This is a genomic window from Kitasatospora sp. NPDC004272, assembly GCF_053603035.1.
In genome coordinates this window covers 1-57671 of the sequence record NZ_JBSGET010000029.1, presented here as the reverse complement: position 1 = coordinate 57671, position 57671 = coordinate 1, and the positions used below count along the sequence as shown (strand labels likewise).

General features: G+C 74.7%; 42 protein-coding genes (1 of these 42 running past the window's edge). 12 read left to right on the top strand and 30 right to left on the bottom strand.

What is annotated here, in order from left to right; translation table 11 throughout:
• Positions 1-1365, bottom strand: partial view of an oxidoreductase gene (locus ACWEO5_RS12205; protein ID WP_452162323.1) — the 5' portion only. 642 nt of this gene lie to the left of the window's left edge; the window shows 1365 of its 2007 coding nt (coding positions 1-1365); the start codon lies at positions 1363-1365; its stop codon lies beyond the left edge, outside the window.
• 96 nt (positions 1366-1461) lie between these two features.
• On the opposite strand from ACWEO5_RS12205, the gene ACWEO5_RS12200 reads away from it, so the two are divergent.
• Positions 1462-1854: an RNA-binding S4 domain-containing protein gene (locus ACWEO5_RS12200; RefSeq protein WP_452162322.1), complete on the top strand. Its 393-nt coding sequence runs from the start codon at positions 1462-1464 to the stop codon at positions 1852-1854.
• A gap of 16 nt (positions 1855-1870) precedes the next feature.
• Here ACWEO5_RS12200 and ACWEO5_RS12195 read toward each other — a convergent pair whose 3' ends face one another.
• Positions 1871-2419 carry a hypothetical protein gene (locus tag ACWEO5_RS12195; RefSeq protein WP_452162321.1) on the bottom strand — a complete coding sequence of 183 codons (549 nt, stop codon included), beginning with the start codon at positions 2417-2419 and terminating at the stop codon, positions 1871-1873.
• Positions 2420-2534: 115 nt separating this feature from the next.
• Between ACWEO5_RS12195 and ACWEO5_RS12190 the strand changes: the two genes are divergently transcribed.
• Positions 2535-2954 (top strand): YchJ family protein, encoded by a 420-nt coding sequence (locus ACWEO5_RS12190; RefSeq protein ID WP_452162320.1) that lies wholly within the window; start codon positions 2535-2537, stop codon positions 2952-2954.
• A gap of 26 nt (positions 2955-2980) precedes the next feature.
• Here the strand turns inward: ACWEO5_RS12190 and ACWEO5_RS12185 are convergent, their stop codons facing one another.
• Both ACWEO5_RS12185 and ACWEO5_RS12180 read right to left on the bottom strand, forming a co-directional pair.
• Entirely contained in the window at positions 2981-4012 is a 1032-nt protein-coding gene (locus tag ACWEO5_RS12185; protein ID WP_452162319.1) for a GNAT family N-acetyltransferase, read from the bottom strand.
• Positions 4013-4033: 21 nt separating this feature from the next.
• Positions 4034-4969 carry a polysaccharide deacetylase family protein gene (locus tag ACWEO5_RS12180; protein WP_452162318.1) on the bottom strand — a complete coding sequence of 312 codons (936 nt, stop codon included), beginning with the start codon at positions 4967-4969 and terminating at the stop codon, positions 4034-4036.
• Positions 4970-5213: 244 nt separating this feature from the next.
• Here ACWEO5_RS12180 and ACWEO5_RS12175 point away from each other — a divergent pair, with 244 nt between their 5' ends.
• Together ACWEO5_RS12175 and ACWEO5_RS12170 are read left to right on the top strand one after the other, a co-directional pair.
• Entirely contained in the window at positions 5214-7703 is a 2490-nt protein-coding gene (locus ACWEO5_RS12175) for an ATP-dependent Clp protease ATP-binding subunit (RefSeq protein ID WP_452162317.1), read from the top strand.
• A gap of 82 nt (positions 7704-7785) precedes the next feature.
• Positions 7786-8430, top strand: coding sequence for a hypothetical protein (locus ACWEO5_RS12170; protein ID WP_452162316.1), 645 nt, complete (start codon positions 7786-7788; stop codon positions 8428-8430).
• 20 nt (positions 8431-8450) lie between these two features.
• Here ACWEO5_RS12170 and ACWEO5_RS12165 read toward each other — a convergent pair whose 3' ends face one another.
• The 8 genes from ACWEO5_RS12165 to ACWEO5_RS12130 form a co-directional block, all read right to left on the bottom strand.
• Positions 8451-8618: a hypothetical protein gene (locus tag ACWEO5_RS12165; protein WP_344557472.1), complete on the bottom strand. Its 168-nt coding sequence runs from the start codon at positions 8616-8618 to the stop codon at positions 8451-8453.
• Positions 8619-8684: 66 nt separating this feature from the next.
• Positions 8685-9845: a PRC and DUF2382 domain-containing protein gene (locus tag ACWEO5_RS12160; protein WP_452162315.1), complete on the bottom strand. Its 1161-nt coding sequence runs from the start codon at positions 9843-9845 to the stop codon at positions 8685-8687.
• A gap of 134 nt (positions 9846-9979) precedes the next feature.
• Positions 9980-11332, bottom strand: a complete 1353-nt coding sequence (locus ACWEO5_RS12155; RefSeq protein ID WP_452162314.1) for a DUF2252 domain-containing protein — start codon at positions 11330-11332, stop codon at positions 9980-9982.
• 104 nt (positions 11333-11436) lie between these two features.
• Positions 11437-12843, bottom strand: coding sequence for a dihydrolipoyl dehydrogenase (gene lpdA, locus ACWEO5_RS12150; RefSeq protein ID WP_344557465.1), 1407 nt, complete (start codon positions 12841-12843; stop codon positions 11437-11439).
• Entirely contained in the window at positions 12840-14270 is a 1431-nt protein-coding gene (locus ACWEO5_RS12145) for a M1 family metallopeptidase (RefSeq protein ID WP_452162313.1), read from the bottom strand. Before ACWEO5_RS12145 ends, lpdA begins: the two co-directional genes overlap by 4 nt.
• 29 nt (positions 14271-14299) lie before the next feature.
• The gene (locus ACWEO5_RS12140) at positions 14300-18124 is read right to left on the bottom strand and encodes a Pls/PosA family non-ribosomal peptide synthetase (protein WP_452162312.1); all 3825 of its coding nucleotides are present in this window, start codon (positions 18122-18124) and stop codon (positions 14300-14302) included.
• Positions 18125-18486: 362 nt separating this feature from the next.
• A complete protein-coding gene (locus ACWEO5_RS12135) occupies positions 18487-19047 on the bottom strand; it encodes a DUF421 domain-containing protein (protein WP_344557459.1) in 561 nt (186 codons plus the stop codon).
• 98 nt (positions 19048-19145) lie between these two features.
• Positions 19146-19724 (bottom strand): O-methyltransferase, encoded by a 579-nt coding sequence (locus ACWEO5_RS12130; RefSeq protein WP_452162311.1) that lies wholly within the window; start codon positions 19722-19724, stop codon positions 19146-19148.
• Between the two features lie 568 nt (positions 19725-20292).
• Here ACWEO5_RS12130 and ACWEO5_RS12125 point away from each other — a divergent pair.
• Both ACWEO5_RS12125 and ACWEO5_RS12120 read left to right on the top strand, forming a co-directional pair.
• Positions 20293-22530 carry an MFS transporter gene (locus ACWEO5_RS12125; RefSeq protein WP_452162310.1) on the top strand — a complete coding sequence of 746 codons (2238 nt, stop codon included), beginning with the start codon at positions 20293-20295 and terminating at the stop codon, positions 22528-22530.
• Positions 22531-22662: 132 nt separating this feature from the next.
• On the top strand, positions 22663-23445 hold the full coding sequence (locus ACWEO5_RS12120) for a VOC family protein (protein ID WP_452162309.1): 783 nt from the start codon (positions 22663-22665) through the stop codon (positions 23443-23445).
• 85 nt (positions 23446-23530) lie between these two features.
• Here ACWEO5_RS12120 and ACWEO5_RS12115 read toward each other — a convergent pair whose 3' ends face one another.
• The gene (locus ACWEO5_RS12115) at positions 23531-24349 is read right to left on the bottom strand and encodes an MBL fold metallo-hydrolase (protein WP_452162308.1); all 819 of its coding nucleotides are present in this window, start codon (positions 24347-24349) and stop codon (positions 23531-23533) included.
• Between the two features lie 119 nt (positions 24350-24468).
• Here ACWEO5_RS12115 and ACWEO5_RS12110 point away from each other — a divergent pair, with 119 nt between their 5' ends.
• From ACWEO5_RS12110 to ACWEO5_RS12100, 3 genes are all read left to right on the top strand, one after another.
• Positions 24469-25077: a helix-turn-helix domain-containing protein gene (locus tag ACWEO5_RS12110; protein WP_452162307.1), complete on the top strand. Its 609-nt coding sequence runs from the start codon at positions 24469-24471 to the stop codon at positions 25075-25077.
• 88 nt (positions 25078-25165) lie between these two features.
• Positions 25166-25534, top strand: a complete 369-nt coding sequence (locus tag ACWEO5_RS12105) for an Imm32 family immunity protein (RefSeq protein ID WP_452162306.1) — start codon at positions 25166-25168, stop codon at positions 25532-25534.
• Positions 25535-25645: 111 nt separating this feature from the next.
• The gene (locus tag ACWEO5_RS12100; RefSeq protein ID WP_452162305.1) at positions 25646-26857 is read left to right on the top strand and encodes an aminotransferase class V-fold PLP-dependent enzyme; all 1212 of its coding nucleotides are present in this window, start codon (positions 25646-25648) and stop codon (positions 26855-26857) included.
• Positions 26858-26898: 41 nt separating this feature from the next.
• Here the strand turns inward: ACWEO5_RS12100 and ACWEO5_RS12095 are convergent, their stop codons facing one another.
• The 9 genes from ACWEO5_RS12095 to ACWEO5_RS12055 all read right to left on the bottom strand — a co-directional run bounded on the left by ACWEO5_RS12095 (position 26899) and on the right by ACWEO5_RS12055 (position 41255).
• The gene (locus tag ACWEO5_RS12095; RefSeq protein ID WP_452162304.1) at positions 26899-27309 is read right to left on the bottom strand and encodes a DUF3224 domain-containing protein; all 411 of its coding nucleotides are present in this window, start codon (positions 27307-27309) and stop codon (positions 26899-26901) included.
• 54 nt (positions 27310-27363) lie between these two features.
• Positions 27364-28131 carry a signal peptidase I gene (gene lepB / locus ACWEO5_RS12090; RefSeq protein WP_452162303.1) on the bottom strand — a complete coding sequence of 256 codons (768 nt, stop codon included), beginning with the start codon at positions 28129-28131 and terminating at the stop codon, positions 27364-27366.
• Positions 28132-28242: 111 nt separating this feature from the next.
• Positions 28243-29472, bottom strand: coding sequence for a serpin family protein (locus ACWEO5_RS12085; RefSeq protein WP_452162333.1), 1230 nt, complete (start codon positions 29470-29472; stop codon positions 28243-28245).
• Between the two features lie 470 nt (positions 29473-29942).
• Positions 29943-30821: a dioxygenase family protein gene (locus ACWEO5_RS12080; protein WP_344557441.1), complete on the bottom strand. Its 879-nt coding sequence runs from the start codon at positions 30819-30821 to the stop codon at positions 29943-29945.
• Positions 30822-31268: 447 nt separating this feature from the next.
• Positions 31269-32129 (bottom strand): helix-turn-helix domain-containing protein, encoded by an 861-nt coding sequence (locus ACWEO5_RS12075; RefSeq protein WP_452162302.1) that lies wholly within the window; start codon positions 32127-32129, stop codon positions 31269-31271.
• A gap of 152 nt (positions 32130-32281) precedes the next feature.
• On the bottom strand, positions 32282-32689 hold the full coding sequence (locus ACWEO5_RS12070) for a hypothetical protein (RefSeq protein WP_452162301.1): 408 nt from the start codon (positions 32687-32689) through the stop codon (positions 32282-32284).
• A 348-nt stretch (positions 32690-33037) separates the two neighbouring features.
• On the bottom strand, positions 33038-33304 hold the full coding sequence (locus tag ACWEO5_RS12065) for a hypothetical protein (RefSeq protein ID WP_452162300.1): 267 nt from the start codon (positions 33302-33304) through the stop codon (positions 33038-33040).
• Complete coding sequence (locus tag ACWEO5_RS12060; protein WP_452162299.1) at positions 33301-40002, bottom strand: RHS repeat-associated core domain-containing protein; 6702 nt, start codon at positions 40000-40002, stop codon at positions 33301-33303. The genes ACWEO5_RS12065 and ACWEO5_RS12060 overlap by 4 nt, the downstream gene beginning before the upstream one ends.
• Before the next feature lie 470 nt (positions 40003-40472).
• The gene (locus ACWEO5_RS12055; protein WP_452162298.1) at positions 40473-41255 is read right to left on the bottom strand and encodes a DeoR/GlpR family DNA-binding transcription regulator; all 783 of its coding nucleotides are present in this window, start codon (positions 41253-41255) and stop codon (positions 40473-40475) included.
• Positions 41256-41399: 144 nt separating this feature from the next.
• On the opposite strand from ACWEO5_RS12055, the gene galK reads away from it, so the two are divergent.
• Positions 41400-42557: a galactokinase gene (gene galK, locus ACWEO5_RS12050; RefSeq protein WP_452162297.1), complete on the top strand. Its 1158-nt coding sequence runs from the start codon at positions 41400-41402 to the stop codon at positions 42555-42557.
• A 283-nt stretch (positions 42558-42840) separates the two neighbouring features.
• On the opposite strand, the gene galT is transcribed toward galK, so the two are convergent.
• The 4 genes from galT to ACWEO5_RS12030 form a co-directional block, all read right to left on the bottom strand.
• A complete protein-coding gene (gene galT, locus ACWEO5_RS12045; protein WP_452162296.1) occupies positions 42841-43923 on the bottom strand; it encodes a galactose-1-phosphate uridylyltransferase in 1083 nt (360 codons plus the stop codon).
• A 138-nt stretch (positions 43924-44061) separates the two neighbouring features.
• Complete coding sequence (gene pgm, locus ACWEO5_RS12040; RefSeq protein WP_452162295.1) at positions 44062-45705, bottom strand: phosphoglucomutase (alpha-D-glucose-1,6-bisphosphate-dependent); 1644 nt, start codon at positions 45703-45705, stop codon at positions 44062-44064.
• A gap of 184 nt (positions 45706-45889) precedes the next feature.
• On the bottom strand, positions 45890-46099 hold the full coding sequence (locus ACWEO5_RS12035; protein WP_452162294.1) for a DUF397 domain-containing protein: 210 nt from the start codon (positions 46097-46099) through the stop codon (positions 45890-45892).
• Positions 46100-46540: 441 nt separating this feature from the next.
• On the bottom strand, positions 46541-47335 hold the full coding sequence (locus ACWEO5_RS12030; RefSeq protein ID WP_452162293.1) for a LysR family substrate-binding domain-containing protein: 795 nt from the start codon (positions 47333-47335) through the stop codon (positions 46541-46543).
• Positions 47336-47411: 76 nt separating this feature from the next.
• On the opposite strand from ACWEO5_RS12030, the gene ACWEO5_RS12025 reads away from it, so the two are divergent.
• Together ACWEO5_RS12025 and ACWEO5_RS12020 are read left to right on the top strand one after the other, a co-directional pair.
• Complete coding sequence (locus tag ACWEO5_RS12025; protein ID WP_344553248.1) at positions 47412-47840, top strand: DUF5997 family protein; 429 nt, start codon at positions 47412-47414, stop codon at positions 47838-47840.
• A 125-nt stretch (positions 47841-47965) separates the two neighbouring features.
• Positions 47966-49531, top strand: a complete 1566-nt coding sequence (locus ACWEO5_RS12020) for an adenosine deaminase family protein (RefSeq protein ID WP_452162292.1) — start codon at positions 47966-47968, stop codon at positions 49529-49531.
• A 76-nt stretch (positions 49532-49607) separates the two neighbouring features.
• Here ACWEO5_RS12020 and ACWEO5_RS12015 read toward each other — a convergent pair whose 3' ends face one another.
• From ACWEO5_RS12015 to ACWEO5_RS12000, 4 genes are all read right to left on the bottom strand, one after another.
• Positions 49608-52550, bottom strand: coding sequence for a hypothetical protein (locus ACWEO5_RS12015; protein ID WP_452162291.1), 2943 nt, complete (start codon positions 52548-52550; stop codon positions 49608-49610).
• Positions 52550-54475, bottom strand: coding sequence for an HSP90 family protein (locus ACWEO5_RS12010; protein ID WP_452162290.1), 1926 nt, complete (start codon positions 54473-54475; stop codon positions 52550-52552). The genes ACWEO5_RS12015 and ACWEO5_RS12010 overlap by 1 nt, the downstream gene beginning before the upstream one ends.
• Before the next feature lie 127 nt (positions 54476-54602).
• Positions 54603-55622: a hypothetical protein gene (locus tag ACWEO5_RS12005; protein ID WP_452162289.1), complete on the bottom strand. Its 1020-nt coding sequence runs from the start codon at positions 55620-55622 to the stop codon at positions 54603-54605.
• A gap of 288 nt (positions 55623-55910) precedes the next feature.
• Positions 55911-57551 (bottom strand): amidohydrolase, encoded by a 1641-nt coding sequence (locus ACWEO5_RS12000; protein ID WP_452162288.1) that lies wholly within the window; start codon positions 57549-57551, stop codon positions 55911-55913.
• Between the last annotated feature and the right edge of the window lie 120 nt (positions 57552-57671).

Genomic DNA, 57671 nt, shown 5'->3' with positions numbered 1-57671 from the left:
CTGCTCCGGGCCGACGACCGCGCCGAGGCGCAACTCGACGCCGGTGCGGGCGAGTTCGTGCCGGTAGTAGCGCAGCGTTTCGTCGAACTCCTGCTTGCCGGGCACCCGCCGGGCGACGTTCAGCTGGCCGCCGACCTCCTCCGCGGCGTCGAACAGGGTGACCCGGTGGCCGCGGTCGGCGGCGGCGGTGGCGAAGGCGAGTCCGGCCGGTCCGGCGCCGACCACGGCGATCCGCTTGGCGCGGCGGGTGGGGGCGAGGACGAGTTCGGTCTCGTGGCAGGCGCGCGGGTTGACCAGGCAGGAGGTGATCTTCGCGCTGAAGGTGTGGTCCAGGCAGGCCTGGTTGCAGCCGATGCAGGTGTTGATGGCCTCGGGGGTGCCCGCGGCGGCCTTGTTCACGAAGGCGGGGTCGGCGAGCATCGGCCGGGCCAGCGAGACCAGGTCGGCGTGCCCGGTGGCGAGCAGTTCCTCGGCCAGCTCGGGGGTGTTGATCCGGTTGGTGGTGATCAGCGGGACGCCGACCCGCCCCATCAGCTTCCTGGTGACCCAGGCGTAGGCGCCGCGCGGCACCGAGGTGGCGATGGTGGGGATCCGGGCCTCGTGCCAGCCGATGCCGGTGTTGATGACGGTGGCCCCGGCGGCCTCGACCTCGCGGGCGAGCCGGACCACCTCCTCGAAGGTGGACCCGCCGGGGACGAGGTCGAGCATGGAGAGCCGGTAGACCAGGATGAAGTCCGGTCCGACCCGCTCGCGCACCCGCCGGACGATCTCGACCGGGAAGCGCATCCGGTTCTCGTAGCCGCCGCCCCACTCGTCGGTGCGGTGGTTGGTCCGCGCGGCGGTGAACTCGTTGATCAGGTAGCCCTCGGAGCCCATCACCTCGACGCCGTCGTACCCGGCGGAGCGGGCGAGTGCGGCGCAGCGGGCGAAGTCCTCGATCGTCTGCTCGACCTGCTCGGCGGTCAGCTCGTGCGGGACGTACGGGCTGATCGGAGCCTGCAGCGCGGACGGGGCGACCAGGTCCTCGTGGTACGCGTACCGGCCGAAGTGCAGGATCTGCAGGGCGATCTTCCCGCCCGCGGCGTGCACGGCGTCGGTGATCGCGCGGTGCTCGGCGGCCTCCTGCTCGGTGGTGAGCTTGGCGCCGCCCGCCCAGGGCCGCCCGGCCTCGTTGGGGGCGATGCCGCCGGTGACGATCAGGCCGACGCCGCCGCGGGCGCGCTCCGCGTAGAAGGCGGCCATCCGCTCGAAGCCGTGCTCGGCCTCCTCCAGCCCGACGTGCATGGAGCCCATCACCACCCGGTTCGGCAGGGTGGTGAACCCCAGGTCCAGCGGGGCCAGCAGGTGGGGGTACGCAGCGGTCATCGACGCCTCCGGTCGGGATTTGTTACCCAACGGTAGGACGCGGCGGACCGACCGTGCAACTAGTTGCACAAAGAGCGGCCCGACTAGAGTCGTGCCATGAGTGCGGACGAGGCGAGCGCGAGGATCGACAGCTGGATCTGGGCGGTCCGGCTGATCAAGACCCGCTCGGCGGCGGGCGCGGCCTGCCGGGCCGGGCACGTGAAGGTGAACGGGGCCACCGCGAAGCCCGCGCAGCACGTCAAGCCGGGTGACGACGTGCGGGTGCGGATCGAGGGCCGGGAGCGGGTCGTCCAGGTGGTGCGGCCGATCGCCAAGCGGGTCGGCGCCCCGGTCGCCGAGACCTGCTACGTCGACCACAGCCCCCCGCCGCCGCCGCGCGAGGAGCGCCCGGCGGCGGTCGCCCAGCGCGACCGCGGCGCCGGGCGGCCCACCAAGCGCGAGCGGCGCGACCTCGACCGGCTCAAGGACGGCTACCGCCCGTACTTCTGAGCCGCCCGGCCGGTGCTCAGCCCTGCTCGGCCTGCTCCTTGGCGGCCTGCACCTGCTCGGCGAACCGCTCGGCGGAGATCCGCTCCACCGGGGCGCCGTACTTCGCGGCCAGCTCGTCGGCGGGTGCGTTCTCCTCCTCGACCAGGTCGACCACCAGCAGTGCCTTGCCGCTGTCCACCCGCGAGGAGAGCACGATCAGGCCCGCTCCGCCGTCGGTGATCTCGGCCTGCTCCGCGGCGTTGCCGATCGCCGCGCCCGCGGCGAACCCCAGCAGCACGCCGATCGGGCCGCCGAGCAGCCCGACCAGGCCGCCGACCAGGCCGGAGCCGACGGTGGGGACGCCCGCGCCGCGGATGTGGCTCTCCGGGACGTCGACGATGCCCTCGGCGTCGCGCTCCAGCACCGCGACCTGCCGGGCGCCGGGCAGGTGCATCGCCTCCTCGTACGCCTGGCGGCAGCGCGCCTGGTCATCGAAGCCGAGCAGCAGCACGTTGTGGTGGTGGTCGCTCATCGCGGTTCCCTTCGCCTCGCCGACGTCGTCCTCCCGGGTGCCGTACCGGGGCACGACACCCGCCATCCTGCCCGGGACGCCACGGGGCATGCCCGCGCCGCGCCGGGGCGGTCCGGAGTCGGCCGCCGCGCCTCGGAACCGGGTCGCGGGCCGCGCGATAATGGACCACATGGCCCGCCGACGCACCCCCGCCCCCGCCCCCGCCGCGCCCACCGATTGCCCCTGCGGCCGGCCCGCCCGGTACGCCGAGTGCTGCGGCCGCCTGCACCGCGGCGAGGCCGCGGCGAGCAGCGCCGAGCAGTTGATGCGCTCCCGGTTCAGCGCCTTCGCGGTCCGCGACGAGCCGTACCTGCTGCGCTCCTGGCACCCGGACACCCGGCCCGCCTCGGTCGACTTCGACCCCTCGCTGCGCTGGGAGCGCCTGGAGATCCTGGGCGCCACCGAGGGCGGCCCGTTCCACACCGAGGGCAGCGTCGAGTTCCGCGCCCACTACCTGGAGGGCGGCCGGGCCGACGCGCTGCACGAGCACAGCCGCTTCGTCCGGCACCGGGGCGAGTGGGTCTACCTGGACGGCGACGTCCGGGCCTGAGGCCGCCCGACGCCACCCGATCCCCGTCAGCCCGCCTTCCGCAGGTGGTGCTTGAGCGCGAGCAGCGCCCCGCCGGGGCCGTGCGGCAGCAGCCAGCCGGTGTCGGTCCGGTCGACCGCGCCGAACCGGTACTTGTACGGTTCCCGGCCGCGCAGGAAGTCGAAGGTCCGCACGCCCTCGGCGGCGCAGTTGCGGATCGCCGCGTCGACCAGCGCGGTGCCCAGCGACTCGGCGGCCCAGCGCGGGTCCCAGCCGGTCTGGTAGTAGGCGAACCGGTCGGCCCAGCGGAAGCCGTAGAGCACGCCGACGAGTTCGTCGCGGTGCCGGGCGATCTGGAAGGCCGGGCCGCGGCCGGGCGCGGCGCCCCGGAGCAGCTGCCGGTGCAGCGGCAGCCGGTCGGCGGCGAAGCTGCTGGCCCCGCCCGCGACGGCCTGCCGGCGCAGCCGGTGCAGGCGCAGCAGGTCGTCCAGCAGCCCGGGCTCGGCGGTGCCGGGCGGCAGCCAGTGGAAGCTGACCCCGGCGGCGGCGAGACGGCGGTGGGCGCGCCGGTTGGCGGCCCGGAAGTCCCGGGAGCCGAGCCGGTCGGGGCCGTCGGCGAGGTCGGCGCGCGGGCAGGCCGAGCGGTCGACCGGCCGGGCGCCGGGCGGCAGCAGGTCGTCGTGCGCGGCGTCCAGTCCGGGCAGCCACAGGGTGGTGCGGCGGGAGCGTTCGGCCAGCCACGCGGCGACCTCGGCGCGCCGGTGCGGGCGGACGGCGGGGCCGCAGTGGTCGGCGGCGCCCGGCCCGGTGCCGAGCAGGGTGAGCGCGGGCACCTCGACGGGCAGCCTGCGGTGCGCCCGCAGCCGGACGGCGGCGAGCGGCAGCACCGCCTCGGCCCGGCCGTCCGCTCCGCGCCACACCGCGACCTCGCCCGGTTGTCCGGCGCCCAGGGTGCGCCACCAGGCGAGCACCCAGTCCGGCCCGGCGAACCAGGATCCGTCCGGGTCCTGGTCGACCAACTCGCGCCAGTCGTGCACGAGTTCGCCGTCCAGTTCGGGCGTGCGGTGGATCTCCGGCACTGCTCCCCCTCCTCGGTGTGCTCAGCGGCCGCCGCGCAGCCGGTGCACGGCCGGGTGCAGTCCGGACAGGATGGTGTCGAAGCGGTCCCGTCCGGTGTGCGAGTTGACCCGCAGCCGGCTGATCCGCAGCCGGTGCGCCGGGGCCAGTTCGGCGTGCCGGTGGTCGAACAGGAACCCCGTACGGTATCCGAGGGTGCGCAGCACCCGGTCGGCGCGCGGGTCGTAGTTGCCGTTGGGGTAGGCGAAGCTGGTCGGCGGGCGGCCCATCCAGTGCGTCAACCGGTCGTGCGCGCCGACGAGTTGGGCGTCGATTTCGGCGTCGTCGCAGCGGTCGAGGCAGGGGTGGGAGGCGGTGTGGTTGCCGATCGCCACTCCGGCGTCGGCCAGGGTGTGCAGTTCCGCCCGGCTCAACTGGCGCCGCCTGGGGGCCTGGTGTTTCGCGGTGGCGCGCAACTCGGCGATGACCGCTTGCCGTTGGGCGTCGGGGAGGGTCTTGAGCCGGCGGACGGCGGCGGCCGGGTCGAGGCCGTGCAGGGCCGCGGCGCGGCCGCCGCCGCGGGCGAGCAGATGGGCGGCCTCGCTCCACCAGTACGGCTGGTCGCCGTCGATCAGGTCGGTGATCACGTAGGCGGCGGCGGGGATGCCGAGCCGGACGAGGACGGGCAGCGCCTCGGTGAGCACGCTGCGGTCGCCGTCGTCGAAGGTGACCAGGACGCTGCGGGCGGGCAGCGGGCGGCGGTGCTCGGCGGCCCGGGCGACCTCCTCCGGGCCGACCGGGCGGGCGGTGCGGGCCAGGCGTTCCATCTGGGCGCGGAAGGCCGCCGGGTCGTCGATGCCGTGGTAGGCGAGCACGGCGAGCCGGCGGGCGGCGCGGGCCCGGAAGACGGGCTGCAGCGGGGAGCGGCGCAGCAGCGCGTCGATGCCCCGGCGTCCGGCGGCGCGGTCCGCGATCGGCATGGCCCGTCCCCCTCGGGTGGTGCGCGCGGGCGCCCCGGGCGGTCGGCCCGGGGTGTCCGCTGGAGTCAAGGTCATCAGAGTCCCATGAACTGGTAATGCCTGTCCCAAGTTCCTGGAAGCCGGCTGGGAACCGGCCGGGTGCGCGCCCCGCCACCTGTCCGGATCATCCGCTTAGCGACCGGTATCACCCGTTGGCATAGTTCGGGGGGACCGCTGCCCGCCCGCCCATGGGAGTGCCTCCGCGATGACCGTGCCCGGCTTCGGCTCTTTCGGCTCCGACGACGCCTTCTCGGACCTGCTCAACCGCTTCTTCGGCCTCAACCCGGCCGCCTCCCCGCCCGCCGTCCAGCGGGTCCCGATCGGGCGGCTGCTGACCGAGTCCGCCCGCGACCTGATCGCCCGCGCCGAACTGCGCGCCCAGGAGGACGGCAGCGCCGACCTGGACACCCCGCACCTGCTGTGGGCCGCCACCCGGGTCGAGCCGTCGCGCGGCCTGCTCGCCCGGGCCGGTGCCGATCCGGACGAGCTGGCCGCCGCCCTGGAGCGCAGCCTGCCGGCCGGCTCCGCCGACCCCTCGGTGGACCCGGGCCTGACCCCCGCCGCCAAGCGGGTGCTGATCGGCGCGCACGCCCGCTCGCAGGCCGCCGGGGTCTCCTACATCGGACCCGAGCACATCCTGGCCGCGCTGCTGGACGACCGGGACTCGGCGGTCGGCAAGCTGCTGGACGCCCGGGGCGCCGACGCCTCCCGGCTGCGCGGCGGCGCCGAGGCCGCAGCCCGCGGCGAGCGCCCGCCGGCCGGGGCGGAGAGCACGACGCCGACCCTGGACGAGTACGGCCGCGACCTCACCGAGGAGGCCAAGCTCGGCCGGCTGGACCCGGTGGTCGGCCGGGCCGAGGAGATCGAGCAGACCGTCGAGATCCTCTCCCGCCGTGCCAAGAACAACCCGGTGCTGATCGGCGAGCCCGGCGTCGGCAAGACCGCCATCGTCGAGGGCCTGGCCCAGCGGATCGTCTCCGGCGACGTGCCGTCCACCCTGAAGGACCGCCGGGTGGTCTCGCTGGACCTGTCCGGGCTGGTCGCGGGCTCCAAGTACCGCGGCGAGTTCGAGGAGCGGCTGAAGAACGTCATCGACGAGGTCCGCGGGGCCGCCGACTCCACCGTGCTGTTCATCGACGAACTGCACACCGTGGTCGGCGCGGGCGCCGGCGGCGAGGGCGCGATGGACGCGGGCAACATGCTCAAGCCCGCGCTGGCCCGCGGCGAACTGCACGTCATCGGCGCCACCACCATCGACGAGTACCGCAAGCACATCGAGAAGGACCCGGCGCTGGAGCGCCGCTTCCAGCCGGTGCTGGTCCCGGAGCCCTCGGTCGAGGAGACCGTGCAGATCCTGGAGGGCCTGCGCGACTCCTACGAGGCCCACCACCAGGTCCGCTTCACCGACGAGGCGCTGCGCGCCGCCGCCGACCTCTCCGACCGGTACGTCTCCGACCGCTTCCTGCCCGACAAGGCGATCGACCTGATCGACCAGGCCGGCGCGCGGGTCCGGCTGCGCGGCCTGGGCCGCTCCACCGAGGTGATCGACCGCGAGGACGAGCTGGCCAAGCTGCGCCGCGAGAAGGACGAGGCGGTGGCCGCCGAGGACTTCTCCCGCGCCTCCGAACTGAAGGCCCGGATCGCCGACCTCCAGGCGCGGACCGCCGAGGTCGAGGAGCGCCGCGAGGGCGTGGTCTCGGTGACCGTCGACGACATCGCCGACGTGCTCTCCCGGCAGACCGGCATCCCGGTCTCCCAGCTCACCGAGGACGAGAAGGCCCGGCTGCTCAAGCTGGAGGACGAGCTGCACGCCCGGGTGATCGGCCAGGACCGGGCGGTGGTCGCGGTCTCCGAGGCGGTGCGCCGCAGCCGGGCCGGGATGGCCGACCCGAACCGGCCGGTCGGCTCGTTCCTGTTCCTCGGCCCGACCGGCGTCGGCAAGACCGAACTCGCCAAGGCCCTGGCCGAGTTGATCTTCGGGGACGAGGACCGGCTGGTCCGCTTCGACATGAGCGAGTTCCAGGAGAAGCACACCGTCTCCCGCCTGGTCGGCGCCCCGCCCGGGTACGTCGGCTACGACGAGGCCGGGCAGCTCACCGAGGCGGTCCGCCGCCGCCCGTACAGCGTGCTGCTGTTCGACGAGGTCGAGAAGGCCCACCCGGACGTCTTCAACGCCCTGCTTCAGGTCCTCGACGACGGGCGGCTGACCGACGCGCAGGGCCGCACCGTCGACTTCCGCAACACCGTGGTGATCATGACCTCCAACATCGGCTCGCAGCTGATCCTGGCCCACAAGGGCGAGACCGACGAGATCCGCGACCGGCTGATGGAGGAGCTGCGCGGGCGCTTCCTGCCCGAGTTCCTCAACCGGATCGACGACATCATCGTCTTCGACGCGCTGGACGCCGACGACCTGCTGCGGATCGTCGACCTGATGCTGGCCGGCTCCGAACGCCGGGTGAAGGCCCAGGGGATGGAGCTGGAGGTCACCGCCGCCGCCAAGGACTGGCTGGTCGACAAGGGCCACCAGCCCGAGTTCGGCGCCCGCCCGCTGCGCCGCACCATCCAGACCCAGCTCGACAACCGCCTCGCCACCATGCTGCTCGGCGGCGACCTGCGCCCCGGCGACACCATCGTCGCGGACGCGCGGGACGGCGAGCTGATCTGCTCGATCGGCCGCCCCCAGCCGTCCTGACCGCCCCGCCCCGGAGCCCCGGCGCACCCCCGCCGGGGCTCCGACGCATCCGCCGACAGTGCCGCATGGCACCCTACGGGTCATGAACATCACTGCCGCGCCCACGAGTTGGGACGCATGCGTCGCACTCTTCGACTCCCGCGCCCTGCCCGTCTCCAGCTACGAGAACCTCTACGACGAGAGCTACGACGTGCACACCGGCGCGCTGACCGTCCCCGGCCCGCTCGACCTGGACGCGCTGGACCTGCACGGCACCGGGCTGGTCGTCGACGGCGACCTGACGGTCGAGGGCGCGGTGCTCAACGCGGACGACGGCTGCCCGGCCCTGGTCGTGCTCGGCGACCTGACCGCGTCCGCCGTCCACCTGGAGGGCGACGCCAAGCTGCTGGTGCGCGGGAGCGTCCGGGTCGGCGCGTTCGTCGGCCACCTGACCGACAAGCTGGTGATGATCGGCGGCGACCTGGCCGCCGGAGTGACCGTGCTCTCCGCCGGCTTCTTCCCCGACCTGGTCGGCGGCACCCTGACCGGCCCCGTCCTGGCCCCGCCGTACGCACTGGCCGAACTCGGCCACGAGGTGGCCGCCCCGCCCGCCGCCGAGGTCCTCGTCCCCGGGGTCCTGCTCGCCGACGGGGAGCAGGAGCCGGACAGCTGCTTCGACGCCCCGGGCGTCCACGGCGACCGGCTGTACGACCACCTCGCGGCGGGGCGCTCCGTGCTGCGGAGCTGATCCGGGCGCTCAGGGCCCGGTCAGCGGGGCGCGGAGTGCCTGCTGCGGCCCATGCGCATGCCGGCCACCAGCAGGGCGCCGACGAACAGCACCGCGCCGATGACCAGCAGCCACAGCAGGCCCTTCGCCAGCACCCCGACGAAGCCGCACACCACGGCGATCAGGACGACGAGCAGCAGCCACGCCATGTCGGCCTCCCTCGGTCCGTTCCGCCCGCGGGGCCCGGCCCGGGAGCCGGGCCCCGCGGGAGCGGGTCAGCGGTGACGCCCCTGGCCGGGGGTGTCCTTGCCGGTGGTCGGCGGCAGCTTGTGCTCGCCGTCGGGCAGTTCGGCCTCGATGCGCTCCTTGCGCACCTCGCCGGTGACGGTCCGCTGCTCGACGTGCTCCTCGGTCACCAGCCGCACCCGCTCCACCGGGACGGCCTCGGTGCGCACCACCGGGCGCTCGCCGTGCAGGGTGACGTCGTACTCGGCCTCCGAGATGGGGTCGCCGGACAGCGCCTCGCCCCGGTTGGCCTCGGTGATCGGCTCGCGCTCGATCCGGACCTCCTCGTGCCGCACCGGCACGGTCTGCTGCTCCTCCTCGGTGACGACGTACTTGCGCAGCCGGGCGTGCCCGGTCTCGTACCGTTCGATGCCGACGTGCATCCGCTCCTCCGAGCGGGTCATCGCGTCGTCGCCCCGCTCCGGCCGACCGGTGTCCCCGGCGGCGTGGCGCGGGGTCCCGGGCCGGGTGGACGCCGCCGTGACGCCGGCCGCGGTGGGGGCCCCGGACAGGCCGGCGGTTCCGGCGGCCGCGGTGCCGCCGGCAGCGGAACCGGCAGCGCCGGGGGTGGCCGGGGTGCCGGTCAGCCGGGTGTCGGCGGGTCCGGTGCCGGCCGCGGTGGGACGGGCCGTCGTGGGCTTGGCCGCCGTGGGCTTGGCCGTCGTGGGCTTGGCCGTCGTGGGCTTGGCCGCCGCCGCGCCGGCCGCCCCGGCCGCGCCCGCGGCTCCGGCGGTCCCCGCCGCACCGGCGGTCCCGGTCCCGCCGTCGCCCTTGCCGCCCGCGTGGGCCCAGCCGCCCTCGCCCGGTTCGTTGGCCGCCTTCCAGGCGTCGTCCCAGGCGATGCCGTAGTGGCGGTACAGCCGGCGCTCCTCCTGCTCGGAGAGGTGGCCGCCGTTGTCCACGTCCACGTTCGGCGCGTCCTTGACCTTCTCCTTCTCGTAGGGGACCTGGAGGTGGCCGTCGACCACGTGCGCGTCCCGGATCGGGACGAAGGACTCGCTGGAGCCGAACCAGCCGGTCTTGACGCTGACCCACTCGGGCTTGCCGGTGGAGTCGTCGAGGTAGAGGTGATCGGCCTTGCCGATCTTGTTGCCCTGGGCGTCGTGGACGGGCTGGTGCAGCATGGAACGCATCTGTTGCTCGGTGATCATTTGCACACGCCTCCTTCACATTCCAGCACTGGCACGCGTGGCCCGCTGCGGCGAAACGAAACACCGCCGCGCGCCGCGCCCCCGGATCGGCATATGCCAAACCGGGGGCGCGACCGGCGTGCGCAGAAGAACCCTCAGGCGTTCTCGGCCTCCACCTCGCCGGAGGCGACGGCCTCGGCGAGCCGGGCGTGGTCGGCGGTGTTGAGTTTGGCGTAGTGGTGGGCGAAGGTGGCGACGGCGCGGTCGAAGGTGTCGCTGCGGCCCAGGTAGGCGGCGATCGCGATCCGGTCGCCGGAGCGGGCGTGCGCCCGGGCCAGCGCGGTGCCGCACAGGGCGGCGTAGGCGCGCAGGCCGCGGGTGGTCATCTGGCCGACCTCGGCGGAGCCCTTCATGTCGCGCAGCTGGCGCCAGTAGAAGTGGCGCCCGGCGGGGCCGGTCATCCAGCCGAGGAAGATGTCGCTCGCGGCCTGGGTGAGCCGCTGCCCGGCGACCACCCGCTGCCCGTGGTGGGCGTACCGGCTGGGCCCGGCGTAGGGCTCCAGGACGGACGCCTCGGCCTCCTTGACCTGGAGGACCAGCGGGTCGTCGGCGTCCCGGCCCTGGAGCAGGACGACGAAGCAGCGGGTGCCGACACTGCCGACCCCGACCACCTTGCGGGCGGTGTCGACGTACCGGTAGCGGTCGAGCAGCCGGCCGCGCTCCTCGGAGAGGGTGGCCCGGTAGTCGGCGAGCAGCGAGCGCACCTCGTCGGCGTCGAAGCCGACGTGCTCGATCAGCGGGGGCTGGTCCTTGAAGCGGCGGCGGCCGCTCGCGGTGGTCTCGGTGAGCTTGCCGGCGGCCTGCAGGCTGTCGCGGCGGCGGGCGGCGGCGAGGCCGGCCTCGGTCTGCCGCCGGGGCCTGCCCTTGAGGCTGGTGAGCAGGTCGTCGGCGTCGATCCGCCGGTACCAGACCGGGAGTTCGCCGAGCGCGGCGAGCTCCCGGATGTGCTCGCGGTAGGCGCGGACGGCCCCCAGCACCACCCGGTGGACCTCCTCGGGGCCCTCGCCGTTCTCCCGGGCCGCGACGACGAGACTGGCGGCGAGGCGCTGGACGTCCCACTCGAACGGGCCGGGCAGGGTCTCGTCGAAGTCGTTGAGGTCGAACAGCAGGGCGCGTTCGGGCGAGGCGAACAGCCCGAAGTTGACCAGGTGGGCGTCGCCGCAGAGCTGGACGGTCAGGCCGCTGTCGGGGGCGGTGGCCAGGTCCGCGGCCATCACGGCGGCGGCACCGCGCAGGAAGGCGAACGGGGAGGCGGCCATCCGGCCGTTGCGGATCGGCACCAGGTCCGGGAGGCGGCTCTCCGCCTGGGCGCGCAGCACCGCGAGCGGGTCGGCGCGGTCGACGGCGGGCTGCCAGCGCCCGGTGGTGGAGCGGGGGGCGCGTTTGCGGGCGGCTCGGCCGGCCTCGGCGCGCTCGTCGACCGTCAGGTAGGGGGCGGTGGCGTCCATCGGAGGGCTCCTCACGGCGTCGGGGCCCCAAGACGTACCGCCCCGGCGCGCTCCCGTACCGGCGGGAGGCGGCGGGGCGGCGCGCGCTCACCCGAACGGCGGCGCTACATGTTGATCATGTGACCGGCGAGGCCGTGGACGGCCTCCTTGACGGCCTCGCCCAGCGTCGGGTGGGCGTGCACGTTGCGGCCGACCTCGTGCACCGTCAGGTCCCACTGCTGGGCCAGCGTCAGTTCCGGCAGCAGCTCGGTGACCTCGGGGCCGATCAGGTGGGCGCCGAGCAGTTCGCCGTGGGTCTCGTCGCTGATCACCTTGACGAAGCCGACCGGGTGCCCGAGGCCGTGCGCCTTGCCGTTCGCGGTGAACGGGAACTTGGCGACCTTGACCGCGTACCCCTGCTCCCGGGCCTGCGCCTCGGTGTAGCCGAAGCTGGCGACCTGCGGCTGGCAGTAGGTGGCGCGCGGGACCATCACGAAGTCGATCTCCATGGTCTCGGCCCCGGCGATGGTCTCGGCGGCGATCACGGCCATCGCCTCGGCGGCGTGCGCGAGCATCAGCTTCGCGGTGACGTCGCCGATCGCGAAGATGTGCTCGACGCTGGTGCGGCCGCGCCCGTCCACCGCGATCGCGCCGCGCTCGGTGAGCTGCACGCCGGTGACCTCCAGGCCGTAGCCCTGGACCCGCGGCGCGAAGCCGATCGCCTGCAGGACCTTGTCGGCCTCCAGCACCTCCTGCTTGCCGTCCCGGGTGACGGTGACCTTCACCGGCCCCGCCGGGTCGGAGTCGTCGATCGCGTCGACCCGGGTGGAGGTGAGCACCTGGATGCCCAACTTGCGGTACTGCTTGGCGAGTTCGGCGGAGACGTCGGCGTCCTCCAGCGGCACCATCCGGTCCAGGAACTCGACGATGGTGACCTTGACGCCGTAGTTGTGCAGCACGTACGCGAACTCGACGCCGATCGCGCCGGCGCCCGCGATGACGATCGACTCCGGCAGCCGCTCGGTGAGGATCTGCTCCTCGTAGGTGACGACCCGTTCGCTGAGCGAGGTGCCGGGCAGCAGCCGGGTGGTGGCGCCGGCCGCGACGATGCAGTGGTCGAAGGTGACCACCTCGAAGCCGCCGCCGTTCAGCGCGACCTGCAGGGTGTGGTCGTCGACGAAGGTGCCCCGGCCGTCGTACTCGGTGATGCCGTTCTTCTTCATCAGGTAGTGGACGCCCTTGACCCGGCCGTCGGCGACCTGCCGGGAGCGGCTGAACGCCTTGCCGTAGTCGAAGGACACCTTGCCGTCGACCTCGATGCCGTACAGCTCGGCCTCGTTCAGGACGGTGTGCGCGAGCTCGGCGTTGCGCAGCAGGGCCTTCGAGGGGATGCAGCCGACGTTGAGGCAGACGCCGCCCCAGTACTTGGCCTCGATCACGGCGGTGCGCAGGCCGAGCTGGGCCGAGCGGACGGCGGCGGTGTAGCCGCCGGGGCCGGCGCCCAGGACGACCACGTCGTAGTGCGTGCTCATGTTCCTCGATCCTTCAGGAAGCGACGGACGGCCTCGCGGCCCATGCCTCCCAGTACACCAGGCCGGGGCTCCGCGGCCGCTCCCGAGAGCTCGGGCGGGGCGGTGGGCGTCGGCAGCGCGGGCAGCGCGCCCCGGTGCAGCCAGGCGTCGAACAGCGGGCCGAGCGGGCGGTCGGTGTAGCGGGCGGCGTGCGCGGCGAAGTCGGCGGTAGTGACCACGGCGTGCCGGTAGGCGGTGGCCCAGTCGCGCAGCAGCCGGAAGAACTCGGCGTCGCCGAGGGCGCAGCGCAGCGCGTGCACGGTCAGGCCGCCGCGCTCGTAGACCCGGTCGTCGAACATGTGCCGCTTGCCGGGGTCGCCGATCGCCAGGTCCTGCGGCAGCGCGCGCAGCTGCTGGTGGGCGTCGGCGGCCCTGCGCTGGGCGGTGGGGCCGCCGGTGCGCTCGGACCAGAGCCATTCGGCGTACTTGGCCAGGCCCTCGTTGAGCCAGATGTGCCGCCAGTCGGCGACGGTGACGCTGTTGCCGAACCACTGGTGGGCCAGCTCGTGGGCGACCAGGCGCTCCCAGCCACGCCGCCCGTCGACGTGGTTGCGGCCGAAGGTGGCCATGCCCTGCGCCTCGACCGGCACGTCGAGGTCCTCGTCGACCACGGCGACGGTGTACCCGTCGAACGGGTACGGGCCGAACAGCTCCTCGAACAGCCGCATCATCTGCGGCTGCCGGGCGAAGTCGTGCTCGAACCGGGCCACCAGCGACTGCGGCACCCAGCCGCTCTGCGGCACCGTCCCGGGGGCCCGCTCGGTCAGCGGCACCTGGCGCAGCGGGGCGATCGCCAGCCCGACCAGGTAGCTGGCGGTGGGCGCGGGCTGCTCGTACACCCAGGTGGTGGCGGAGGAGCGGGTGGTGCGGCTGAGCAGCCGGCCGCCGGTGACCACGGCGTACGGGGACGCGGTGGTGACGGTCAGCTGGTAGGCGGCCTTGTCGGCGGGGCGGTCGTTGCAGGGGAACCAGGACGGGGCGCCGGTGGGCTGGGAGGCGACCAGCGCGCCGTCGCTGATCTCCTCGAAGCCGAGGCCGCCCCAGGGGCTGCGCACCGGGCGCGGGTTGCCGGACCAGTGCACCTCGCAGGTGAACACCGCCCCGGCGGCGGGGGCCTTGGCGGGCTTGACGCGCAGCTTGCCGTCCCGGTGGGCGTACTGCGCGGGCTTGCCGTCGACCAGCACCTTGCCGATCCGGAAGCCGGCCAGGTCGAGGGTGAACTCGCGCAGCGGCTCGGGCCCGGCGATGGCGGCGATCCGGGCGGAGGCGGCCAGCCGGTTGGGGCCGGGCCGGTAGTCGAGCGCGAGCTCGTACCGGTGGGTGCGGTAGCGCGGGTCCCCGTGCCGGGGGAAGTACGGGTCGGCGGCGGGGGCCTGCTCGGTGCTCAACGCGGGGGTTCCTCCTGGCGCGGGGGCGGTCACTGCGGTGCTTGCCAGGCTTCGATCGGGTTGCCGAGCCAGCGGGTGTCGGCGGGCACCGTCTCGGCGCGCATCACCAGGGAGGCCGGGCCGAGGGTGGAGCGCTCGCCGACGGTGCTGCCGGGCAGCACGATCCCGCCCGGGCCCAGGGTGGCGCCCTCGCGGAGCTCCACAGTATCCAGTCGCATGATCCGGTCGTGGAAGAGGTGGGTCTGCAGCACGCAGCCGCGGTTGACGCTGACGCCGTCGCCGAGGGTGACCAGGTCGGCCTCGGGCAGCCAGTAGCTCTCGCACCACACGCCGCGGCCGATCCGCGCGCCGAGCGCGCGCAGCCACAGGTTCATCAGCGGGGTGCCGGCGGTGCGGCCGACCAGCCAGGGCACGGCGAGCACCTCGGTGAAGGTGTCGGCGAGCTCGTTGCGCCACACGAAGCCGGACCACAGCGGGTGCTCGACCGCCCGGAACCGGCCGACCAGCAGCCACTTGGCGGCGACCGAGACCAGGCAGGCGGCCAGGCCCGCGGCCAGCAGCACGAGACCCGACAGCAGCGGCTGCCCGAGCGCGCACAGCGCGGCGGCGGTGAGCACGGCCAGCGCGGCGGAGGCCAGCACCGGCACGATCCGGGCCAGTTCGGTCAGGCCGCGGGCCCAGCGCAGCCGGGCGGGCGGCTCGTAGGTGAGGGCGAGGTCGGCGGTGTCGGCGGCCCGGGGCAGCTTGACCGGCGGCATGCCCAGGTAGGAGCTGCCGCGCTTGGCCTTCTTCGGCGTCGCGGACAGCACCCCGACCAGGCCCCGGTCGGGCACGGCCCGGCCGGGCGCGGTCATCCCGGAGTTGCCCAGGAAGGCCCGCTCGCCGATCTCGGCCCGCCCGATCCGCACCCAGCCGCCGCCGAGCTCGTACGGGGCGATCAGGGTGTCGTCGGCGAGGAACGCGCCGTCGCCGACCTTGGTCAGGCTGGGCAGCGCCAGCACGGTGGACACCTCGGCGCCCTTGCCGACCCGCATGCCCAGCAGCCGCAGCCACACCGGGGTGATCAGCCCGGCGTACAGCGGGAACAGCGTCTCGCGGGCCAGGTCCATCAGCTGGCTGACCGTCCACGCCTGCCAGCCGACCCGGCCGTGCAGCGGGTGGTAGCCGGTGCGCAGGCCGAGCGAGAGCAGCCGGACGCCGGCCAGCACCAGCGCGGCGTAGGCCAGCCCGTAGGCGAGGGTGGCGGGGACGAGCGCGATCAGGGCGCCGCGCAGGGCCTGGGCGAGGCCGTCGCCGGGGTGGACGAACCGCCCGGCGATCAGCAGGGCGGGCAGCGCGGCGAGCAGCGGCAGCAGGGTGAGGGCGAAGCCGGTGGCGCCGTAGGCGGCGGCCCAGCCGGGGGTGCGCGGCGGGCGCTGCTCGGGCCAGCCGTGTTCGGCCTTGCCGGTCTTGGCGGCGGGCGCGCCAGCCCAGCGCTGGCCGGTGGGGACGGCGCCGGCGACGCCGGAGCCGGGGGCGACCTCGGCGCGCTTGCCGACCTTGGCGCCGGGCAGCAGCGTCGAGCGGGTGCCGACCACGGCGCCGGCGCCGATCCGCAGCGCGCCGATCTCCAGCCGGTCGCCGTCCAGCCAGTAGCCGGACAGGTCGACCTCGTTCTCGACGGCGCAGCCCTTGCCGAGGCGCAGCAGGCCGGTGACCGGGGGCAGCGCGTGCAGGTCGACGTCGGGGGCGACCCGGCAGCCGAGCGCCCGGGCGTAGCGGATCAGCCAGGAGCCGGAGAGCTCGACCGCGCCGGTGGCCTCGGCGAGCCGTTCGGCGGTCCACAGCCGCAGGTGGACGCCGCCGCCGCGCGGGTACGTGCCGGGGCCGACGCCGCGCAGCAGCAGCCGGGCGCCGCCGGCGGCGAGCGCCAGGCGGCCGGGCGCGGAGTACAGCAGGACGGCGCCGGCGGCCAGCAGCCACCAGGGCGCGACGGGGGCCCACGGGTAGTCGCCGAGCAGGTTCAGCACGGTGCCGAGCACGCCGAGGGCGAGGCTCCAGCGCAGGCCGGTGAGGGTGGCCAGCGGCAGCGTCAGCAGCAGTTGCAGCGCCTGGGCGCGGCGCGGCGTCGGGGTGACGCTGCGGGCCGGGCCACCGGCCTGAGCGGAGTTCTCCAGCAGCCGGGCGAGCTTGCGCAGGGTGGGCTGCTGGTAGACGTCGAGCACCGAGACGGCCGGGTAGCGGCCGCGCAGCAGGGTGGTGAGCTGGGCGGCGGCCAGCGAGCCGCCGCCGATCGCGAAGAAGTCGTCGCCGGCGCCGCGCACCCGGGTGCCGAGGATCCGCTCCCACTGCTCGGCGAGCCACGCCTCGGTGCCGTACAGCTGCTCGGCGGGGCCGGAGGTCTCCAGGTCGGGCAGCGGCCAGGGCAGCGCGTCCCGGTCGACCTTGCCGGAGGTGCGGGTGGGCAGGTGCTCGACGGTGGCGAGCAGCGGGACGAGGGCGGCGGGCAGCTCGGCGCGCAGCCGGGCCACGGCGGCGTCCCGGTCGAAGCCGTCCTGGGCGACCAGGTAGCCGACCAGCAGCTGGTTGCCGCTGCGGGCGGTGCGCACGGCGGCGGCGGCGCCGGAGACGGCGGGCAGCGCCTGCAGGGCGGCGTCCACCTCGCCCAGTTCGATCCGCCGTCCGCCGAGCTTGATCTGCTCGTCGGCGCGGCCGAGGAAGACCAGGCCCTCGGGTTCGGCGCGCACCAGGTCGCCGGAGCGGTAGGCGCGCTCCCAGCCGAGGGAGGTCAGCGGGGCGTACTTCTCGGCGTCCTTGGCCGGGTCGAGGTAGCGGGCCAGGCCGACGCCGCCGATCACCAGCTGGCCGCTGCCGCCCATCGGGACGGGCTCGCCGGCCTCGTCGACGACGGCGAGCTCCCAGCCGTCCAGCGGCAGGCCGATCCGGATCGGGGCCCGGCCGCTCATGAGGGCGCCGCAGGCGACCACGGTGGCCTCGGTGGGGCCGTAGGTGTTCCACACCTCGCGGCCCTCGGTGACCAGGCGTTCGGCGAGTTCGGGCGGGCACGCCTCGCCGCCGAAGATCAGCAGCCGGACCTCGTTCAGCGCCTCGGCGGGCCAGAGCGCGGCCAGCGTCGGGACGGTGGAGATGACGGTGATCTCCTGCTCGGCCAGCCACGGGCCGAGGTCGGCGCCGGAGCGGACCTGGGCGCGCGGGACGGGCACCAGGCAGGCGCCGTGCCGCCAGGCCAGCCACATCTCCTCGCAGGAGGCGTCGAAGGCCACCGACAGCCCGGCCATCACCCGGTCGCCGGGACCGATCGGCTCGTCCCGGAGGAACATCGCGGCCTCGGCGTCGACGAACGCGGCGGCGCTGCGGTGGCTGACGGCGACGCCCTTGGGCTTGCCGGTGGAGCCGGAGGTGAAGATGATCCAGGCGTCCTGCCCGGGGCCGGGCGCGTGCGCGTCGTGGCCGGACGGCTTGACCCGGTCCAGGGCGTAGTCGGCGCCGATCACCGCGTTGACGTCGGCCTCGCCGAAGACCAGCTCGGCCCGCTCGTCCGGGTCCTCGAAGTCGACCGGCACGTAGGCGGCGCCCGCGGCGAGCACCGCCAGGATCGCCACGTACAGCTGGTTGCCGCCGGAGGGGACCCGGACGCCGACCCGGTCGCCGAGGCCGACACCCGCCTTGGCCAGGTGCCGCCGCACCCGCTCGACCTCGGTGAGCAGCTCCGCGTAGCGGAGCGTCTCGCGCCCGTCGTCCAGCGCGGGCTCCTGCGGGTGCGCGGCGGCGGTGGCCGCCAGCACGTCGACCAGGGTGCGCGGTGCGGGCGCGGCCTGGGCGCGGAACAGCGCGGCGTCGGGGGCGGTGATCATGGCTGCACGGTCCTCGTCCTGGGGTCCCCGGCGGCCGGTCGAAGGTGGTCAGCCGAAGGCGTCGAAAGCGCGACAACCTGGGCAAGTTTACCGGTCAGGACGGGTGGACGGCCGGAAGCGCGGGCGCCCGGGGCCGTCGGTCCGGACCCCCGCGCGGGGCGGCGCGAGCCGACGGGCCGTCAGCCCGCGCCACGGAACGGCAGGTTGCGGGGGTCGGACGGCAGTTCGACCTGACGGATGATCAGGTTCCCGACACGCCGTCGTACTCCGGGAGTTCACCCACTGTTCACGCTCCTGCCTTCTCCGCGTGGCCGACCGGACGGGTGGCTGATGGCTGGTGACTGGTGGCTGGTGGCGGGCGGTCAGTCGGCGGCGGGCAGCCGGGCCTCGATCGCGGCCAGCGCCGCCCGGATCGCCGCCACGTCGTCCTTGTCCGCGACCTGGTCGCCCTCCTTGAGCTCGACCAGCAGCGTCCCGCCCGGCTCCAGCACGATCAGCGCGGTCTCCTCGATCGCGTCACCGCCCTGGTGCCGGACGGCCACGTCCAGGTCCGCCGCCCGGATCCCCTGCCGGGCGATCGTCCGCCGGTCGTACGCCCCGTCCCGGGCCAGCACCGTCGGCGTCCCGTCGAGCAGCCGGTTGAACCAGTCCCAGCGGGCCGCCTGCCGCACCAGCACCCAGTCGGTGAGCAGCAGCACCACCGCCCCGAACAGGCCGCCGGTCACCGAGTTGTCGTCCCCGATCACCGCGTTCTGCACCACGTTCGACAGCAGCAGCATGACCACCAGGTCGAAGGTGTTCAGCTGGGCCAGCCCGCGCTTGCCGATCAGCCGCAGCAGCACCAGCAGCGCCAGGTAGACCAGCACCGTGCGGAGGGTCTTCTCGGCGTACGGGATCCCCGCGACGAACATGGCCTGCCACATGCCGGCCACCGTAGGCGCCGGTGCGACCGCCGCACCGGCCCCCACGCCCGCCGTCCCCCCGACGGCCTACGGGGGCGACGGCCCACAAGGGCGACGGCCTACGGGAGGCGGGTGGCCAGCAGCAGGCCGGTGGAGCAGTCCAGGTAGGTGGCGTGCAGGAGGGGGTCTGTGGTCAGCCGCTCGACCAGGGCCGTGACCGACGAGGCGTGCTCCTCCGGCCAGGTCGGCTGCGGCAGCAGGTCGTCGACCAGGTAGAGGCCGCCCGGGGCGAGCAGCGCCAGCGCCTGGTCGAGGTGGTGGAACTTGCCCGGCCAGGTGTCCGCGAAGACCAGGTCGAAGCTGCCGGGCGCCAGCGAGTCGATCAGCGCCGCGCCGTCCCCCGTCACCAGCTCCAGCCGCGGATCCGCCCCCAGGTGCTCGGCGGCCACCGCCGCCACCGCCTCGTCCAGCTCCACGCTGACCAGGGTGGCCCCCGCGTCCATCCCGCTCAGCAGCCAGCTCGTTCCCATCCCGGCGCCCGTCCCCAGCTCCAGGATCCGCCCCCCGGGCCGGGCCGCCGCGAGCGTCCGCAGCAGCTGCCCGGTGGTCAGGTCGCACGACATGGCGAACCCGAGCGCCGCACAGCCCTCGGTGATCGCCGCCAGCACGGCGGGGTGGGATTCGGTCGTGAGCGTCATGGCGCGGCCCTCCGAAGGTGACAGTCCGTCAGTGATCTCGACACGCTAGCGACGCCACCGGGACCTGCCCACCGAGTTTCGCCCTGCGGACAGCCCCCGGGGGCCGTGGCTGCCGCCGCCGGGGCTCGGCAGCTGCCACGCACCCGCGAGGCCGCCGCAGGCACTGCCGCTGCCGGGTGCCACGAGCCTGCGAGCCCGCCGCACGCGCCGCCGCCGCCGAAGCGCTCGGCAGACCGCGCGGGCTCTCCACCTCCCCGCGGAGCCCGCCGCGGTCGCTGCCGCCGCCGGGACGGACCCGCGAGCCCGCCGCAGGCACTGCCGCTGCCGGGTGCCTGGCGGGTGCCACGCCTCCGGGGGCCCGCCGCAGGCGCTCTCGGCGGCGGAAAGTGCTCGGCAGATCGCCCAAGCTCTCCGCTTGCTCCCGCGAGCCCGCCGCAGGCGTCTCCGGGGCAGGTGCTTGGCAGATGCCCGGTAAGCGATAAATATGACTTATGTGACCTTTTTCCCTTCTGGTCGCTCCGGGGCTCTGAAAGCCTTGCACCCACCGGACCTGCCGAAGGAGACCCCCGTGACCGGCACCCCCCGGCGCGCCGTTCGCCTGCTGCTGGTGGCCGCCGCCTCGCTGTGCGTGCTGCTGCCGCTGCTGCGCGGCGCCACCGCCGCGGGGGCGGTCGTCGAGTTCGGGTTGGGGCGTGCCGAGGGCGTGGCCGCGGAGCTGGGGTCGGCGTTGGCGATGCTGACGGCGTTCCTGGTGGCGGGGCGGGCGGTGGACGCCTGGGGGTGGCCTCGGGTGCTGCGCTGGACGCTGGGGACGATGGTGGTCGGCGGCACCGTCGCGGTGACCGCCGACCGCCCCTGGACGTACCTGCTCGGGCGGTCCGTGGAGGACGCCGGCGCGGCCGGGGTGCTGATCGCCGCGCTGGCCTCCGTCCCGGTGCTGAACCTGCCCGGGCGGATCACCCGGGTGGTGGGCGGGGCCATCGCGGGTGTCGCCGTCGCCTTCGTGCTGGGGGCGAACCTCGCGGTGCGGATCGACTCGCTGGCCGGCTGGCGGCTCGGTGAGGCGGTGCTGCCGGTGGCCGCCGCGCTGCTGCTGCTCGCCTCGCTGCGCCTGCTGCCGCGCGACCGGCTGCCGAGATCCACCGCCCGCTCGGGGCCGGTGTGCGGGCCGGGCGTCGCGGTGGCGGCGCTGCTGGCGGTGGCCGGCCTGGAGCTGGGCCCGTTGCGCGACTGGTCGGACCCGCTGGTGGGGGTGCTGCTGTGCACGGCCGTGGCGCTGTTCGCGGCCTGCCGGGCCCGGAGCGTGCTGCTGGCCCGGCGGCGTCCGGAACCGCCGGTGCCGGGGGTGCCGGTCCGGGCGGCGGGCGGGGCGATGGCGGCGGGCGCGACCCTGGGCTTCACCCAGCTCGCGCTGAGCGCGGCCGTGCCGGTGGTGCTGCTGCAGCGCGGGGTGACGCTGACGCACGTGACGCTGGCGATGTCGGGGTACGGGCTGGGCATGCTGGCGGCCGGGCTGGTGGCCCGGCACTGGCGGCTGACCCCGCTGACCGGCTCCTCGCTGGGCCTGCCGCTGACCGCGGTCGGCCTGGCCTCGCTGCACTTCCTGCCCGCCGACGCCGGGCAGGCCGCGCTGCTGGCGGGGGCCGTCGCGGTGCTGGTCGGGTTCGGCCTGGTGGTCGCGCAGATCCCCTACCTGGCCGGTTTCCTGGCGGCGCTGCCCCGGCAGCGCCGGGCGGCGGCCTCGGCGCTCTACCCGGTGGCGATCCTGTTCGGCGGGGTGCTGGGGCAGACCGTGCCGGGCAGCACCGCGCTGGTCACCGGCGAGGGCGGCCCCCGGGAGCTGGGCGCCGTGCTGTGGGTGGCCTGCGGGGTGGTCGCGCTGGTGGCGGTGCTGCTGGGCCGCCCGGTGGTGTCGCTGACGGTCGCGGCGGCGGCCGGTACGCAGCACCTGCTGCTGGTCGCGCTGGCCGGGGAGCGGGTCGCGGACCGTCCGGGGGCGGCGGTGGCGGCGCTGGCGGTGGGCGCGGCGATGGGGCTGGTGGCCTGGAGCCGGCGCCAGCAGTCGGAGCGGCTGGCGCGGGTGCGGGCCAGCGAGATCGCCCTGCAGCAGGCCGTGCTGCACCCGATCCCGGCGCACCTGGGCGAGCTGCGGCTGACCGGCCACTACCAGCCGGCGACGGCGGGCACCGGGGTGGGCGGCGACTTCTTCGAGGCGGTGCGCACCCCGCACGGCACCCGGCTGCTGATCGGGGACGTCCGCGGCAAGGGCCTGCAGGCCGTGCGGACCGTCACCGAGCTGCTGGGGTGCTTCCGCTCGCAGGCCCACGAGACCGCCGACCTGGGCGAGCTGGCCGCCCGGCTGGACCGGCAGCTGTCCCGGCTGGCGGCGGCCCGCGGCGACGAGGAGCTGTTCGCGACCGCCCTGCTGCTCCAGCACCGGGACGGCGTCGACCAGGTCGAGGTGGTCAACTGCGGGCACCTCGCCCCGCTGCGGGTCGGCCCGGACGAGGTGCTCACCACCCCCGTCCCGGCCCTGCTCCCGCTCGGCCTCGGCGCGCTCGGCCTCGGCCCGGCGCCCGTCCCGACCCCGCTGGCCCTGCCGGACGGTTCGGCGCTGCTGCTGCACACGGACGGGCTGAGCGAGGCCCGCAACTCCTCCGGCGAGTTCTACCCGCTGGACGAGCGGCTCTCCGTGCTGCGGGCCGCCGACCCGGGCCGGCTGGTGCGCGGCCTCGCCGAGGACGTCCGCGACTGGACCCACCAGCTCTCCGACGACATCGCCCTGATCGCCCTGACCCGGGCGTAGCCGCCCGGCCCGGGCGCGGACTCCCCGGGCGGGTCGGCGGTGCGGCGTGTCCCGGTGGCGGATCCGGGGCCGCGCCGGGAGGGTGGCTGGCGGGGGGGCGCAGCGGATTTCCCGAACCGGAAAGAGCGAGAGATGCCCGAAGTCACCACCCCGTACGCGACCGGCACCCCGTGCTGGGTCGATCTGATGGCGAAGGACCAGCAGGCGGCGCTGGACTTCTACCGCGACCTGCTCGGCTGGCAGGGCGCGCCCGGCCCGGCCGAGTTCGGCGGGTACGCGGTCTGCGAGCTGGACGGCCGGGCCGTCGCCGGCATCGGCCCGACGATGGCGCCCGAGGGGATGCCGGAGCCGCCGACCGTGTGGACCAGCTACCTGGCGAGCACCGACGCGCAGGCCACCCAGGACGCGATCGTCGCGGCGGGCGGCACGCTGCTCGTCCCGGCGATGGACGTCGGCGACCTGGGCCGGATGCTGGTCGCCGCGGACCCGCAGGGCGCGGTGTTCGGCGTCTGGCAGCCGGGCGAGTTCTTCGGCGCGCGGGTGGTCAACGAGGCCGGCGCGCTGACCTGGAACGAGCTGCACACCAGCGACGTGCCGGCCGCGACCGCGTTCTACGGCGAGGCGTTCGGCATCGAGATCGAGCCGCTGGACGGCGCGGACTCGTACTGGGAGCTGCGGGTGGGCGGCCGTGCGGTCGGCGGGGTCACCCTGCTGGCCAACGACCCGCCCGGCACCCCGGCGCACTGGCTGACCTACTTCGCGGTGGACGACGTGGACTCCACCGTGGACGCGCTGGTCAAGCGGGGCGGGACGGTGCTCGCGCCGCCGTTCGACATGATGGCGGGCCGGATGACGGTGGTCGCCGACCCGCAGGGCGCCCCGTTCGCGATGATCAGGCCGCAGCCGCTGGCCTGAGTCTGCCCCTCCGTACCGCCCGCCCGCCCGTCCCGGTTGCCGTCCGGGGCGGGCGGGCGTGCGCGGTCGGCCCGGGCGGGCGGCCTCAGCCGAGCGGCGGGGCGAGGTACTCCAGGGCGTAGCCGTCGGCGTCGGGGGTGACCCGGGCGATGCCTGGGGAGTCGAGGTGGGCGCCGGCGACGTAGTGGTCGGGGGTGGCGAGGCGTTCGAGCAGGGCCAGCCGGGCGGTGCGGGCCCGGGGCTGGTCGGCGTCGTACTCCCAGGTGACCCTCGGGCGGCCGAACTGGAGGGTGGGGACGTGGACGGTGTCGCCCCAGACCAGGAGGTGGCCGGCGGTGCTGGTGATCTCGTAGACGGTGTGGCCCGGGGTGTGGCCGGGGGCGGGGAGCGCGGTGGCCCAGTCGTTGACGGCGACCTGCTCGGTGACGGGGACGACCCGGTCGCGGACCGGGGCGAGCCGTCCGGTGAAGACCCCGGTGTCGCCCGCGCCGATCCACACCCGTTCGAGCGCGGGGAACGCCTCCGTACCGTCGGGGGCGATCAGGCCGCTGACGTGGTCCTCGTGGTGGTGGGTGACGGCCACGTCGGTGATGCCGGCCCGGTCGATGCCCGCCTCGGCGAGCGCCTCGGGCAGCAGGCCCATGGTCGGGTCGTGCCAGACGTTCGAGGCGCCGGTGTCGACCAGCAGCGAGCGGGTGCCGTCGGTGACGTGGAAGGCGTTGACCGACAGCCGCAGGTTGCCGTCGGCCAGCGGGACGCCGTCGGGCACGGTGTCGAACGCGCACCCGTCCTCGCGGCGGAGCCGGGTCGGCGGCATGTCGATGTGGCCGTCCCGCAGCGCGACCACCCGCAGGTCGCCGAACTCGAACGCGGCGTGCAGCCGGCCGGTGGAGATCAGGCGCATGGAACCCCCCTCGTGACGGGACGCGCGTCGCGCGTCTCCGATGGAAGAACGAATCTTCGATAGAAGAAACACTACACTGTGGGCCGTACGGGCAGGCAGCACATCGATCGAGGAGCACGGTGGCCGAACAGGATGGGACCGCGGCCGGACCACCGCACGACGACGAGCTCGCCGGGGCGTTCGGCGGCCGGGTGCGGCGGCGGCGCGAGGAGGCGGGCCTGACCCTGGAGCAGTTGTCCGTGCGGTCGGCGGTCAGCCGGGCGATGCTCTCCAAGGTCGAGCGCGGCGAGAAGAGCCCGACGATCGGCGTCGCCTCCCGGATCGCCCACGCGCTCGGCGCCACCCTCTCCGAGCTGACCGGCGCCCCGGGCGCAGCCTCGCCCGGCGTGGCCGTGGTGCTGCGCGCCGAGCACCGGCCGGTCTTCCGCGACCCGGAGACCGGCTTCGAGCGGCACGTGGTGTCGGCGGCCCCGGGCGCGGGCGGGGCCGAGATGGTCCTGCACCGCCTCCCCGCGCGGGTCTCCACCGGGCTGCTGCCCGCCTACCCGGCGGGCGCCGAGAAACAGCTCCTGGTGCTCGCGGGCACCCTGACCGTCGAACTCGGCGGCGCCGTCGAGACCCTGCGGGCCGGTGACTCGCTGTTCCTCCAGGCCGACGCCGACCACGGCTTCGCCAACCGGACGGACGACCCCTGCGAGTACGTCATGTTCATCTCCCGCCGGGCCTGAGCACCCGTTCCGCCGCGCCGCCGCCCCTGGGAGACTTGCCGCCCGGGGCCGGCCGACGACCGGCCGGCGGCGGAGGGGCGGGGAACGGGTGGAGATCGACGGCGGCACCGGGGACGGCGAGGTGGTGCTCGCCGGGTCGGCGGAGGAACTGCGGCGGCTGGCCGAACTGGCGGCGGCCGGGGCGGGGCTGCTGCCCGCGCACGGCTCCCTGCGCGGGATCGAGGTGCGGGCCTCGGCGGGCGGCGTGCTGGCGGCGGTGGACGAGGAGCGCTCGCTGCTGGTGATCGGCGGCGGGGAGGCCGCGCGGACGATGTTCGCGGCGGACCTGCGGGAGATCGCCGGGATGGACGACGGCGGCCACTTCCACATCGAACACGTCGTGGAACCCTCCTACCCGGCCGAGGGCTCGCTGCCGCTGGTCGTGTACAGCCCGCACGGCGGCATGCCGCGCCGCTGAGCCCGCCGGGGCGGGACGGTCGGGGCCGCCGGTCGGGGCGGGGGGCGGTTGTGTCAGGATCCTCGCAGGTCAACGGGGCAGTGTCGCTCCGGGCCGGATCGGAGAGAAGTCGTGGGCACCCTCGTCGCGCCTGAGCCCCTGCTGCTGCGGGACGGGCGTCCCGCCGCCGCCGGGTGGTCGCTGGACCCGGGGATGCGGCACCTGAACCACGGGTCGTTCGGGGCGGTGCCGCTGGTGGCGCAGCGGGAGCAGCAGCGGCTGCGCGAGGAGATGGACGCCTCGCCGGTGGTGTGGTTCCCCGGGCTGCCGCGGCGGGTGGCGGCGGCGCGGGCGGCGATCGCCGACTTCCTGCGGGTGCCGGCCGCCCTCACCGCGCTGGTGCCGAACGCGAGCGCCGGGGCGAGCGCCGTGTACGGGAGCCTGCCGCACCGGGACGGCGGGGAGGTGCTGGTCACCGACCACGGGTACGGGGCGGTGACCATGGGGGCGGCCCGGCTGGCCCGGCGCTGGGGCGGGGCGGTGCGCACGGTGCACGTCCCGCTGGGGGCCGGGCCCGAGGAGGCCGCGGCGGCGGTGACCGGGGCGGTGACCGGGCGGACGGCGCTGATCGTGCTGGACCGGATCACCTCGGCGACCGCCCGCTACCTGCCGGTCGACCTGGTCGGCGCGTTCGCCCGGGAGCGGGGCGTGCCGCTGCTGGTGGACGCCGCGCACGTGCCGGGGCTGGACGAGGACCCGCTGGCGGGGGCGGACTGCGACGCCTGGGTCGGCAACCTGCACAAGTTCGGCTGCGCGCCGCGCGGCACCGCCGCGCTGGTCGCCCGGGGCGAACTCCGGCACTCGCTCTACCCGTTGATCGACTCCTGGGGCGCGGAGGAGCCGTTCCCGGAGCGCTTCGACACCCAGGGCACCCTGGACGTCACCGGCTACCTGGCGGCGCCCACCGCGCTGGACTTCGTCGCCGAGCAGTGGAGTTGGGCCGGGGCCCGCCGCTACATGGGCGAACTCGCGGACTACGCCGAGCAGTTGATCGGCGCGGCGATCACCGACGCGACCGGGGAGCCGGCCGCGGCCGACGTCGGCATGCCGGTGAACGCGCTGCGCCTGGTCCGGCTCCCGGCCGGGCTGGGCCGCACCCGGCTGGAGGCGGACGCGCTGCGCGACCGGCTGGCCGCCGAGTTCGGCGTGGAGGCCGCGTTCACCAGCTTCGGCGGGACGGGGTACTTCCGGCTGTCCACGCACGTGTACAACACCGCCGAGGACTACGAGTACTTCGCGGAGCGGTGCGTGCCGGTGCTGTGCGCGTGGGCCCGCGGGCACTGACGCGCGCCGCACCGGCGGGGTGCCCGCCGTTCGAACGGGTGCTACCCGGCGGGCAGCGTGTAGTCGAGGTGGATGTGGTGGGTGCCGTCCTCGTCGACGACGATGTCGCCGGTGCCGGTGATGCCGGTGAGGGCGGCGGTGCCGCTGCCGGGGACGATGACGAAGTACTCGTCGTCCCGGGCGGTGCCGAGGGTGGTCGCGGAGTGCGCGAAGTTGAAGGTGCCCGCGACGCCGTGCAGGCTCCCGGCGAAGGACTCCATCGCCAGGTAGGTGCCGACGCCCGCGGCCTGGTCGTAGGCGGCGGTGAACAGGGTGTCGGAGCGGCCCTCGACCTCGCCGGCGAACTCCTTGCGCATGGTGGCCACGCCGACGCCCGCGCCGGTCTTGACCCCGCTCTCCGGGACGGGCGCGGGGGTGAAGTCGAGGACGGTGAAGGTGCCTGATGCTCGCATGCGCGCGATGCTAGGCGCCCGCACTGACAATCCGTCAGGGCTCGCCGGGACTCGTCAGGGCCCCTCGGGGGGCGCCGGGGCCGCCGGGGTCGCCGGGGTCGTCGGAGCTTCGGCCGGGGCCGGGACGGCGGGCGGGGCCGCGAACGGCGCTGCGGGCGGGCCGGTCGGGGTCTGACCCAGGACCCAGGCCGGGTAGCCGGCGGGCTGCGGCGGGTTGGTGCGTCGGCGGCGGCGGGCGATCAGCGAGAACACCAGGGCGACCGGCAGGAGCAGCAGGCCGAGCACCAGGAGCAGGCCGATGGTGGTCAGTGCGGCGTCGTTGCCCTGGTCGCGGCTGATCACCGAGGTGAGCGGGAAGGTGCCCCGGTACCGGGAGTCGAAGGAGAGGCCCCGGTTGTCGCCCATCGTGAACATCTCCCCGGCGGGGACGGTGACGTCGAAGCAGCGCTCGCCGCCGGGCCTGTCGCCCCGCAGGTAGGGCTCGTCGAGCGGACTGCCGTTCAGCTGGACGGGCTGGTCACCGCACTGGGAGACGTGGTCGCCGCCGAGGGCGATCACCCGGTTGAGGACCCGCACGGGCGGACCACCGGGTTCCATGGCGGTCGAGAAGAGCACCACGTCACCACGGCGGACGTCCCCGGGTTCGACGGCGTAGGTCAGGACCCGCTGGCCGGACCGGTAGGTGGGGGCCATGCTGTTGCTGCCCAGCACGATCGAACGCGGCCCGAGGGTGAACCCGTAGGCGATCGCACCGATCGGGAGCAGCACCCCCGCGATCAGGACGACCAGCGCGGCCTTGCCGAATCCGCTCCACCGTCTCATGCCGTTCCCACTCCCCTGCCCGCCGTGCGGCGCACCCCGTCACCGTGCCGTTCGCACGGGATCGAGCGGGGAGCTTAGCGAGCGCCCCGGGCGCCGGTGCGCGGCGGGGCCTCACCAGTCGCCCTCCGGGTCGTCGTCCTCCTCCAGGTGCTCGGGCACCGGGTGGGCGGGCGTCGGGTCGGCGACCCAGCCGGCGGCCAGGACCAGGCGGGAGGTGCGGTGGACGGCGAGGAAGGCGAAGGGGCGGTCGAAGGCGACGGTGAGGCGACGGGCCAGGTACGGGGGCGGCGGGGCGATGCCGACGGCGCCGACCACCCCGAAGGCGGTGACCGAGGCGGCCCGGAAGCCGCGCGGGCCGAAGACGGCGGTAGTGGTCTGCCGGGCCGACTCGACCGCCAGCGGCTCGGCGCTGATGCCGGGGAAGTGGCCGCGGCCGGTGTCGGCGGCGGTGCGCAGGCCGAACAGGTCGGGCCGTTCCAGCAGGTCGTGGTCGTCCGCCAGGTCGAACTCGACGGTCTCGACGTGGAGCACGGGCTCGCGGGAGTAGCTGCGCACCCAGCGGGCGTCCAGCCCGGGACCGGGGGCGCCGTCGGGGAGCTCGGTGCCGGGGCGCACCGTGCGGGGGTGCGCGGCGGTGCCGACGGCGGCGGCCAGGACGGCGCCGGGGTCGGCGCCCTCGGGGCCGAGGCAGAGGTGGACGTCGACGCCGCGCCGGCCCAGCACCTTGAGCACGGTGAGCGGCCCGGCGGCGGTGTCGGCGACACCGACCCGGTCGAGCAGCCCGGTGCGCCGTGACAGCCCGGCGAGGTCGCGGCCCCGCCAGGGGCCGGCCTCGGGCTGCTGGGAGCAGGGCCAGAAGCGGCGGATCCAGTCGGTGTGGACGGTGAGCGCGCCGGCCAGCAGGAGTTCGGTGTCCGGGGTGACCGGGGCGGGCATCCGGGGGATCGCCCCGGCCGTCCGGTCGGCGGCCCAGCGGTCGAGGGCGGCCCGGTCGGCGTCCGGGTCGCCGGTGATCCGGCCGTGGCTGTGCGGGGGCAGGGCCGCGGTCCAGGCCGGTTCGAGCGGGAGGCGGTCGACGGTCCACAGGCCGAGGGCGGCGGTGACGCCGGGCGTCCGGTCGAGGGCGGCGAGCAGTTCGCGGCCGGATCCGGCGGCCAGGTCGAGCGGGACGCCCAGCGCGTCGGCGAGTTCGCGGGCGGCGGGGCCGGCGGCGCCCGCGGCGAGCAGGGCGAGCGGGGCCCAGGCGGCGGGGGCGCTGAGGGCGGTGTTCCGTCCGGCGGCGGGAGCGGCGCGACCCCAACGGGCGGTCAGCTCGTTGACGACGCGGACGGTGCGGTGCATCGGCACGGTGCGGTTCTCCCCGGTGGCGGTCCTGGACCGGAGGTTAGGCGCTGCGGCGGCGGGGGCGCGAGGGGTTATCGGGGCCCGGCCTCGCCGCCCCACCGGTGCACCGAGCGGGTGGGGTGGTTCCGGGGCGGGCGGCGAGGGGTTCGCGGACGTGCCGGTGCGGGGCAGGCGCTGCGCGCGGTGCGAGGCGGTGCGGTGCGCGGTGCGGTGCGCGCGGTGCGGTGCGCGGGGCCGGGCGTGCGGGGGTCGGGAGGGTGGTGCGGTGCGGTGCGGGTCGGGTCGGTGGGGCGCCATGACGGCCCGGGCACCCCGCGCTCGGGCCGTCATGGCGCTCGGCAGGCACGGACCCCGGTCTCCCGGTTTTCCCCTCCCGGGGAGTGGGGCCGTGCCGCCGCTTCGGGTGGCTGTCGCCGCTGACCGTCCGCGTGGGGGTGGGGCCGGTCAGCGACGGGACCGGGGGCCGGTCAGCGACGCTGCCAGAGGGCCGGGACGTTCGGCGGCTCCCAGCCGGCGTACGCGATGTGCCCCTGGATGCAGACGTAGGTGACCCCGTTGTACGTGACCACGTCGCCGGCCTTGTAGCTGGTGCCGACCTTCCAACTGGTGGTGCCACCGCCCGTGTTGCTCGGGCTGGGGCTCGGCGAGCCCGGGTTCGAGCTGCTCGGGCTGGGGCTGGGCGAGCCGGTGCCGTTGACGTTGAGCACGAAGTCGAAGCTCGCTTCGCTCCCGTTGCCGACCTGGCGGACCGTCATCAGCAGGGCCGGGTCGTAGATGGTGTCGGTGGCGTTGCGCGGCTCGTTCGGGAAGTACAGCTGGGTGGTGAGGATCGGCTGGTTGGGCGCCTGCACCTTGACGTGGATGTGCCGGGTGCGGCCCGGGTAGAGGCCCGGGATGATCGTGGTCAGCGTGTACGCGCCGTTGGCGGCGCTGAACTGGTGGCCGCGGAAGGTGTACCCGGAGTTGTCGTAGTTGCCGTTGGTGTCGGCCTGCCAGAAGTCCAGCAGGGCACCGGCGATCGGTACGCAGTTGCGGCCGAACACGTAGCCGCTGACGGTCAGCGGGGTGCCGGGGGTGCCGCTGGTCACCAGGTTGGTGCGCAGCGGGGAGCCCGGCTTGAAGTACGGGCCCTCGATCTGCTCGCCGGTGACGTGCCCGTCGGTGCATTCGGGGGTGAGCGGGGCCGGGACGTCGGCGGCGGCCGCTTCGCGGGCCAGCGCGACTCCGCCGCCGACCAGCACGGGTGCGGCGGCGGCCGCGGCGGCCGCCTTGAGCAGGCCCTTGCGGCTGATCTTGCGCTCGGCCAGTTCTCCCAGGCCGTCCAGCGGGTTGTGGGGGGTGGGCATGGCTCTCCGTTCGACTGCTTCGTTGGTCGCCGCACGCCCGGATTCCCTTGGATGGGACATGACACCTGGAGAGGTCGGGTCTCCCGACACGGCGGCGCTGTGGGGTGCCTCAGACGCTAGGCCCTGCCCGCCGGGGCCGTCGATGGACGGGGGCGGCGGGACGTGGTGCATTCCTCAGCCGCCGTCGCGCGCCGTTCGACCGGGCGTCAACCGGGATCCGGGCGGCCGTCGGCCGGGCTTAGGGCGAGCTTAGGGCCCGCCTGATCCCGGCTTAGGGCGGGCCCGGAGCGGACCGCCGGTGAACTGCGGCGGAGCCGCCGGACGGGTCGCGGGCGGGGGCGGGCAGCCTCAAGGCGGCCTTTCGGTTTCCGGCAGGCCGACGGGTCGGCGGGCGGCCCGATGGATCGGTGGGCCGAACTCGGCCTTCAGGGAACCGCCTTGGGCGGGTCAGCCCGCCTTCTCGCGGAACTCGCCCGGCGTGCGGCCGACTTCGCGGCGGAAGAAGCGGCAGAAGTAGGCCGGATCGGAGAATCCTGCTGCGGCCGATACCTGACGGATCGTCATATCGGTGGTGGTGAGCAGGCGCTTGGCCTCCAGGGTCTGCTGCTCGCGGACCAGCCGGGCCGGGGTGCGACCGGTGGCCTCTTTCACCACCTCGTGCAAGTAGCCCGCTGAGACGCCGAGTTCGCGGGCCAGGGCGAGCACCGAGCGGTCGGTGCGGTCGGCGTCGGCGATCAGCCGGGCGAACCGGGTGGCGAGCGGGTGCCCGGCCGTTCGGGGCGCGGCGGGGGCGCCGCAGCCCCGGGCCGCCCGGCGGGCGCGCACCAGCAGGACGTGCAGCAGGGCCTGCAGCACGCCCAGGCCGCCCTCCAGGCCGGCCTCGTGTTCCGCCGTCAACTCCCGTATCACGCCGACCATTTCGCGGTGCTCGCGGCGGTCCGGGCGGATCGCCGGGCCGGCCGCCAGGGCCCGGACCAGGGCCAGGTCCTCGGGGTGCCGGTGCAGGAAGTCCTCGTTGAACAGCATTACCCAGCCGTCGAGTTGGCGGGCCCCGCTCCAGCGGTGGACCTGGCCCGGCAGCACCGCGTACAGCGTGGGCGGCTGGATCCGGTGCTCGGCCAGGTCGATGACGTGGGTACCGCTGCCCGCCGCGACGTAGACCAGCTCGTAGAACGAGTGCCGGTGCGGGAAGTCCGCCCTGGAGAGCGGCCCGATGGCGTCGAAGCTGCCCGCCGCGAACGGCAGCAGCCCCGGGTCGGGCACGTCCAGGTCGTGCAGTTCCAGGCCGGTGGCCGGTCGGAGCTTCATCGCGCCAGTGTGCGCAAACGGCCCGCCGGACGTCCAGTGGTCCAGACCAAGTGGCACGTACCGGCAAGTGGGCCGCGGACCGGGAGAGTTGCGGCGCCCACCCGCTTCGACCGGCCCGGCCGGCCCGCCCGCCCGTCCGCCCGCTCCTCCGCTCAGCGCTTCGAGGGGAACGCCCGGGCGTAGTAGGCGGACCGGTCCTCGTCGAGGTCGACGGCTGCCAGGATGTCGGCCGCCAACTCGCGGTCCGCACCGAACCCCGCCGCGGCCACCAGCCAGATCCCCTCGCGGGCCCGCAGCCGGCACTCGTCGCCCAGCCGGCTCCTCCCCCGGGGGACTTCGGAGTGGTGGGACTCGCCGTGGGTCAGCGCGTACAGCGTCTCCAGCAGCTGCGACCGCGCGTACGCCGACAGCTCCCCGCCGAGCGCCGCCAGTATCACGCCGACCGCGGGGACGGACGCCTCGAAGAGGTTCCCCTCGACCTCCAGGTGGCCTGCCAGGAGGACGCCGACGGCGTCCTGGGCGCGTTCGGCTTCGAGGATGGCGCGGAAGATGTCCGGCACGTGCTCCGCGGTTCCCCGGCAGCCGCACCTCAGCGCGCCCCACCGGTGGCGGTCCAACTCCGCACGCACGAGCCTGCTCACGGCCAAGGCGCATCACTCCGGGTCGTGTTCGGGGCGCCCGGGGAACACCGCGGGGCCGGGAGAGCAGATCCTAGCGCCGCGTCAGGCACGGGCGTTCGCCGGGACACCGGAGGTGCGGAACGCCGCCCACGTACGGCCCGGGCCGGGTTCGTCCGGCGGGCGGCGGGCGGGGGCAGGGGGTGGAGGCGGGTGGGGCCGCCGGACGGGAGTGCCCCGCCGCCCGGTCGGGGCGGCGGGGCACTCCCGTCGGCTGTCGGCCGCGACTTGTCAGCCGCGGCTGCGCTTCTTCAGTTCCTTGTACTCGGCGATTCCGTCCACGAACCTGCAGGCTCCGGTCTCCGCGTCGACCACGACCGGGAAGGCGCCGCCGAGGCGGCCGTTCCTCGCCAGGTACGAGACGACGTACGCGCCCTCGATCGTGATCTCCGGGTGGATGACCAGGTAGCAGTCCAGGGATTCCCAGGTCCGGATCTCACGCCTGCAGTACTCCTCCGCCGCGGCGAGCGCCCCTGCCGAGTCGGTGATCCTCGTCATTCGGATTCCCCTTCGGATTCCCAGGGGATCAGGAGGTCGAGCCTGTCCCACGCCTCGGTGTCGGCGAACGTCTCGCTCTGGTAGTCGAGGAACTTGATCCGCCCACCGTCGTTGGTGACGTTGAAGTAGTGTCCCACGCCTGTGTACTTGCCCTTGGCGTCGACATCGTATCCCAGCACGATTCCCCGGCTTCCGGGGCCGAGTTCCGTCATCCGGTCGGCGATCTCATCCCGGCCCGCGGTCTCCTCGAAGGGTGCCCCGAAGAAGGATTCGACGACCGAAGCGTCGACGGGTTCAGTCATGGCTTCGGCTTCGGTGATCACGTCGGGGTCGTCCATGAAGCCCCCCAGCCGGTTGTAGCCGGCGAGGGCGCACAGGGAGCAGTTCATCTTGGAGCCGGTGGGATTGGTGCCCGCCAGGGTGGACTCCACTCCCTTCTCGGCGTGGGTCTCGGAGGCTCCGCTCCCGTGTCCCGGCCCGGTCGGCTTGTCACTGGGCGTGACCGGGGCAGCCGGGTCATCGGTTCCGGCCTTGGTCTCGTTCCCGGCAGGGTCCGCCGCGGGCTTCCCCGTGCCCTCGCCCTTGCCGTCCCCGGCGAGTTCTTCCGCGTTCTTGGCGAGGGCCGATTCGTTCTTGAGGGCGTACTCGGACTCCGCGGCGGCCGCGGTCGCCGCCGCCTCCAGCGCGGCGTCGCTCTTGCCGACGACGGCGGCTTCGTTGGCCGTGTGCGTCGCCCCGTTCTTGGCCGCCTCCTTGGTGGCTTCGTGGGGGTCGGTGGTTCCCTTGCCGGCGCCCTTCTTCCCGCCGCCGGCCGACTCCCCGTGCGAGGGGCCGGCGTCACCGCCCAGGTAGTTGATGACGGCTCCGGTCGCGGTCGCGGCTCCTTCTCCGCATTCGATCGCGAGGGGGCCGCCCTCCCAGCAGGCGGCGACGGCGCTGGCGACGACGACGACGGTGACGGCCGTCGTCATGAAGTGGAAGAAGCTGTCCCCCCACAGGCCGGTGGGGTCGCTGAGCGTGGCCGGGTTGTCGCCCGCGTAGGTGTAGCCGCCCATCTGGTTGGGATCGCCCACCTCCAGGACCGGGTCGACGGCGAGGAAACGGCCGAGGGCGGGGTCGTAGTTGCGGGCGCCGAGCAGGTCGAGGCCGGTGCCGGAGTCGGCGGGCTGGCCGAGGTAGCCCCGGTTGTCGGCCCAGCTGGTGGGCTGGGTGCCGCGCGGGTTGCCGTAGGGGTCGTAGGCGCGGCGGGTGGGTGCCAGGGTGGTGGCGTCGACCTGGAGTTGGGCGGTGCCCTGGTGGTTGGCGGGCTGGTAGGTGAGGGCGCCGCCGCTGGAGCGGACGATGGTGGTGCCGTCGGGGTTGGGGTAGTGGCGCAGGCCGCTGACGGTCTGGGTGGCCTTGTCCAGGGTGAGCTGTTCGGCCCCGCCGAACAGGTAGAGCGTGGTGCCGGTCGGGCCGCGCTGGATCAGCAGGCTGCCGCCGGCGTCGTAGAGGTAGCCGGTGGTCTGGTTGACGGTGGCGGTGCGGCCTTCGGCGTCGTACGTGAGGTTCTGGGTGCCGGTGGTCGCGCCGGTGGTGGTGCGCGTGGTGGTGTTGCCCGCGGCGTCGTACTGCGGGGTGAGGACGGTGGTGCCGGTCGGGCCGGTGGTGGTGACGGTGGTCAGCCGGTTGGGCTGGTCGGCCTTGGTGGTGCCGTTGCCGGGGTAGCTGCTGGTCTGGGTGGTGTCCTTGGCAGTGTTGCCCGTCAGGTCGTGCTGGACCTGCTGGGTGCGGTCGCCGAGCAGGTCGTACTGCCAGCTCTCCCAGTAGGGGGCCGGGCCGCCGACGGTGGCCGGGGCCGGGCTGGTGGAGTTGCAGGTGGCGAGCTGGCCCGCCGTCGGCACGGTGGTGCCGGCGGTGTCGGTCCAGGCGGTGGTCAGCCGGTTCAGGCCGTCGTAGCCGAAGCACTGGGTGTCGGCGACGGGGGTGGTGGCGCCGTTGGACTGGCGGTCGGAGACGGTGGTGAGCTTGCCCGCCTGGTCGTAGCCGTAGGTGGTGTCGGAGAGCGCGTTGGTGCCGGTCTCGACGCTGACCCGGCTGGTGGCCAGGCGTCCGGTGGTGTCGTCGTAGGTCTGCGCGGTGCGGTACTGCTTGCCCGCGTCGCCGTAGGTGGACTGCAGGACCTGGCCCAGCGGGCTGTAGTTGGCGACATCCAGGTAGTGGGTGAACCGTCCGGAGCCCGAACTGACCAGCCCGCCCTGCAGGTTGTAGCCGTAGCCGACCGACTCGGACGGGAGTCCGCCGTCCGCGCCGAAGGTGCTGTGCGCGACCAGGCCGGTGTTGGGGGTGTAGTCCGTCCCCAGGGTGTAGGTGCCGGCCAGCTTGCCCTCGGCGGCGGGGATCGTGACGCTGGTACCGGTCGGCTGGTAGGCCGTGTTGTAGCCCGTGAACGCCGTGGTGTAGGCGCTGCCGCCGGCGCCGCCCACGTAGCGGGTGGCGGAGGTCGGGTAGCCCTTCTGCAGGGTGTCGTAGACGTATCGGGTCAGCTGCTTGGCGGTATCGGTGGTGCTGGGGCCGTCGAAGGTGCCGACCAGTCGTCCGAGGGTGTCGTACCCGTACGACAGGGTCTGCCCGCGGCCGTCGGTGAGGGTGGCGACGCGTCCTTGCGCGTCGTAGGTGGTGGTGGAGGTGCCGCTGTCCGGGTCGGTCTGCGAAGTCTTGCGACCCAGCAGGTCGTACGTGTAGGACCAGGTGTTGCCGGTGGCGTCGGTGAGCGACGCCACCTGGCCGGAGGGCCGGTAGGTGTAGGTGGTGGTGGCGTCGGCGCCGGGGCCGCCGTGGACGGTGCTGGAGACGGTCCGGCCGCGCGCGTCGGTGACGACGGTGGTCGCGGCGGCACCGGGCGGAGGCGTGGTGTCGGTGCGGTCCACGCCCGGGTGGGCGGTGGTGGCCTGCCAGAGCTGGTGCGCCTTGCCGTACAGCGCGGTGCCCGTGCTCCGGCCCATCCCGTCGTAGCTGGTGACCGTCTGGGCGGGGAGGGTGTTCTCGTTCTCCACGAACAGGGTGCCGCCCGGCGCGGTGGTCGGGTCGGCGTACGGTGCGGCCGCGGAGACCTGCCAGCCGTGCGAGTCGTACTTCGTGGAGGCGATCAGCCGGCCCGCCGAGTTGTCGGCCGTGGTGGTCTGGGTCTGCCGCAGCGCCAGGAAGCCGTCGTAGATGCTGACGACGGTGCTGTAGGTCTGGTCCTCGCGCAGGCTCCGCGTGGTGACGGACGACGGGTCCGGCTGGGTGCCGGCGCCGTGGACCGCGTAGGCGAACGTGCGGTCGGGACTCTGGGTGGCCATGGCGCGCCCGGGCATCCAGACCTGGGTCCGGCGGCCCAGCGCGTCGTAGGTGGAGTCGGTGACCCGGCCGTTGGCGTCCACGGCGTGGGTGACCAGACCGCGCGGGGAGGCGAAGGTGCTGGAGGAGACCCAGCCGAGCGGGTTGGTGGTGCTCACCCCGGTCGCCAGGGTTCCGGTGGCCGGGGTGTAGACCGTCGTTTCGGCGTTGCCCGCGGAGTCGACGGACTTGGTGACCCGACCGTAGCCGTCGTACGTGACGGCGCCGTTGGTCTGGAAGACCGGGTTGCCGGAGGCGTCGTAGGAGGTGACGCCCTGGGTGGCGGTGAGCAGGCCGACGGTGGTGCCGTTGCCGCCGACGCTGCCGAGGCTGCCCGGGTTGCCGAGCGTGCCGTCGCCGTCGTAGTAGAAGCGCTCGTCCTCCAGGGTGCTGGTGGCCCCGGCCGCGGTGGTGCACGGGCCGGCGACGGTCACCGATTCCTTGGGCAGGTTCAGCAGCATCGGGGCGGACGCGGGGGCGTTCGCGTAGGAGACGGTGGTGCACGTCTCCTGGGCCGGGTCCGCGAGGTCGCCCTTGTTGTCGGTCTTCTCCGGTCGGCCGAGGCCGTCGAAGAAGACGTCCGCCCTGGTCGTGCGCCAGGTTCCGTCGGCCTTCAGGGCGAGTGCCCGGGTGCTGGTCTGCTGGACCCGGTGGGCTTCCAGGTCGGGCAGCACCGACAGCGTCCCGGGCGGGGTCTTGCCCGTCCAGGCGGTGCGGGCGCGGTGCTCCGTGGTGATCTGACCGGCCACCGACGCGAGCGACTTGGCGACGACCGTGCCGCCGGCCCGGTCGTAGGTGTCGGTCTCCTGGGCGGCTCCGGTCATCCAGTTGCTGTCGGTGCTGGACTCGCCGAGCGAGTTGCTCAGGCTGACGCTGCGCCTGCTGCCGTCGGCCTTGTAGTCGCCGTCCATGCCCTGGAAGTAGGACACGGTGCTCTGGGTGACCGGGTCGGGTGCGGCGCCGGTGGTGACGGTGACGGTGCGGTAGCCGCGGAAGTCGTTCCAGGTGCGGTACTGGTCGTCGGTGCGGTCGGAGTCGTCGCGGTGCCAGGCCGCGCCGCCGCCGTAGGCGTACGCGGTGACCCGGGACGGGGACCCGGCCTTGGTGCGGTCGTTGTCGGAGACCTGCTCGACCAGGGTCTTGTGGAACCAGTCCAGGGACGGGTCCTTGACGCCGGCCGCCGCCCAGTAGACCGGGAAACAGGCCATGGTGTTGCGGTCGGCCGAGGCCGGCATGGCGCCCGCGGTCCGGGAGCACTCGGGGTCGCGGTACTTGACCGCGATCTGCTCACCGGTCTCGGTCTGGACCTGGGAGATCCGGGGGCGGTAGAGCGGCGGGGCGGCGGGGCCGCCGTCGACCCGGTTGTCCATCTCCACGCCGGTGAAGACCACCGGGTCCAGCGCCACGGTGCCGCTGCCGCCCGCCGAGGTGTCCAGGCCGGTGTGCCGGATCTGCGAGAGCCACATGACGGCCTGCAGCTGGCCGGCGTCGGCCGGGTCGACGGTCTTGCCGGTGACCGGGTCCATCACACCGCCGGCGTCCGAGAACAGGTGCGTCAGCTCGTAGGAGTCGACGTCCTGCCAGCCGCCGGCGGTCTTCACCTTGGTGGTGACCGACTTCAGCCGGACGGTGGACCAGAAGGTCGGCGCGCCGATCCGGCACACGTTCGCGCCGGTGCCGGAAGTCGCCATCCCCTGCGTGCAGTTCAGGTCGTACGGGACGTCGGGCCAGTTGGTGGCGGTACTCGCCGACAGGTTGGCGTACTGGCAGACCGTGTCGGAGGTGGTGCAGCGCTGCGCGGGCGTGAAGACCACCTTCGCGGCCGGGTCGTGGCCGGCCCGGGCGTCGGCGAGCTGGTAGCCGTAGGAGATCTGGGTCAGGTAGCCGCCGCGGGTGTAGGCGGTCATCGTGCCGCCGTTGCCCGCCGCCGCGACCTGGCCCAGGCCCCGGTTGTACCAGTTGGCCTCGGCCGCCCAGTCGTAGCGCTGGACGTTGCCGTTCGGGTCGACGACGAAGTCGACGTTGAAGCGGTAGCCGGGGTTCGCCGGGCAGAGCGAGTTCTTGCCCGCGCTCGCGCTGTAGCAGGGGTCACCGGAGTTCGGGTGGTAGACCGGCGCGCCCCAGGCGCTGTTGGTCGCGGCGTCGGCGGTGGTGCCGGGCGCGTGGTTGAGGCCCAGGTAGTACTGGGTGCCGTCGGTGGTGGTGACCTTGAAGTACTCGCCGTCCCACATGCCGTTGGACGCGCCGGTCAACCGTTCGACCTTGGTGCCGTCGTCGTTCTGCAGGTGGTAGGCGCCGCTGCTGTCGCGCACCAGCTCGCCGGAGTGCGAACCGAGCGACAGCGTGGCGTTCCAGCCCGCCCAGCACTCGTCGCCGGAGTCGGCGATCCCGTCCGACGCGCAGGGCCGGTAGGAGCGCTCGACGAAGCCCGGCGAGTAGTCCCAGCCGTCGCCGATCCAGGACGCCTGCGAGTTGCGGGCCGAGGTCTTCCCGTCCACCGACTGCGAGTTGTACGACAGCGCCACCGACGGCGCCGCGCCACCGAGTGCGGCGGGCACCGGGATCGGGTAGCTGTAGGTGAACGCGCCTTGGGTCGAGCCCCAGGAGCCGGACGCGGAGAGCGAGGTGGCGGTGTAGCTGCCCTGCGAGCCGCCGGTGCCGGCCACCGCGGCGACGGCCGTGCCGGAGTCGGTGACGGCGTCCAGCTTCAGCGCCCCGGAAGTGGTGTCCTGGGCAGGGAGTTGGACGGTCGCGGTCAGCTTGTGGGCAACCGGGTCGTTGACCGTCTCCAGCGGCCGCTGGGTCCGGCAGGACGCGTACTGCGGCGTGGTCAGCGCGCAGGCCGGCAGCTGCACCAGGTGCAGCCGGGAGGCCCAACCACCGCCGTACGCCTGGGCGATGGAACCGTAGTCGACCGCGACCGAGACCGCGCCGCCGGAGGCGGACCCGTCCGCCGGCTCCAGGCCGACCAGCAGCCCGTCCACGTCCGCGGCCTGGGCCCCGGCCCGGTCGGCGGTCTCCACCTTCACCGAGGCCGGCGCCTTGGACTTCGCGACGCCCGCCGGGGCCGCGAGCGCCACCGCACCGGACGGATCGGCCGCGCCGAGCGCCACCGTCGTGCTCGATGCCTTCGGCCAGCCGGCGGCCGCCGCGTCGTGGGTGCGCAGCTCGCGCGATCCGGCGGCCACGCCGTGGTCGGACCGGTCGGCGGCACCGGTGGCGTCGTGCCCGGTGACCTCCGGGACCGCCGGCAGCGGATCGGCTGCCCAGACTTTACCGTCATAGCGGTACGGGCCGACCACGGTGGCGGCACCGGCCGCCGGAATAATGAGGGACATTGCGGCTACGAACGTCGTGACGACGGTGATTCCGCGGTATCTGAGCCTACTACGCGCCAGTCTGGGGCGATTTATCCGATCCATTTTGACATGATCACTTCCTGTAGGGGGCGATCCGCCGCTGCACGTGAACAGCCATCAGTTCCCGTGCAAGAAGGAGGATTCGAGAAGCTGCGAAACGTTATGGCCGGAGCCCCCCGTTCGCAATATCCTTCGCCGTCGACCAAACGGACCGGAATGCGAGCAATCGTGACCGATCGTCACGGAATCAGCTTCCATAAGGGAATCGGATGCGCGAATCGGACATGACTCGATTCGATGCGTGCCATCTGCGTGACCCAGCCGCCGGCAACCGGAAAGGCGCTTGACCAAAATTTTGAATTCCCAGGGGAACGTGGGCCGAGTTCACCGACCTCGGCGCCGGCAGGGTCGGCCGACCAGCCGTCCGCCACGGGTCGCTACGTGGTCGCTCAGACGAGCAGCAGTTCGCCGCAGGACTCGGTGAGGACGGCGCGGGCCTCGGCGGGCAGGGCGCGGTCGGTGACGAAGCAGTCGAGGTCGGTGAGGGCGGCGAAGCTGCTGAGGCCGACGACGCCCCACTTGGTGTGGTCGGCGACGGCGACGGTGCGGTGGGCGGAGGCGATCAGGGCGCGGTTGGTCTGGGCCTCGGCCAGGTTGGGGGTGGTGAGGCCGGCGCGTTCGCTGACGCCGTGGGCGCCGATCAGCAGCAGGTCGACGTGCAGGGAGCGGATCGCCTGGTCGGCGAGCGGGCCGACCAGGGCGGCGGAGCGGGTGGGGGCACCGCCGGTGAGCAGCAGGGCGGGGGCGTTCTCGCCGCGGGAGCGGAGGAGTTCGGCGACCGGCAGCGAGTTGGTGACCACGGTGAGGCCGGGGACGTCGAGCAGCCGGGTGGCGACGGCGTACGCGGTGGTGCCGGCGGAGAGGGCGACCACGCTGCCGGGCTGGACCTGGGCGGCGGCGGCTTCGGCGAGGGCGGCCTTGGTCTCGGCCGCCAGGGTGGACTTGGCCTCGAAGGCGGGTTCCTCCGCGCTGGTGGTGTGGGCGACCGCGCCGCCGTAGACCTTGCGGACGGTGCCGGTGCGGGCGAGCGCGTCCAGGTCGCGGCGGACGGTCATGTCGGACACCCCGAGCTGGTCGACCAGTTCGGCGACCTTGACGGCTCCGTCGCGGCGGACCAGGTCGAGGATCAGGGCCCGGCGCTGGTCGGCGAGCAGTCCGCCGTCGGTCGTCACGGTGTCCTCCGGGGAATCGGGGTGCGGAGGCGATCAGCATAGTCCGCGGGGCGGCGCCGCCACCCTGTTCGAGTCTGGTGCGGTGTGTTTGAATGTGTTGGATATACCGTCTGATCGTCCGTGAACGTCCGCTGGAGCGCCCCGATGACCACCGATGCCGCCACCGATGCCGCCTCCTCCTTCGCCTCCGCCTTCGGCGGCTTCCCCGAGGGCGTCTGGGCCGCTCCCGGCCGGATCAACCTGATCGGCGAGCACACCGACTACAACGAGGGCTACGTGCTGCCCGCCGCGCTCCCGCACACCACCCGGGTCGCGGCCCGCCGCCGGGACGACGGCCGGGTGCGGCTGTTCAGCGCGCAGGGCGACGGCTCGGTGGCCGAGTTCGCGCTCGCCGACCTGGCCCCGGGCTCGGTGCCGGGCTGGGCCGCGTACCCGGCGGGCGTGTTCTGGGCGCTGGCCGAGGCCGGGCACCCGGTGGGCGGCGCCGACCTGGCGTTCGCCTCGGACGTGCCGACCGGGGCGGGCCTGTCCTCGTCCGCCGCGCTGGAGTGCGCCACCGCGATCGCCCTGGACGAGCTGTACGGCCTCGGCCTGGACGCCCCCGGCCGGGCGCTGCTCGCCCAGCGCGCCGAGAACGCCTACGTCGGGGTGCCGTGCGGCGCGCTCGACCAGATGGCGTCCAGCTGCTGCGTCGTGGGCCACGCCTACTTCCTCGACACCCGCACCCTCGCCGGCCGCCAGGTCCCGCTGGACCTGCCCGCGGTCGGCCTCTCCCTGCTGGTGATCGACACCCGGGTCAAGCACGACCTGGGCGACGGCGCGTACGCGGGCCTGCGGGCGGGCTGCGAGCGGGCCGCCGAACTGCTCGGGGTGCGGGCGCTGCGCGACATCGGCCCCGGCGAACTGGCCGCGGCGGAGGAGAAGTTGCCCGCCGAGCTGCGCCCGCTGCTGCGGCACGTGGTGACCGAGGACCAGCGCGTGCTGGACGTGATCGCCCTGCTCGACGCGGGCGACCCGCGGGCACTGGGCCCGGTGCTGACCGCCGGACACGCCTCGCTGCGCGACGACTACCGGGTCTCCTGCCCGGAGACCGACCTGGCGGTGGCCGCCGCGAACGCGGCGGGCGCCCTGGGCGCCCGGATGATGGGCGGCGGCTTCGGCGGCTCGGTGCTCGCCCTGGTCGACACCGACCGGCTGGCGGAGGTCGAGCGGGCGGTGCACGAGGCGTTCGCGGCGGCGGGCTTCGGCGCGCCGCAGGCGTTCCCGGCGGTGCCCGCGCAGGGCGCGCACCGGGTGTCCTGAGGTAGAGAACGGCGGGAAGCGAAATCAGGGGCTCCGGGAACGGCGAGAGCCCCCGCCAGGGGCTCGGGGAACGGCGAGGCCCGGTCTGCGAGCGGTGCACTGCCGGAGCGCGCATCGGCTTCCGGTTCCGTTACTGCACGCAGCAGCACGGACCTCCGATGGGCTCCGGCCACCAGCGGCACGGACTCGCCGTTCCCCGAGCCCCTGTCGGGTCTCGTCTTCCGCCGACGGAAAAGGGCCCGGACCGCTCGTGCGGTCCGGGCCCTTTCGGTGGGGGCGGGGTCTACAGCTCGCGCAGGGTGCGGGCGGCGGCCTCGGGGCGGACGTCGTTCATGAAGGCGCCCATGCCGGACTCGGTGCCGGCCAGGTACTTGAGCTTGTCGGCGGTCCGGCGGAGGGTGAACAGCTCCAGGTGCAGGGCGAGTTCGGCGGTGGCGGGCTGGGGGGCCTGGTGCCAGGCGGCGATGTACGGGGCGGGCCCGGGGAACAGCCGGTCGAAGCGGCGCAGCAGGTCGAGGTAGATCCGCGGGAACTCGGCCCGGGCGGCCTCGTCCAGGCCGGTCAGGTCGGCGACCCGGCGGTTGGGGTAGAGGTGCACCTCGTACGGCCAGCGGGCGGCGAACGGGACGAAGGCCGTCCAGTGCTCGCCCGCCAGCACCACCCGGGAGTCCGGCTTGCCGGTGGTGGCGCGTTCGGCGGCCAGCACGTCGTCGTACAGGTTGCGGCCGGTCGCGGCGAGGTGGGCGGCGGCGCGCTCCAGGGCGAGCGCGGTGCGCGGGGTGGTGAACGGGAAGGCGTAGACCTGGCCGTGCGGGTGGCCCAGGGTGACGCCGATCTCGGCGCCGCGGTTCTCGAAGCAGTAGACCTGCCGGACGCCGGGGCGGGCGTACAGCTCGGCGGTGCGGTCGGTCCAGGCGTCCAGGACGAGGCGGGCGCGCGGCTCGTCGAGGTCGGCGAAGGAGGCGGCGTGGTCGGAGGTGAAGCAGACCACCTCGCAGCGGCCGGTGCCGGGGGTGAGCGCGTACGGGCCGTCCGCCCAGGGGGCGACGTGCTCGGCGGAGGAGTCGGCGAGCGACGGGAAGCGGTTCTCGAACACCGCGACCTGGTAGTCCGCCGCCGGGATCTCGCTGAGCCGCCCCTCCCGGGACGGGCAGAGCGGGCACTCGGCGGCCGGCGGGTGGTAGGTGCGGCTCTGGCGGTGCGCGGCGATGGTGACCGCGTCCCCGCTGAACGGGTCGACCCGGACCTCGGAGACGCTCGCGGTGGGCTCCAGCGGGCGCCGGTCGACGGCGTCCCGCGCGGTGGGTTCGGCATCGTAGTAGACCAGTTCGCGGCCGTCGGCCAGCTTGGTCACCGTCTTGTGCACGGCGGCACTCCTCGTGGTTCGTGGCGCGGCTCGGCGCAGGAGGGGCGAGCCGTACATCAAACATCTTCGAACAGAGTGCATCGCAATGCAACACCCCTCCGGCTGGTGGACCGGAGGGGTGCGGCGGGACGGGCGGGGTCAGCTCTTGGCGAGGACCTCGGCGACCAGCTCGCGGGCCTCGGACTGGACCTCGGCCAGGTGGTCGGCGCCGTGGAAGCTCTCGGCGTAGATCTTGTAGACGTCCTCGGTGCCGGAGGGGCGGGCCGCGAACCAGGCGTTCTCGGTGGTGACCTTGAGGCCGCCGATCGCGGCGCCGTTGCCGGGGGCGTGGGTGAGCACGGCGGTGATCGGCTCGCCCGCCAGAGTGTCGGCGGTGACCCGGTCGGCGTCGAGCGCGGCCAGGGCCGCCTTCTGGGCCCGGTCGGCGGGGGCGTCGACCCGGGCGTAGACGGGGTCGCCGTGCCGGGCGACCAGCTCGCGGTACAGGGCCGAGGGGGTGCTGCCGGTGACGGCGGTGATCTCGGAGGCGAGCAGGGCCAGCAGGACGCCGTCCTTGTCGGTGGTCCACGGCGAGCCGTCGCGGCGCAGGAACGACGCGCCCGCGGACTCCTCGCCGCCGAAGGCGACGGTGCCGTTCAGCAGGCCGTCGACGAACCACTTGAAGCCGACCGGGACTTCGAGCAGTTCGCGGCCGAGCTCGGCTACCACCCGGTCGATCATCGAGGAGGACACCAGGGTCTTGCCAACGGCCGCCGCGGCGGGCCAGCCCTCGCGGTGCCGGTACAGGTAGTCGATGGCGACGGCCAGGTAGTGGTTGGGGTTCATCAGCCCGCCGTCGGGGGTGACGATGCCGTGCCGGTCGGCGTCCGCGTCGTTGCCGGTGGCCAGCGCGTAGGCGTCCCGCTTGTCGATCAGCGAGGCCATCGCGTACGGGGAGGAGCAGTCCATCCGGATCTTTCCGTCCCAGTCCAGCGTCATGAACCGCCAGGTCGGGTCGGCGAGCGGGTTGACCACGGTCAGGTCGAGCCGGTGGGTCTCGGCGATCCGGCCCCAGTAGGCCACCGAGGCGCCGCCGAGCGGGTCGGCGCCGATCCGCAGGCCCGCGTCCCGGACGGCGTCCAGGTTCAGCACGGCGGGCAGGTCGTCGACGTAGGCGCCGAGGAAGTCGTACCGGCCGGTGGTGTCGGCGGCCAGCGCCCGGGCGTACGGGACCCGGCGGACGCCCTCCAGGCCCGCGGCGAGCAGCGCGTTGGCCCGGCGCTCGATCCAGCCGGTGGCGGTGGAGTCGGCGGGGCCGCCGTGCGGCGGGTTGTACTTGAAGCCGCCGTCGGCGGGCGGGTTGTGCGAGGGCGTCACCACGATGCCGTCGGCGAGCGCGGCCGGGCCGGTGCGGTTGTGGGTGAGGATCGCGTGCGAGACCGCCGGGGTCGGCGTGTAGCCGTCGGCGGTGTCCAGCAGCACCGTGACGCCGTTGGCGGCCAGCACCTCCAGCGTGGTGGCCCGGGCGGGCTCGGACAGCGCGTGGGTGTCGATGCCGAGGAACAGCGGCCCGGTGGTGCCCTGTTCGGCCCGGTAGTCGCAGATCGCCTGCGCGGTGGCCGCGATGTGGTCCTCGTTGAAGGCGGTGCGCAGCGCCGAACCCCGGTGCCCCGAGGTGCCGAACGCGACCCGCTGTCCGACGTCCTCCGGATCCGGGTGCAGCGCGTAGTAGTCCGTCACCAGGCGGGCGACGTCGATCAGGTCCTGCGGCTGCGCCGGCTGGCCGGCCCGTGCGTGCACCATCGTGGCTACTCTCCTCGGTCGGTACGGCAAGGATGCCCGTCGACCATCATGCGGGCCACAGCGCGTCAACTGCGGGAACGCCGTGAGGCGTGTGGCCGACGGGGCGTCGGCGGACGCGTACCCGCCCCGGACACGGAGAAGCCCCGCACACCCGAGTGGCGGGGCTCCCGATGGCGGCCTGGCCTCAGATCTCGCCGAACCGGCCGGACTTGACCGCCGCGACGAAGGCGGCGAAGCCGGACGAGGGGAACACCAGGGCCGGACCGTGCGGGTCCTTGGAGTCGCGGACCGGCACGACACCGGCGCGCGCTCCGGGTGCCCACTCCACGCAGTTGCCGCCGTTGCCGCTGTAGCTGCTCTTCACCCAGTGGGCGCCGACCAGATCGACCTTCATCACAGTTCCTTCCGGAGCACGCGGACCCTGGCGAGCGTCGCCGCCGTGGACAGCGACTCGACCTGGAGCCGATCGTAGTCGCTCTCCCAGGCCGCCAGCATGGTCCGGCCGCGCTCCACGTAACCGCGCGCCTGGCACTTTGATCTGGGACCACCCTCGCGCCCGCCGCGACCTGGCGAGCTCCGCACCGAAGCGGAGCGCGGGAGACTTCATGGCGTCAGTTCCGCCCTCTTCCAGCACAGTTGACCCCCTGCGACTCGGCCCAGCCGTCTTCCGTCAAGTCGCGGCCAGCCCAGCCATTCCCCTTGGCACCCGTAACGCAAAGGAGGCAAGTGGCAACGTGCGGTGACCGAAGGCGGGTGCGGGGCGGATGCCGGGACGCACTCCCGGCTCCGCGGGCGGCAGCCCGGTCCTCGGCCGTCTCCCCCGCCGGGCGGGCGGCTACTTCTTGCGGCCGCCGCCGCTGCCGCCGCGCTTGGGCTGGCCGGTGCGGGCGCCGCCGGTGCGCTGGCCGGGCTTGGGCCTGGGCTTGCCGCCGGCCTGGGGGGTGCGCTGCTGGGGCTGGGGCTTGGACTTCTTGGTGCTGGAGGGGCGGCGCTGCTCCTCGGCGGCGGCGGTGCGGCCGCGGGAGCTGTTGGCGGTGCGGCCGCGGACGATGCCGATGAACTCCTCGACCAGGTCGGTGGTGGCCTCCTCCGGCCAGGCCAGGGCGACCTGCGACTGCGGGACGTCGGCCAGGGTGCGGTAGGTGAGGTCGCGGCGGTGGTGCAGCCGGGCCAGCGACTGCGGGACGGCGAGGACGCCGACGTTGGCGGCGACCAGTTCGATCGCGTCGGCGGTGGTGGCGGGCCGCTCGAAGGCGGGGCGCCCGGGGAGCTCGGGCCAGTCGAGGGTGTCGTCCTGCGGGTGGAAGACGACCTCCTCGGCGAGGTCGGCGGCGGTGACCTCCTCGGCGGCGGCCAGCCAGTGGTCCTTGGGGAACACCACGACGGTGGTCTCGGTGTACAGCGGGATCGCACTGAGCACCGTCCGGTCCACCGGCAGCCGGACCAGCCCGGCGTCCGCGCCGCCGGACAGCAGCAGGGCGCGGCCCTCGGCGGGCGCCGACTGCAGCAGCTCGACCGGGACGTCCGGCAGCCGCTCCTCCCACACCCGCAGCCACTTGGTGGGCGTCACCCCCGGCACGTACACCAGGCGGAAGGAGGCGGGGGACGGCTGGTTCTCGGTCTCGGTCACGGGCTCCAGGCTAGCGGGCGCGGGCGGCGGGACGGCCGTGAGCTGGGCAGGGGCGCGTTCCCTATACCCTTGTCGCATGACTACGCCCAAGCCCAAGACCTCCCAGACCATGAAGCCCGCGACCGCGGCCAAGAAGCTGGGGATCTACCTGGCGGCGACCCCCGCCGAGTTCCAGGCGGGCGTCGTCTCCCGCGACGAGCTCAACGCGATGCAGGCCGAGCCGCCGCAGTGGCTCGCCGACCTGCGCCGCAACGGTCCGCACCCGCGCCAGGTGGTGGCTTCGCGGCTCGGCATCTCGGTGACCGGTCTGAACCGCGCCGGGATCACCGAGGCGCTGACCACCGAGCAGATCGACGCGCTGCGCGAGGAGGACCCGGAGTGGCTGCGCCGCGAGCGCGCCCTGCAGGCCGACGTACGCAAGGAGGCGCAGCGGGTGCAGGCGGCGGCGGAGAAGGCCGCGAAGGTGAAGGCCGAGCGGGCGGCCGGGAAGGCCAAGCGCAAGTAGCGTCGTCCTCGGGCGGCGGGATTCGAACGTCCGTCGGGAGCGTCGCCGGTCGGCGGCACTCTTTCGGATGATGTGCGCACGCCATGAACGGCTTTGCGGGGTACGGCGGCTGACGGTCCGTCAGCATGGCGATCATGATGTCGCTACGCCGTACCTCCTCGGCAGCTCTCGTCGCCTGCGCGGCCCTGCTGCTGCCGCTCGCTCCCACTGCCCACGCCGCCGACCGGGCCGGCTCCCGTCCCACCGAGGCGGCCGTCAACGGCCTGCTGGACGGGATCCGGCGGGACCCGGCGCGGCTGGACGCCTTCCTGCGGGCGATGCCCAAGGGCGGCGACCTGCACAACCACCTCTCCGGCGCGGTCACCACCGAGCTGCTGATCCAGCTGGCCGCGCAGGACGACCTGTGCATCGACTCGGTGACCCTCGACTCCGCCACCGGCCCGTGCCAGGGCACCCTGCGGCCCGCGGCGGACGCGCTGCCGGAGGGCGAGTTCCGCACCCGGGTGATCCGGGCCTGGTCGATGCAGGACTTCACGCCGGGCGCGGAGTCCGGCCACGACCACTTCTTCGCCACCTTCGGCAAGTTCGGCGAGGCCAGCTGGCGCCACCCGGGCACGATGCTCGCCGAGGTCACCGACACCATGGCGGCCCAGCACCAGAGCTACCTGGAGACCATGCTGACGCCGTCCTCCGGCGGGGTCGCGGCGCTGGCCGCCAAGGTCGGCTTCGACCCCGACTTCGCGGCGCTGCGGCAGAAGCTGCTGGCCGGCGGCCAGATGCAGGGCCTGGTGGACTCGGCCCGCGCCGACCTGGACCGGGCGATGGCCGAGTACCAGGCCACCGAGCGGTGCGGCACCGCGCAGGCCCGGCCGGGCTGCTCGGTGACGGTGCGGATCCAGTCCCAGGCGTCCCGGGCGTCCACCCCGGCGCGGGTGTTCGCCCAGCTGCTGATCGGCCTGGAACTCGCCTCCCAGGACGACCGGTTCGTCGCGGTGAACCTGGTCCAGCCGGAGGACTACCAGGCGTCGCTGGAGAACTACCAGCTCCAGATGCAGATGCTCCAGTACCTGCGTCCGCTCTACCCGAAGGCCCACGTCAGCCTGCACGCGGGCGAGTTGGTGCCCGGGCTGGTCAAGCCGGAGGACCTGACCTTCCACATCCGGCAGGCCGTGCTGACCGGCCAGGCCGAGCGGATCGGGCACGGCGTGGACGTCACCCACGAGGACGACTCGGCGGACCTGCTGCGCACCCTGGCCGAGCGCAAGGTGCTGGTCGAGGTGCCGCTGACCTCGAACGCGCAGATCCTCCAGGTCGAGGGGGCGCAGCACCCGTTCCCGCTGTACCGGAAGTACGGGGTGCCGACCGCGCTGGCCACCGACGACCCGGGCGTGGAGCGGATCGACATCACCCACGAGTACGTGCGGGCGGCGCGGACGTACGACCTGAGCTACACCGACCTGAAGGACCTGGCGCGCAACTCGCTGGAGTACGGCTTCGTGGCGGGCCGCAGCCTGTGGCGGGACCGCGACGGGTTCAAGCCGGTGCCGGAGTGCCAGGGCCGGCCGATCGGGGCGCAGAACCCGACGCCGAAGTGCGCGGCGCTGCTGGCGGCCAGCCCGAAGGCGGCGCTGGAGTGGAAGCAGGAGGGCGCGTTCCGCAGCTTCGAGGCTTCGGTGCTGGGGCTGAAGTAGCCCGCGGGGGAAGCGGGTCGGCGGCCCGCCGGGGGGTGGTTCCCCGGCGGGCCGCCGGTGTGCGCGGCGGGTGCGGTCAGTGCCGGGCCAGGTGGGCGCGCAGTTCGACCAGCGGTTCGGCGGCGTCGGGGGCGCCGGCGGCGGTGAGTTCCGCGATGGCGGCGTCCAGGCGGGCCCGGGCGGCGTCGGGGCGGTCGAGGCGGTTGGCCTCCAGGACGGCGGCGACCCGGATCGACTCGGCCCGCCCGTGGTACGCGTCGGCGCCCCGGGCGGCGAACGCGGCGATGGCGAGTTCCATCTCGGCGAGCGCCTCCTCGTCCCGGCCCAGGGTGCTCAGGGTGCGGGACCGGGTGTCGTGCAGGGTGCCCTCGGGGCAGCCGTAGCCGAACTCCTGGCCTTCGCGTTCGGCGGTGTCCGCGACCTCGGCGGCCTCCGCCAGCCGGGCCAGCGCCCGCTCGGCGGCCTCGGGGTGCGCCTCGTCGTGCAGCTCGGCGAGGTGGCGGCCCTGGCGCAGCAGCATGTCGAAGACCGCGTCGGGGTGCGGGCCGGCCCGGTGCGCCTCCAGGGCGCGCTGCCGGGCGAGGTCGGCGGCGGGCCACTGTTCGGCGACGGCGAGGGCGACGGCGGCCTCGGCGGCGACCATGGTGAGGATGTGCTTCTCCTCGAAGCCGGCGACCCGGTCGGCGAGCAGCAGGTACTCCTCGGCGGCGGCCCGGGGTTCGCCGGCCCCGCGCAGGCCGCGCGCCAGGCTGAGCCGGGCCTGGGCCTGCTCGCGGACGTCGAGTTCGGCGAACGCGGGCTCCAGCAGCACGGATTCGAGGACGGCCACGCCGTCGTCGGGGCGTCCGGCGTTGCACAGCGCCTGGCCGAGCATGATGCGGGCGGACGCGGCCTCGCCGGCCGCGCCGAGGCGGTCGTAGCGGGCGGCGGCCTCGGTGAGCGCCCCGGCGGCCTCGGCGTGGCGGTCCAGGCAGAGGTGGGCGCGGGCCAGGCCCTCGTGGGCCCGGGCGGCGGTGCCGGAGCGGTCGCCGTACCGGGCGGAGACCGCGGTGGACCGCTGGAAGTGCTCCACCGCCGCTTCCAGGTCGCCCCGGCCGAGGGCGAGTTCGCCGCGCTGGCCGTGGACGTAGGCGAGCCGCCAGGGGGCGCCGGCCTGTTCGATCAGCCGCTCGGCCTCGGCGACCAGCCGCTCGGACTCGGCGAAGTCGGCGTCCTCCTGCCCGCGTTCGACCAGGAAGCGGATCCGGGCGCCGAACAGGCGGGCGTTGGCCTGGCGGTGCGGCAGGCCGTACCGGGCCGCCTCGGTGTGGAGCAGTTCGAGGGTGGCCTCGGCCTCGGCGAGCGCCTGCGGGTCCGGATCCGACCGGGGGCGGTCGGGGCCGCCCTCCCCGGAGGCGCTCTGGAAGACGGCGCGCAGTTCGGCGCTGGCCTGGACCTGGAGCACGGCGACCAGTTCGCGGCCGCCGAACGGGGCCCCGGCTTCCGCCAACTCCTCCAGTTGGGCCCGCACTTCGCGGATCAGCCGGAGGTCGCCGGGGCGGTCATGCCGGGGGACGGCCTGCCGGGCCCGGCAGGCGAGGGCGCGGGCGGTCAGCCCGGCCTGCTCGAACAGCTCGGCGGCCGAGGCGTACAGCGCGTCGGCCTGCTCGTCCGGGAGGTGCTCCTCGAAGGCGCGTTCCAGGGCGAGTTCGGCCTTCAGCTGGACGAGCGATCCGAGGCCGGACTGCTCGGCGTCCTCGGGGTGCCGGTGGTCGGGGGCCTCGATCAGGGCGGCGATCCGGTTCCAGTGCAGGATCGACTCGGGGTGGTTGGTGACGCTCAACTCGCGTGCCTTGGACACGAGTTCAGCCAGATCGGCGGGCCGGCCCGGGGCGTCGGGGGCGGCCGGGGCGGCTGCGGGGGTAGCGGCGGGGGTGGCGGCGCGCAGGCCGAGCGGCAGCGGTTCGGCGACCAGCGGGGTGCGGGCCAGCCGGGCCCGGCGGGCTCCGCCGACCGCGCCGGTGCCGTTGCGGGCGTCGAAGCGGGCGGCCAACTCGTCGCCCTCGGTGCGCAGTTCGGCGTACAGGGCGGCGGCGGTGCGGTGTGCGCCGGGCGGGCCGGCCACCGGGACGCCGCCGTGGCCGTCCTCGACCAGCCGGCCCAGCAGGAGCTGGGCGCCGGTGAGGAAGTGCAGCCGGGCCAGCGGGTCGCCGTGCCGGTCGAACAGGTCCCGGTTCTCGGCCAGGATCTCCAGGCCGCGCGGCTCGTTGCGGGTGAGCGCGCAGAACTCCAGGTGCAGGCCGACCGGTTCGGCGGCGGCGGAGCGGCCGCGGGCCCAGCGGTAGCCGGTCAGGTGGGCGGAGCGGGCCTCCTCGACCCGGCCGGTGCGCAGCAGCGGCAGCAGCGCCAGGGCCCGGCTGACGTGCGGTTCCTCGGAGCAGGAGCGCTCGCCGGAGAACACCGGCCGCCAGACCTCCAGGGCCCGCTCGTCGTCGCCGAGCCGGACGAAGTGCAGGGCCTGCTCGCGCAGTTCGCAGGCGTGGCAGTCGCTGTAGCGGGAGCGCCAGCGGGTGGCCCACCGCTCGAACGCGTCCTGGACGCCCTCGCCGGTGTGCACGGCCAGCTGGTACTGCCGGGCGTGGTAGGGCTGCAGGTCGTGGCCCTGGGCGAGGTAGTGCGAGCGCAGTTCGCCGTGCCAGCGGCGGACCGCCTCCAGCGGCACCTCGGGGACGCTCAGCAGCGCGGCCGCGACCCACTTGTAGCGCCAGTCGGTGGCGTGGTTCTCCCAGTCGCCGAAGCCGTCGGGGTGCTCCTCGCGGAGCTTGGCGATCCGGGCGAAGGCCACCGGCAGCTTGCGCTGCTCGGCGTCGTACTCGTACGCCTCGGTCAGCTCCAGCAGGGCGACGGCGAGCAGCTCGGGATCGTCGAACTGCTCGGCGGCGTCGACGAGTTCCTCGGCGGTGACGGTGCGCGGGCGGCCGTACGGGAGTTCGTCGTTGGCGCGCAGGGCGGCCCGGACGGCGTCGATGGTGTCGAGCATCAGGGCTCCTGGTGCGGCGTGGCGGGCGGGTTCTGCGCGCCGGGACCGGCCTGACCGGTGGCGGCGGGACCGGCCTGGCCGGTGGCGGCGGGCTCGTGGCCGAGCATGGCGTGGTCGAGCAGGGCGAGGAAGGAGCGGTTCAGCAGGGCGGACTCGCTGGCCTTCAGCGGGCGGCGGGCCAGCAGCAGGGCCTGGCCGTAGAGCGCCTCGACGGTGGTGGTGGCGAGTTCGGGGTGCCGGATCGCGGCGGCCCGGCGCACCAGCGGGTTGAGGTGGTTGAGCACCAGCTGGGCGCGCGGCGCGGAGCTGCCCAGCGAGCCGAGGATGTCGGCCCACAACCCGTCGGCCTGGTCGGCGAGTCGGGTGCGGGTGCGCTCGTGCCGGGCCTCGCGGTCGTCGAGCAGCAGGGCGGGGGCGCTGCTGGGGTGGAAGGTGCGCAGCGCGACGTCGCAGTCGAAGCGGCCGAGGACCTGGCGGGCGGTGGCGAGGAACGCGGCGGCGGCCAGTTCGGTGGCCGGGTCGACGTTGTCCAGGTGCGCGGTGACGGTGGCCGGGTCGAGGTCGGCGACGGTGGTGCCGGTGCGGATCTCGGGCAGCCGGTGGACGAGGTCCCGGTCGTAGGTGTAGCCGCCGTTGATGACGCCCAGGCCGGCCGCGCCGGCGATCGGGGCGACCTGGCGGAACTCCTCGACGGTGCGGGTGACCAGCACCACCGGGTGGGCCCGGGCGAACTCGTCGAGCGTGACGTTGCCGTCGGTGGTCTCGAACGGCAGCCAGGGCAGCAGCATCCGCAGCAACTCGTCGTCGTGCCGGGCCAGCGCCTTGACGGCCAGGTGGTGCACGGACAGGAAGCGGTGCAGCAGGCCGGGATCGCTGGCGGACAGGTCGGTCAGCCAGTCGCGGATCCGCAGGCCGAGCGCGTCCCGGACGGCGGCGAGCGTCTCGTCGGCGTACAGCGCCTCGCGGGAGGCGGTGGGGCGCAGCCGTTCGGCGTCGACCACGCAGCGCACGAAGAACGCCCACTCGGGGAGCAGTTCGTCGGCCTGATCGGACAGCAGCATGCCCTTGAGGTGCACCCGGTGCCCGGCCCGGCGGGACGGCGGGACGGCCTCGGGCAGCACGTAGGCGACGCCGCTGAGGCCGACCAGCGGCAGGTCGAGGTCGATGGTGTCGAGCGGGGTGAAGTCGAAGGTGTCGCGGCAGTGCGCGGTGAGCGCCTCGCGCCGGGCGGCGGGGGTGTCGTGGCGGCGGGCCCAGGGCGCGGGAGTCCGGTTGATCTGCGTGCCGCGCCCGGCGCCGTCGACCACGGTGACCCGGTGGCGCAGCAGGCTGCCGTAGTGCCGGGCGAGTTCGAGGACCCGGTGCGGGGCGGTCCACTCCTCGGCGTCGGCGCGCGGGGTGAGGGTGACGGTGGTGCCGGGCTCGGGGCGGGCGTCGGCGGGCAGGGTGGTGATGGTGTAGCGGCCGTCGGAGCGGCCGCGCCACTCGACCACCGGCGCGTCGGGGGTGCGGGCGGAGCGGGTGGTGACGGTGATCTCGTCGGCGACCACGAAGCAGGCGAGCAGGCCGATGCCGAACTGGCCGATGAACTCGGCTCGGGCGTCCGCGAGTTGGCCGGCGTCCAGGTCCCCGTCGGGGGTCCGCTTGGAGCTGCGGCCGATGGTGGCCAGGAAGGTGTGCACGTCGGCCTCGGTGAGGCCGACGCCGGTGTCGGAGACCGAGAAGGCGTCGCCGGTGGTGACGGTGATCTCCGCGGGCGCGGCCGGGTCGAGGGCCTGCCGGGCGGTGATCGCGTCGACCGCGTTCTGCAGCAGTTCGCGCAGGTAGACGCGGGGGCTGGAGTACAGGTGGTGGGAGAGCAGGTCGACCAGGCCGCGCAGGTCCACCTGGAAGGTGTGCTGCGCGCTGGGCTCGTTCGGGGTCACCGGGGCTGGTCCTTCGGCTGGTGCGGGTGGAGGTCGGGGCGGGGCGGGATGGGGCGGGGCGCGGGGAGCCCGGTGGGCGTGGCCGGCGGGGGACGGGCGGGCGTGGCCGGCGGGGGACGGGCGGGGGTCAGCCCTTGGCGCAGCGCAGGCGGGTGCGCTCGTACACCTCGGCCGCGTCGCCCCAGTAGCCCCACGGCAGTTCGGTGGCGCGGTCGCCGAGCTCGGCGAAGAACAGGTGGGCGGCGGCGGGCTGCCCGGAGAGCGCGAACGCCATCGCGAACACGTTGTGGGCGATCGGCCAGTCCCGGCCGCGGCGGTAGTCGGGGTGCCGCACCGAGCGGTCGGCGGCCTCGTGCAACTGCCCGCGGACGTGCTCCTGGGCCATGTACGCGGCGTCCTCCTCGGGCGGCAGCGAGAGCCAGTGCTCGATGTGCGCGCGGGCGACCAGTTCGCCGAGCGGGCTGCCCTCCGGGGCGGCGAGCATCGCGCCGCGGGCGAAGGCGTGCATCTGCTCGTGCGAGCCCTGCCACTTCTCGCACAGCTGCTGGAGGCGCTGGCGGTGCGAGGCGAGGTGGCCGGGGCGGCGGCGCAGCGCGGCCTCGAAGCGGTGGCGGGCGGCCTCCCGGTCGATCGAGGCGCCGCGGCCGCTGATCTGCAGGAAGTACCAGGGCCCGAGCAGCTCCGGGTCGAGTTCGGCGGCCCGGTAGAGGTGCTCCTCGGCGCTGTCCAGCCGTTCGTGGAAGAGCTTCCACTGCTCCTCGCTGACGTTCCGGGCGCTGGCCCTGGTCCGGGCCTCCCAGGCCCAGCTGACGTGCCGGGCGCCCTGGGCGAGTTGCAGCAGCGCGTCGTCGGGAGCGGAGGCGAGCGCCCGGCCGATCAGCGTCTCGGCGCCCTTGACGTCCGCGACGGCCTCGACCATCAGCGTCAGCTCGTCCTGGTCGGCGGCGGCGTCCAGGACCGCCCGGGCGCCGGGCCAGGAGCCGACCCCGACGAAGGCCCGCAGCCTGGCCAGTTCGGCGTCGCCGAACGCCGGGTCGATGACGGGGCGCCCCTGCGGCGGCGCGGCCGCGGCCGTCGATGCGGCGGTGGCCGCCGGGTGGTCCTCGCCGGTGTCGCGGCGGCCGAGCAGCCGTGCGAACAGTCCCATTCCCGGATCCCCTCCGAAGTGCTTCGCGTTCTCGCGGGGGCCGCGCGTGGCGGTCCCCGGACCGAGATTCCTATCACGTCCGTGCGACAGGTGTGCGAAGGGTTTTCAGCGGGTGGGCAACCACAGCAGGGGCTCGGGGCACGGCGAGTCCGTGCTGCCGGCGGTCGGAGCCCATCGGAGGTTCGTGCTGCTGCGTGCAGTGACAGGAACCGGAAGCCGATGCGCGCTCCGGCAGTGCACCGTCAGCAGACCGGGCCTCGCCGTTCCCCGAGCCCCTGTCGGGGCTCGCTATTCGGCGGTGTGGACGGCGCGGCCGCCGACGTAGGTGCGCAGGACGCGGGTCTCGGCGATCTGCTCGGCGGGGGCGGCGAACGGGTCACGGTCGAGGAGGACCAGGTCGGCGAGGTTGCCGGGGCGCAGCACGCCGGTGTCGTCGAGGCGGTTGAGGTGGGCGGTGCCGCTGGTGTAGGCGGCCAGGGCGGTGGCGAGGTCGAGGCGCTGTTCGGGCAGGAAGACCGGGACGTCGGGGCCGGCGCCGGGTTCGCGGCGGTTGACGGCGACGTGGATGCCGTCGATCGGGACGGCGCTGGAGACCGGCCAGTCGGAGCCGGCGGCGAGGGTGGCGCCGGTGCGCAGCAGGCTGCCGAACGGGTACTGCCAGGTGGCGCGTTCGGGGCCGAGGAAGGGGATGGTGAGTTCGTCCATCTGCGGTTCGTGGGCGGCCCAGAGCGGCTGGATGTTGGCGAGGGCGCCGAGCTCGGCGAACCGGGCGAGGTCGTCGGGGTGGACGACCTGGAGGTGGGCGAGGTGGTGGCGGTTGCCGCGGCGGCCGTTGGCGGCGACGGCGGCCTCGACCGCGTCCAGGGCCTCGCGGACGGCGCGGTCGCCGAGGGCGTGGAAGTGCACCTGGAAGTCGAGCGCGTCGAGGGCGGTGACGTGCTCGCGCAGCGCGGCCGGGTCGACGAAGCTGAGGCCGCTGTTGCCGGTGGCGCAGCCGCAGCCGTCCAGGTAGGGGGCGGTGAGGGCGGCGGTGAAGTTCTCGGCGATGCCGTCCTGCATGATCTTGACCGAGCTCGCCCGGAACCGGCCGTGGCCGTACTTCTCCCGGCGGGCGACGAGTTCGGGGATCTGGTCGGCGCCGCGTTCGCGGTCCCACCACAGGGCGCCGACGACGCGGGCGGTGAGGGTGCCGTCCCGGGCGGCGGTGAGGTAGGCGTCGGAGGGGTCGGGGTTGCCGCCGAACTCGCCGAGCAGGGCGTCCTGCCAGGCGGTGATGCCGAGCGAGTGCAGCATCGCCTGGGCGCTGTGCAGGGCGGCGAGGCGGTCGGCGGCGGTGGGGGCGGGGGCGTGCCGGCCGACCAGGCCGACGGCGCCCTCCTGGAGCATGCCGCTGGGGGTGCCGTCGGCCTCGCGCTCGATCCGGCCGTCGGCCGGATCGGGGGTGTCGCGGGTGAGTCCGGCGAGTTCCAGGGCGCGGGTGTTGGCCCAGGCGCCGTGGTGGTCGCGGTTGGCGAGGAGCACCGGGCGGTCGGGGACGACCGAGTCGAGGAGTCGGCGGGTGGGCAGGCCGCCGTCGAAGCTCTCCATCGACCAGCCGCCGCCGGTGATCCACTCCTTCTCGGGGTGGGCGGCGGCGTACTCGGCGATCCGGGCCAGGTAGTCGGTGACGGTGACGGTACCGGTGAGGTCGCAGGCGGCCATCTCCAGGCCGCCGTAGACGGCGTGCACGTGGGCGTCCTGGAAGCCGGCGACCAGCAACTTGCCGTGCAGGTCGACGACTTCGGTGCCGGGGCCGATCAACTCCCGTACCTCGTCGTGGCCCACCGCGGTGATCCGCTCGCCGGTGACGGCCAGCGCGCTCGCCCGGGTGCGGGCGGCGTCGCCGGTGTGGATCGGCCCGCCGGTGAAGACCAGGTCGGCACGGTTCATGGGTGGTGCTCCGTTTTCTGCGTGGGGTACGGGAGTCGGGGCCGGGGTCAGGCGGCGGTGGCGGGTTCGGGGCCGGCGGGGCCGGCGGGGTCGGCGGGGCCGGCGGGGCCGGCGGGGCCG

Excerpts from the sequence above, each read along its gene's own strand:
- ACWEO5_RS12200 (WP_452162322.1), top strand. The coding sequence starts at position 1,462 with ATGAGTGCGGACGAGGCGAGCGCGAGGATCGACAGCTGGATCTGGGCG.
- ACWEO5_RS12190 (WP_452162320.1), top strand. The coding sequence starts at position 2,535 with ATGGCCCGCCGACGCACCCCCGCCCCCGCCCCCGCCGCGCCCACCGAT.
- ACWEO5_RS12180 (WP_452162318.1), bottom strand. The coding sequence starts at position 4,969 with ATGCCGATCGCGGACCGCGCCGCCGGACGCCGGGGCATCGACGCGCTG.
- ACWEO5_RS12175 (WP_452162317.1), top strand. The coding sequence starts at position 5,214 with ATGACCGTGCCCGGCTTCGGCTCTTTCGGCTCCGACGACGCCTTCTCG.
- ACWEO5_RS12170 (WP_452162316.1), top strand. The coding sequence starts at position 7,786 with ATGAACATCACTGCCGCGCCCACGAGTTGGGACGCATGCGTCGCACTC.
- ACWEO5_RS12165 (WP_344557472.1), bottom strand. The coding sequence starts at position 8,618 with ATGGCGTGGCTGCTGCTCGTCGTCCTGATCGCCGTGGTGTGCGGCTTC.
- ACWEO5_RS12160 (WP_452162315.1), bottom strand. The coding sequence starts at position 9,845 with ATGATCACCGAGCAACAGATGCGTTCCATGCTGCACCAGCCCGTCCAC.
- ACWEO5_RS12155 (WP_452162314.1), bottom strand. The coding sequence starts at position 11,332 with ATGGACGCCACCGCCCCCTACCTGACGGTCGACGAGCGCGCCGAGGCC.
- lpdA (WP_344557465.1), bottom strand. The coding sequence starts at position 12,843 with ATGAGCACGCACTACGACGTGGTCGTCCTGGGCGCCGGCCCCGGCGGC.
- ACWEO5_RS12140 (WP_452162312.1), bottom strand. The coding sequence starts at position 18,124 with ATGATCACCGCCCCCGACGCCGCGCTGTTCCGCGCCCAGGCCGCGCCC.
- ACWEO5_RS12135 (WP_344557459.1), bottom strand. The coding sequence starts at position 19,047 with ATGTGGCAGGCCATGTTCGTCGCGGGGATCCCGTACGCCGAGAAGACC.
- ACWEO5_RS12130 (WP_452162311.1), bottom strand. The coding sequence starts at position 19,724 with ATGACGCTCACGACCGAATCCCACCCCGCCGTGCTGGCGGCGATCACC.
- ACWEO5_RS12120 (WP_452162309.1), top strand. The coding sequence starts at position 22,663 with ATGCCCGAAGTCACCACCCCGTACGCGACCGGCACCCCGTGCTGGGTC.
- ACWEO5_RS12115 (WP_452162308.1), bottom strand. The coding sequence starts at position 24,349 with ATGCGCCTGATCTCCACCGGCCGGCTGCACGCCGCGTTCGAGTTCGGC.
- ACWEO5_RS12095 (WP_452162304.1), bottom strand. The coding sequence starts at position 27,309 with ATGCGAGCATCAGGCACCTTCACCGTCCTCGACTTCACCCCCGCGCCC.
- lepB (WP_452162303.1), bottom strand. The coding sequence starts at position 28,131 with ATGAGACGGTGGAGCGGATTCGGCAAGGCCGCGCTGGTCGTCCTGATC.
- ACWEO5_RS12085 (WP_452162333.1), bottom strand. The coding sequence starts at position 29,472 with ATGCACCGCACCGTCCGCGTCGTCAACGAGCTGACCGCCCGTTGGGGT.
- ACWEO5_RS12080 (WP_344557441.1), bottom strand. The coding sequence starts at position 30,821 with ATGCCCACCCCCCACAACCCGCTGGACGGCCTGGGAGAACTGGCCGAG.
- ACWEO5_RS12075 (WP_452162302.1), bottom strand. The coding sequence starts at position 32,129 with ATGAAGCTCCGACCGGCCACCGGCCTGGAACTGCACGACCTGGACGTG.
- ACWEO5_RS12065 (WP_452162300.1), bottom strand. The coding sequence starts at position 33,304 with ATGACGAGGATCACCGACTCGGCAGGGGCGCTCGCCGCGGCGGAGGAG.
- ACWEO5_RS12060 (WP_452162299.1), bottom strand. The coding sequence starts at position 40,002 with ATGTCCCTCATTATTCCGGCGGCCGGTGCCGCCACCGTGGTCGGCCCG.
- galK (WP_452162297.1), top strand. The coding sequence starts at position 41,400 with ATGACCACCGATGCCGCCACCGATGCCGCCTCCTCCTTCGCCTCCGCC.
- pgm (WP_452162295.1), bottom strand. The coding sequence starts at position 45,705 with ATGGTGCACGCACGGGCCGGCCAGCCGGCGCAGCCGCAGGACCTGATC.
- ACWEO5_RS12035 (WP_452162294.1), bottom strand. The coding sequence starts at position 46,099 with ATGAAGGTCGATCTGGTCGGCGCCCACTGGGTGAAGAGCAGCTACAGC.
- ACWEO5_RS12025 (WP_344553248.1), top strand. The coding sequence starts at position 47,412 with ATGACTACGCCCAAGCCCAAGACCTCCCAGACCATGAAGCCCGCGACC.
- ACWEO5_RS12020 (WP_452162292.1), top strand. The coding sequence starts at position 47,966 with ATGGCGATCATGATGTCGCTACGCCGTACCTCCTCGGCAGCTCTCGTC.
- ACWEO5_RS12015 (WP_452162291.1), bottom strand. The coding sequence starts at position 52,550 with ATGCTCGACACCATCGACGCCGTCCGGGCCGCCCTGCGCGCCAACGAC.
- ACWEO5_RS12005 (WP_452162289.1), bottom strand. The coding sequence starts at position 55,622 with ATGGGACTGTTCGCACGGCTGCTCGGCCGCCGCGACACCGGCGAGGAC.
- ACWEO5_RS12000 (WP_452162288.1), bottom strand. The coding sequence starts at position 57,551 with ATGAACCGTGCCGACCTGGTCTTCACCGGCGGGCCGATCCACACCGGC.